Annotated in this window: 56 protein-coding genes (2 of these 56 running past the window's edge); 25 read left to right on the top strand and 31 right to left on the bottom strand. The window is 62.8% G+C overall.

Annotation, left to right across the window (positions count from 1 at the left end):
• The 3 genes in view from ACNFBR_RS17670 to ACNFBR_RS17680 are tightly spaced (at most 9 nt apart) and all read right to left on the bottom strand, a layout consistent with a single transcriptional unit that may run on beyond the window.
• Window positions 1–694, bottom strand: the 5' portion of a protein-coding gene (locus ACNFBR_RS17670) for a COX15/CtaA family protein (RefSeq protein ID WP_416736108.1). 386 nt of this gene lie to the left of the window's left edge; the window shows 694 of its 1080 coding nt (coding positions 1–694); the start codon lies at window positions 692–694; its stop codon lies beyond the left edge, outside the window.
• Window positions 695–703: 9 nt separating this feature from the next.
• Window positions 704–1285, bottom strand: coding sequence for a hypothetical protein (locus ACNFBR_RS17675; RefSeq protein ID WP_416736109.1), 582 nt, complete (start codon window positions 1283–1285; stop codon window positions 704–706).
• Window positions 1254–1991, bottom strand: coding sequence for an SURF1 family protein (locus ACNFBR_RS17680; RefSeq protein ID WP_416736265.1), 738 nt, complete (start codon window positions 1989–1991; stop codon window positions 1254–1256). The genes ACNFBR_RS17675 and ACNFBR_RS17680 overlap by 32 nt, the downstream gene beginning before the upstream one ends.
• A gap of 51 nt (window positions 1992–2042) precedes the next feature.
• Here ACNFBR_RS17680 and ACNFBR_RS17685 point away from each other — a divergent pair, with 51 nt between their 5' ends.
• Window positions 2043–2246, top strand: a complete 204-nt coding sequence (locus tag ACNFBR_RS17685) for a twin transmembrane helix small protein (RefSeq protein WP_019098091.1) — start codon at window positions 2043–2045, stop codon at window positions 2244–2246.
• Between the two features lie 102 nt (window positions 2247–2348).
• On the opposite strand, the gene ACNFBR_RS17690 is transcribed toward ACNFBR_RS17685, so the two are convergent.
• From ACNFBR_RS17690 to coxB, 4 genes are read right to left on the bottom strand one after another with little or no spacing between them, the layout of a single operon-like run.
• The gene (locus ACNFBR_RS17690; protein ID WP_416736110.1) at window positions 2349–3236 is read right to left on the bottom strand and encodes a cytochrome c oxidase subunit 3; all 888 of its coding nucleotides are present in this window, start codon (window positions 3234–3236) and stop codon (window positions 2349–2351) included.
• A gap of 16 nt (window positions 3237–3252) precedes the next feature.
• Window positions 3253–3819 (bottom strand): cytochrome c oxidase assembly protein, encoded by a 567-nt coding sequence (locus tag ACNFBR_RS17695; protein ID WP_416736111.1) that lies wholly within the window; start codon window positions 3817–3819, stop codon window positions 3253–3255.
• 10 nt (window positions 3820–3829) lie between these two features.
• A complete protein-coding gene (gene ctaD, locus ACNFBR_RS17700) occupies window positions 3830–5419 on the bottom strand; it encodes a cytochrome c oxidase subunit I (protein WP_003253037.1) in 1590 nt (529 codons plus the stop codon).
• A gap of 43 nt (window positions 5420–5462) precedes the next feature.
• Window positions 5463–6590 carry a cytochrome c oxidase subunit II gene (gene coxB, locus ACNFBR_RS17705; protein ID WP_416736112.1) on the bottom strand — a complete coding sequence of 376 codons (1128 nt, stop codon included), beginning with the start codon at window positions 6588–6590 and terminating at the stop codon, window positions 5463–5465.
• A 369-nt stretch (window positions 6591–6959) separates the two neighbouring features.
• Here coxB and ACNFBR_RS17710 point away from each other — a divergent pair, with 369 nt between their 5' ends.
• Window positions 6960–7601: a hypothetical protein gene (locus tag ACNFBR_RS17710; protein WP_416736113.1), complete on the top strand. Its 642-nt coding sequence runs from the start codon at window positions 6960–6962 to the stop codon at window positions 7599–7601.
• A 157-nt stretch (window positions 7602–7758) separates the two neighbouring features.
• On the opposite strand, the gene ACNFBR_RS17715 is transcribed toward ACNFBR_RS17710, so the two are convergent.
• The 5 genes from ACNFBR_RS17715 to prlC form a co-directional block, all read right to left on the bottom strand.
• Complete coding sequence (locus ACNFBR_RS17715) at window positions 7759–9291, bottom strand: SulP family inorganic anion transporter (RefSeq protein WP_416736114.1); 1533 nt, start codon at window positions 9289–9291, stop codon at window positions 7759–7761.
• Between the two features lie 192 nt (window positions 9292–9483).
• A complete protein-coding gene (locus ACNFBR_RS17720) occupies window positions 9484–10203 on the bottom strand; it encodes a carbonic anhydrase (RefSeq protein ID WP_416736115.1) in 720 nt (239 codons plus the stop codon).
• 394 nt (window positions 10204–10597) lie between these two features.
• Window positions 10598–11656: a PA0069 family radical SAM protein gene (locus ACNFBR_RS17725; RefSeq protein WP_416736116.1), complete on the bottom strand. Its 1059-nt coding sequence runs from the start codon at window positions 11654–11656 to the stop codon at window positions 10598–10600.
• Between the two features lie 81 nt (window positions 11657–11737).
• Window positions 11738–12016, bottom strand: coding sequence for a YheV family putative zinc ribbon protein (locus ACNFBR_RS17730; RefSeq protein WP_416736117.1), 279 nt, complete (start codon window positions 12014–12016; stop codon window positions 11738–11740).
• On the bottom strand, window positions 12013–14064 hold the full coding sequence (prlC, locus tag ACNFBR_RS17735) for an oligopeptidase A (RefSeq protein WP_416736118.1): 2052 nt from the start codon (window positions 14062–14064) through the stop codon (window positions 12013–12015). Before prlC ends, ACNFBR_RS17730 begins: the two co-directional genes overlap by 4 nt.
• Before the next feature lie 102 nt (window positions 14065–14166).
• Between prlC and ACNFBR_RS17740 the strand changes: the two genes are divergently transcribed.
• Window positions 14167–14715: a gamma carbonic anhydrase family protein gene (locus ACNFBR_RS17740; protein WP_416736119.1), complete on the top strand. Its 549-nt coding sequence runs from the start codon at window positions 14167–14169 to the stop codon at window positions 14713–14715.
• A 120-nt stretch (window positions 14716–14835) separates the two neighbouring features.
• A complete protein-coding gene (locus ACNFBR_RS17745; protein ID WP_416736120.1) occupies window positions 14836–15486 on the top strand; it encodes an HAD family hydrolase in 651 nt (216 codons plus the stop codon).
• A gap of 33 nt (window positions 15487–15519) precedes the next feature.
• Here ACNFBR_RS17745 and ACNFBR_RS17750 read toward each other — a convergent pair whose 3' ends face one another.
• Window positions 15520–16593 carry an aminopeptidase gene (locus ACNFBR_RS17750; protein ID WP_416736121.1) on the bottom strand — a complete coding sequence of 358 codons (1074 nt, stop codon included), beginning with the start codon at window positions 16591–16593 and terminating at the stop codon, window positions 15520–15522.
• An 85-nt stretch (window positions 16594–16678) separates the two neighbouring features.
• Between ACNFBR_RS17750 and ACNFBR_RS17755 the strand changes: the two genes are divergently transcribed.
• Together ACNFBR_RS17755 and ACNFBR_RS17760 are read left to right on the top strand one after the other, a co-directional pair.
• Window positions 16679–17092 (top strand): hypothetical protein, encoded by a 414-nt coding sequence (locus ACNFBR_RS17755; RefSeq protein WP_416736122.1) that lies wholly within the window; start codon window positions 16679–16681, stop codon window positions 17090–17092.
• Window positions 17093–17147: 55 nt separating this feature from the next.
• On the top strand, window positions 17148–17561 hold the full coding sequence (locus tag ACNFBR_RS17760) for a hypothetical protein (protein WP_416736123.1): 414 nt from the start codon (window positions 17148–17150) through the stop codon (window positions 17559–17561).
• 74 nt (window positions 17562–17635) lie between these two features.
• Here ACNFBR_RS17760 and ACNFBR_RS17765 read toward each other — a convergent pair whose 3' ends face one another.
• Together ACNFBR_RS17765 and ACNFBR_RS17770 are read right to left on the bottom strand one after the other, a co-directional pair.
• A complete protein-coding gene (locus ACNFBR_RS17765; RefSeq protein ID WP_416736124.1) occupies window positions 17636–17869 on the bottom strand; it encodes a DUF1161 domain-containing protein in 234 nt (77 codons plus the stop codon).
• Window positions 17870–17943: 74 nt separating this feature from the next.
• Window positions 17944–18369 carry an OsmC family protein gene (locus ACNFBR_RS17770; RefSeq protein ID WP_416736125.1) on the bottom strand — a complete coding sequence of 142 codons (426 nt, stop codon included), beginning with the start codon at window positions 18367–18369 and terminating at the stop codon, window positions 17944–17946.
• Between the two features lie 152 nt (window positions 18370–18521).
• On the opposite strand from ACNFBR_RS17770, the gene ACNFBR_RS17775 reads away from it, so the two are divergent.
• Complete coding sequence (locus ACNFBR_RS17775; protein WP_416736126.1) at window positions 18522–19526, top strand: LLM class flavin-dependent oxidoreductase; 1005 nt, start codon at window positions 18522–18524, stop codon at window positions 19524–19526.
• Between the two features lie 99 nt (window positions 19527–19625).
• Here ACNFBR_RS17775 and ACNFBR_RS17780 read toward each other — a convergent pair whose 3' ends face one another.
• Both ACNFBR_RS17780 and ACNFBR_RS17785 read right to left on the bottom strand, forming a co-directional pair.
• Complete coding sequence (locus ACNFBR_RS17780; RefSeq protein ID WP_180689049.1) at window positions 19626–19847, bottom strand: DUF1161 domain-containing protein; 222 nt, start codon at window positions 19845–19847, stop codon at window positions 19626–19628.
• A 101-nt stretch (window positions 19848–19948) separates the two neighbouring features.
• A complete protein-coding gene (locus ACNFBR_RS17785; RefSeq protein WP_003253076.1) occupies window positions 19949–20164 on the bottom strand; it encodes a dodecin in 216 nt (71 codons plus the stop codon).
• Window positions 20165–20314: 150 nt separating this feature from the next.
• Between ACNFBR_RS17785 and ACNFBR_RS17790 the strand changes: the two genes are divergently transcribed.
• The gene (locus ACNFBR_RS17790; protein ID WP_012269892.1) at window positions 20315–20638 is read left to right on the top strand and encodes a DUF883 family protein; all 324 of its coding nucleotides are present in this window, start codon (window positions 20315–20317) and stop codon (window positions 20636–20638) included.
• Here ACNFBR_RS17790 and ACNFBR_RS17795 read toward each other — a convergent pair.
• The gene (locus tag ACNFBR_RS17795) at window positions 20635–21531 is read right to left on the bottom strand and encodes a LysR family transcriptional regulator (protein ID WP_416736127.1); all 897 of its coding nucleotides are present in this window, start codon (window positions 21529–21531) and stop codon (window positions 20635–20637) included. The two genes, ACNFBR_RS17790 and ACNFBR_RS17795, sit on opposite strands and share 4 nt — an antisense overlap.
• Window positions 21532–21641: 110 nt before the next feature.
• On the opposite strand from ACNFBR_RS17795, the gene trpB reads away from it, so the two are divergent.
• Both trpB and trpA read left to right on the top strand, forming a co-directional pair.
• Window positions 21642–22859, top strand: a complete 1218-nt coding sequence (gene trpB / locus ACNFBR_RS17800) for a tryptophan synthase subunit beta (protein WP_015268451.1) — start codon at window positions 21642–21644, stop codon at window positions 22857–22859.
• Window positions 22856–23665 (top strand): tryptophan synthase subunit alpha, encoded by an 810-nt coding sequence (gene trpA / locus ACNFBR_RS17805; protein WP_416736128.1) that lies wholly within the window; start codon window positions 22856–22858, stop codon window positions 23663–23665. The genes trpB and trpA overlap by 4 nt, the downstream gene beginning before the upstream one ends.
• Before the next feature lie 112 nt (window positions 23666–23777).
• Here the strand turns inward: trpA and ACNFBR_RS17810 are convergent, their stop codons facing one another.
• Both ACNFBR_RS17810 and ACNFBR_RS17815 read right to left on the bottom strand, forming a co-directional pair.
• Window positions 23778–24110 (bottom strand): DOPA 4,5-dioxygenase family protein, encoded by a 333-nt coding sequence (locus ACNFBR_RS17810; protein ID WP_416736129.1) that lies wholly within the window; start codon window positions 24108–24110, stop codon window positions 23778–23780.
• Window positions 24111–24133: 23 nt separating this feature from the next.
• On the bottom strand, window positions 24134–25033 hold the full coding sequence (locus ACNFBR_RS17815; protein ID WP_416736130.1) for a choline sulfate utilization transcriptional regulator: 900 nt from the start codon (window positions 25031–25033) through the stop codon (window positions 24134–24136).
• 108 nt (window positions 25034–25141) lie between these two features.
• Between ACNFBR_RS17815 and betC the strand changes: the two genes are divergently transcribed.
• The 3 genes from betC (at window position 25142) to ACNFBR_RS17830 (ending at window position 29321) form a co-directional block, all read left to right on the top strand.
• Entirely contained in the window at window positions 25142–26659 is a 1518-nt protein-coding gene (betC, locus tag ACNFBR_RS17820) for a choline-sulfatase (RefSeq protein WP_416736131.1), read from the top strand.
• A 14-nt stretch (window positions 26660–26673) separates the two neighbouring features.
• Window positions 26674–27597: a choline ABC transporter substrate-binding protein gene (gene choX, locus ACNFBR_RS17825; RefSeq protein WP_416736132.1), complete on the top strand. Its 924-nt coding sequence runs from the start codon at window positions 26674–26676 to the stop codon at window positions 27595–27597.
• A gap of 158 nt (window positions 27598–27755) precedes the next feature.
• Window positions 27756–29321, top strand: a complete 1566-nt coding sequence (locus tag ACNFBR_RS17830; protein ID WP_416736133.1) for a SulP family inorganic anion transporter — start codon at window positions 27756–27758, stop codon at window positions 29319–29321.
• A 120-nt stretch (window positions 29322–29441) separates the two neighbouring features.
• Here the strand turns inward: ACNFBR_RS17830 and aroE are convergent, their stop codons facing one another.
• Window positions 29442–30266 carry a shikimate dehydrogenase gene (gene aroE / locus ACNFBR_RS17835; RefSeq protein WP_416736134.1) on the bottom strand — a complete coding sequence of 275 codons (825 nt, stop codon included), beginning with the start codon at window positions 30264–30266 and terminating at the stop codon, window positions 29442–29444.
• Between the two features lie 25 nt (window positions 30267–30291).
• Window positions 30292–31203, bottom strand: coding sequence for an oxygen-dependent coproporphyrinogen oxidase (hemF, locus tag ACNFBR_RS17840; protein ID WP_416736135.1), 912 nt, complete (start codon window positions 31201–31203; stop codon window positions 30292–30294).
• Window positions 31204–31337: 134 nt separating this feature from the next.
• Here hemF and ACNFBR_RS17845 point away from each other — a divergent pair, with 134 nt between their 5' ends.
• Window positions 31338–32315 (top strand): NADPH:quinone reductase, encoded by a 978-nt coding sequence (locus ACNFBR_RS17845; RefSeq protein WP_416736136.1) that lies wholly within the window; start codon window positions 31338–31340, stop codon window positions 32313–32315.
• Between the two features lie 319 nt (window positions 32316–32634).
• Here ACNFBR_RS17845 and ACNFBR_RS17850 read toward each other — a convergent pair whose 3' ends face one another.
• Both ACNFBR_RS17850 and dprA read right to left on the bottom strand, forming a co-directional pair.
• Window positions 32635–33192: an L-threonylcarbamoyladenylate synthase gene (locus ACNFBR_RS17850; RefSeq protein ID WP_060493243.1), complete on the bottom strand. Its 558-nt coding sequence runs from the start codon at window positions 33190–33192 to the stop codon at window positions 32635–32637.
• A 43-nt stretch (window positions 33193–33235) separates the two neighbouring features.
• Window positions 33236–34333, bottom strand: a complete 1098-nt coding sequence (gene dprA, locus ACNFBR_RS17855; protein ID WP_416736137.1) for a DNA-processing protein DprA — start codon at window positions 34331–34333, stop codon at window positions 33236–33238.
• A 206-nt stretch (window positions 34334–34539) separates the two neighbouring features.
• On the opposite strand from dprA, the gene def reads away from it, so the two are divergent.
• The 5 genes from def to ACNFBR_RS17880 are packed head-to-tail and all read left to right on the top strand — an operon-like array spanning window position 34540 to window position 39063.
• Complete coding sequence (gene def, locus ACNFBR_RS17860; protein ID WP_051097836.1) at window positions 34540–35046, top strand: peptide deformylase; 507 nt, start codon at window positions 34540–34542, stop codon at window positions 35044–35046.
• 60 nt (window positions 35047–35106) lie between these two features.
• Window positions 35107–36039, top strand: a complete 933-nt coding sequence (gene fmt, locus ACNFBR_RS17865) for a methionyl-tRNA formyltransferase (protein WP_416736138.1) — start codon at window positions 35107–35109, stop codon at window positions 36037–36039.
• Window positions 36036–37346 carry a 16S rRNA (cytosine(967)-C(5))-methyltransferase RsmB gene (gene rsmB, locus ACNFBR_RS17870; RefSeq protein WP_416736139.1) on the top strand — a complete coding sequence of 437 codons (1311 nt, stop codon included), beginning with the start codon at window positions 36036–36038 and terminating at the stop codon, window positions 37344–37346. The genes fmt and rsmB overlap by 4 nt, the downstream gene beginning before the upstream one ends.
• A 23-nt stretch (window positions 37347–37369) precedes the next feature.
• Window positions 37370–38743 carry a Trk system potassium transporter TrkA gene (gene trkA / locus ACNFBR_RS17875; RefSeq protein WP_012269873.1) on the top strand — a complete coding sequence of 458 codons (1374 nt, stop codon included), beginning with the start codon at window positions 37370–37372 and terminating at the stop codon, window positions 38741–38743.
• Window positions 38744–38754: 11 nt separating this feature from the next.
• Window positions 38755–39063, top strand: coding sequence for a tetratricopeptide repeat protein (locus tag ACNFBR_RS17880; RefSeq protein WP_416736140.1), 309 nt, complete (start codon window positions 38755–38757; stop codon window positions 39061–39063).
• A gap of 134 nt (window positions 39064–39197) precedes the next feature.
• Here the strand turns inward: ACNFBR_RS17880 and ACNFBR_RS17885 are convergent, their stop codons facing one another.
• Window positions 39198–40085: a lysophospholipid acyltransferase gene (locus ACNFBR_RS17885; protein WP_416736141.1), complete on the bottom strand. Its 888-nt coding sequence runs from the start codon at window positions 40083–40085 to the stop codon at window positions 39198–39200.
• 41 nt (window positions 40086–40126) lie between these two features.
• Entirely contained in the window at window positions 40127–40678 is a 552-nt protein-coding gene (locus ACNFBR_RS17890; protein ID WP_416736142.1) for a DNA-3-methyladenine glycosylase I, read from the bottom strand.
• A gap of 83 nt (window positions 40679–40761) precedes the next feature.
• Between ACNFBR_RS17890 and glyQ the strand changes: the two genes are divergently transcribed.
• The 4 genes from glyQ to ACNFBR_RS17910 are packed head-to-tail and all read left to right on the top strand — an operon-like array spanning window position 40762 to window position 45118.
• Window positions 40762–41709 carry a glycine--tRNA ligase subunit alpha gene (glyQ, locus tag ACNFBR_RS17895; protein ID WP_416736143.1) on the top strand — a complete coding sequence of 316 codons (948 nt, stop codon included), beginning with the start codon at window positions 40762–40764 and terminating at the stop codon, window positions 41707–41709.
• Window positions 41706–43757, top strand: a complete 2052-nt coding sequence (gene glyS, locus ACNFBR_RS17900) for a glycine--tRNA ligase subunit beta (RefSeq protein WP_416736144.1) — start codon at window positions 41706–41708, stop codon at window positions 43755–43757. Before glyQ ends, glyS begins: the two co-directional genes overlap by 4 nt.
• A gap of 3 nt (window positions 43758–43760) precedes the next feature.
• Entirely contained in the window at window positions 43761–44288 is a 528-nt protein-coding gene (gmhB, locus tag ACNFBR_RS17905; RefSeq protein ID WP_416736145.1) for a D-glycero-beta-D-manno-heptose 1,7-bisphosphate 7-phosphatase, read from the top strand.
• A 44-nt stretch (window positions 44289–44332) separates the two neighbouring features.
• Entirely contained in the window at window positions 44333–45118 is a 786-nt protein-coding gene (locus ACNFBR_RS17910; protein WP_416736146.1) for a lysophospholipid acyltransferase family protein, read from the top strand.
• 177 nt (window positions 45119–45295) lie between these two features.
• On the opposite strand, the gene ACNFBR_RS17915 is transcribed toward ACNFBR_RS17910, so the two are convergent.
• Both ACNFBR_RS17915 and ACNFBR_RS17920 read right to left on the bottom strand, forming a co-directional pair.
• Window positions 45296–46915: an MFS transporter gene (locus ACNFBR_RS17915; protein WP_416736147.1), complete on the bottom strand. Its 1620-nt coding sequence runs from the start codon at window positions 46913–46915 to the stop codon at window positions 45296–45298.
• Window positions 46916–47012: 97 nt separating this feature from the next.
• Window positions 47013–48659 carry a GMC family oxidoreductase gene (locus ACNFBR_RS17920; RefSeq protein WP_416736148.1) on the bottom strand — a complete coding sequence of 549 codons (1647 nt, stop codon included), beginning with the start codon at window positions 48657–48659 and terminating at the stop codon, window positions 47013–47015.
• 240 nt (window positions 48660–48899) lie between these two features.
• Between ACNFBR_RS17920 and ACNFBR_RS17925 the strand changes: the two genes are divergently transcribed.
• Window positions 48900–49787 carry a LysR family transcriptional regulator gene (locus ACNFBR_RS17925; RefSeq protein WP_416736149.1) on the top strand — a complete coding sequence of 296 codons (888 nt, stop codon included), beginning with the start codon at window positions 48900–48902 and terminating at the stop codon, window positions 49785–49787.
• Here ACNFBR_RS17925 and ACNFBR_RS17930 read toward each other — a convergent pair.
• Genes ACNFBR_RS17930 through ACNFBR_RS17940 form a run of 3 tightly spaced genes read right to left on the bottom strand, consistent with a single transcriptional unit; the run spans window position 49776 to window position 52783 of the window.
• Window positions 49776–50594 (bottom strand): sulfite exporter TauE/SafE family protein, encoded by an 819-nt coding sequence (locus tag ACNFBR_RS17930; RefSeq protein ID WP_416736150.1) that lies wholly within the window; start codon window positions 50592–50594, stop codon window positions 49776–49778. The genes ACNFBR_RS17925 and ACNFBR_RS17930 overlap by 12 nt on opposite strands.
• Window positions 50591–51859, bottom strand: a complete 1269-nt coding sequence (locus ACNFBR_RS17935) for an NAD(P)/FAD-dependent oxidoreductase (protein WP_416736151.1) — start codon at window positions 51857–51859, stop codon at window positions 50591–50593. The genes ACNFBR_RS17930 and ACNFBR_RS17935 overlap by 4 nt, the downstream gene beginning before the upstream one ends.
• A 39-nt stretch (window positions 51860–51898) precedes the next feature.
• Window positions 51899–52783 (bottom strand): MBL fold metallo-hydrolase, encoded by an 885-nt coding sequence (locus tag ACNFBR_RS17940; protein WP_416736152.1) that lies wholly within the window; start codon window positions 52781–52783, stop codon window positions 51899–51901.
• A 222-nt stretch (window positions 52784–53005) separates the two neighbouring features.
• Between ACNFBR_RS17940 and ACNFBR_RS17945 the strand changes: the two genes are divergently transcribed.
• Window positions 53006–54273: the 5' portion of a sigma-54 interaction domain-containing protein gene (locus ACNFBR_RS17945; RefSeq protein ID WP_416736153.1), read on the top strand. The gene runs 25 nt beyond the window's last position; 1268 of the gene's 1293 nt are visible here — the first part of the coding sequence; the start codon lies at window positions 53006–53008; the stop codon falls past the right edge of the window.

Here is a 54273-nt window from a genome sequence, read left to right on the forward strand (position 1 = left end):
GGTAGTTGGGGCCGACATGCTGGGTCAGATGGAAACCGTTGCTGAAGTCCGCCGCCGGCCACCATTGACCATGGCAGGTTGGCAGGTCGATGCAGGCGACGGCTGCGTAGTTGGCGCTGACCCAGCCGCCCAGGGCGATCTGGCCGATCACCACCAGCAGGGCCAATGCAGCGATCCGGCGCAGGCTCAGGGGCAATTTTGGCAAGGGCGCAAAAGCCCGGGACAGACGCAGTGACAACAGGAACAGCAAACTCAACGTAGTGAAGCCACCCAACAAATGCGCCGTGACCACTTGCGGCCACAGCTTCAGGGTAACCGTCCACATGCCGAAGGCCGCCTGGGCCAGCACCACGCCCAGCAGCAATACGGGCAGGCGGTAGGGTTGGCCATCGCGGGCATGCCGGCGCAAGGCCTGGAAGGCGAGCAGGGCGATCACCACAGCCAAGGTACCGGCGAAGTAGCGGTGGACCATCTCGGCCCAGCCCTTGGCCGCTTCTACCGGGTGCTCGGGAAAGTGCAGCTCGGCATGGGCCAGCTGTGCTTCGCTCTTGGGCACGCTGATGAAGCCATAGCAACCCGGCCAGTCGGGGCAGCCGAGGCCGGCGTGGGTCAGCCGGGTATAGGCACCGAGCAGGACGACCAGCAGAGCCAGCAGGGTGGCGAACACAGCAAGGCGAAATCCGGGTCTGGCCATGGCAGGCTCCTAGCCGATATTGGACAGCTTGAGCAGGTGGCGCAGGTCATCCAGCACATGCTTGCCGTTGACCTTGCCGTCGTAGCGCAGCACCAGGTTGCCGTGCGGGTCGACGATCCACAGCTGCGGGCCGGGTTCGGTAACCTTCTGCTGGTAACGTTGCGCATCCAGCGGATAGCGCTGCAGTTGCGGGTACTCGCGGCCAATCAGCGCCTGGTAATCCGCGCTCAGCGGCTGCGCGGCAGCCAGTGCGTGGCTGGCGCGGCTGGCATCGCGGCCCAGGCCGACCTGAATCTGCCGCGCCAGGTACACCAGCCGCTGGCAGTCTTCGGCACAGGCCTGGGGCGCGCTGACCAGCAACTGCCAGCGTTCGTCCTCGCCGGCCACGCCGAGGTCGGCACGGCTTTCCCCGTTGCCGATCATGGCGCCGTGGTAGCTGCGGCCATCCGGCACCCAGAACTTGAGCTTGTACATGCTGGTGGCCAGGATCATCGGCCCAAGCACCACCAGCAGAATCAGCAACAGCTGCAAACGCCCGCGGGCTCTGGCTTTGCTACGTTCAGGCAGATCCAGTGGAGTGGCGGTGGCCATGGCGTTTCTCCTTGTTTTGGTGCCAGCCGAAATAGAGGTAGAGCAGAACCAGAGCGGTAGCCAGGGCAAACCACTGCACGGCGTAGCCCAGGTGTTTTTCCGGGCCCATGGCGACAACCGGCCAGTCCAGGCGGTAGGTCGCCGGGCCGGGCTCCAGGCGCAGCTCATGGGCGTAGCCCTCGCGATCGAGCTGTTGCCATAGCTGCGTGGCATCGACAGCGGTCAACAGATGCGGCCATTGCCCGCCGATGGGGTCTGGGTGCAGCTGGAAGGTGCTGCCGGGCGCGACATACACAGACGCGTCCAACGCCAGGGCCTGGGCAGGGGTTTGGAAATGCACAGGCACCCGGCGGTCCGGCCAAGGCAGCCAGCCACGATTGACCAGCAACCACAGGCCGCTGGCCTGATCATGGAAGGGTTGCAGCAGTTCGACACCGGCCTGGCCATCGCGCATGCGGTTGTCCAACAGCAGACTGTGCTCGGTGTCGAAGCGGCCATACAGGTGCACGCGGCGGAACGCGTTGTCGTCACTGGGCGTCAGCTGAGCTGCGGCCAGTGGCGCTTCGACCCGCCGCTCGGCATAGCTGGCCAGCAGCACGCGCTTTTCCTGGGCACGGCTAAGTTGCCAACAGCCAAGGGCGACCAGGCCTGGTAGCAGTGCAAGCACCACCAGGGTCGGTACCCAGCCTGGGCGAAACGGCCTCACGGGCGCCTCGCTATACTTATCCACATCACCGCATCCCCCCGGAGTAGCGCCATGCTCAAGGCCGCGATTGTCCTGATGCTGTTGGCCACGATTGCCAGCCTGTTCAGTGGCCTGGTGTTTCTGGTCAAGGACGACGAAAACTCGACGCGCCTGTTAAAGGCGCTGACCGTACGGGTAACCCTGGCGGCCCTGACCGTTGGCCTGGTTGCCTGGGGTTTCATCAGCGGTCAGCTCGTGTCCCACGCCCCCTTCTAAATCTTTACCTGCCTGGCCTCATCCTTGTAGGAGCGAGCTTGCTCGCGATCACCGCTAAAGCCGGTGCCACGAGAGTCGCCTGCATCGCGAGCAAGCTCGCTCCTACAGCACGTAGACGAAGATGAACAACCCCACCCACACCACATCGACGAAGTGCCAATACCAACTGGCCGCCTCGAAGCCGAAGTGTTTCTCCGGGTTGAAGTGCCCACGCAGGATGCGCACGAACATCACGATCAGGATGATCGTGCCCAAGGTCACGTGGGCACCGTGGAACCCGGTGAGCATGAAGAATGTCGCGCCATAAATCCCCGAGCCCAGCGTCAGCCCCAGCTTGGTGTAAGCCTCGTGGTATTCGAAGGCCTGCAAGGCGATGAAGCTGATACCCAGCACGATGGTCAGCGCCATCCAGAATTTCAGCGGCCCACGGTGGTCACGACGCAAGGCGTGGTGGGCAAGGGTGATGGTCACGCTGGAACTGACCAGCAAGATGGTGTTGATCAGCGGCAAGTGCCACGGGTCGATCACCTCCTTGGGCGGCGGGAACAGTTTCGGGTCGGGCGTGTGCAGCAGTGGCCAGGTGAACTCGAAGCTTGGCCACAGCATGTGCGCAACACCCTTGGCCCCTTCGCCCCCCAGCCATGGCCCGGCCAGTACCCGCACGTAGAACAGCGCCCCGAAGAACGCCAGGAAGAACATCACCTCGGAGAAGATGAACCAGCTCATGCCCCAGCGGAACGAGCGGTCCAGCTGCGGGCTGTACAGCCCCGCACGGCTCTCGCGCACCACCGAGCCGAACCAGCCAAACAGCATGTAGGCCAGGAACAAGGCACCGATGAAGAAAATCAGCGGCCCGTGCGATTCCGGGTGGCCGGCCTTCATGTCGTTGAACCAGGTTCCCAGGCCGAACACCGTGATGAACATGCCGATGGTGGCGATGATCGGCCACTTGCTCTGCGCCGGGACATAGTAGTGGTCATGACTTGCCATTGCTGTTCTCCTTCCCTTAACGGGCGCCCTGGACGTCCTGGGCCGCAACATGCGCGACCGGCGGGTGGCGAGCGGTGATGTCGAACAAGGTGTAGGCCAGTGTCAGGTGCTTCACGCTGGCCGGCAGATCGCGGTCGACGATGAAGCGCACCGGCATCTCGATGCGTTCGCCGGGCTGCAGCACCTGCTGGGTAAAGCAGAAGCACTCGGTCTTGTGGAAGTAAGCGGCCGCCTCGGCCGGGGTGATGCTGGGTATCGCTTGAGCGCTCATGGGCCGGTCGGTCGGGTTATGCGCGATGAAAATCATCTGGTTCACCGCCCCCGGGTTCACCTCCAGCTGGTCGGCTGTGGAGTAGAAGTCCCAGACCATGTCGCTGGCATTGGTCGACATGAACTGCACCCGCACCGAACGCGTTGGGTCACTGACCTGGCTGCCTTCGTATTGGCCGCCGGTCTTGCCGTTGATGCCAAAGGCCTTGCACATCACGTCGTAGATCGGCACCAGGGCGAAGCCGAAGGCGAACATCACCACCGTCAGCATCAGCAGGCGCGTTACCAGGCGTTTCAGCGACAGGCCGTTCATGGCAGCGCTCCTATTTCACTTCCGGGGGCGTCTGGAAGGTGTGGTAGGGCGCAGGCGAAGGGATCGACCACTCCAGGCCCTCAGCACCATCCCAAGGCTTGGCCGGTGCCGGCGCACCACCACGGATGCACTTGATGACAATGAACAGGAAGAAGATCTGCGTGGCACCGAACATGAAGGCGCCGATCGACGACACCATGTTGAAGTCGGCGAACTGCAGGTTGTAGTCAGGAATGCGCCGTGGCATGCCGGCCAGCCCCACGAAGTGCATGGGGAAGAAGGCCATGTTCATGCCGATGAACGACAGCCAGAAGTGCAGCTTGCCGAGGGTTTCGTCGTACATGTGGCCGGTCCATTTCGGCAGCCAGTAGTAGGCCGAGGCGAAGATGCCGAAGATTGCCCCTGGCACCAGCACGTAATGGAAGTGCGCCACCACGAAGTAGGTGTCGTGGTACTGGAAGTCCGCCGGGGCGATTGCCAGCATCAGCCCGGAGAAACCGCCGATGGTGAACAGGATGACGAAGGCGATGGCGAACAGCATCGGTGTTTCGAAGGTGAGCGAGCCTTCCCACATGGTGCTGACCCAGTTGAACACCTTCACCCCGGTGGGCACGGCAATCAGCATGGTGGCGTACATGAAGAACAGCTCGCCGACCACCGGAATGCCGACCACGAACATGTGGTGGGCCCAGACGATGAACGACAGGAAGGCGATGGCGCCGGTGGCGTAGACCATCGAGGTATAGCCGAACAGCGGCTTGCGCGAAAACGCCGGAATGATCGAGCTGACCGCGCCGAAGGCCGGCAGGATCATGATGTACACCTCCGGGTGGCCGAAGAACCAGAACACATGCTGGAACAGCACCGGGTCACCACCACCGGCGGCACTGAAGAAGCTGGTGCCGAAGTGGATGTCCATCAGCATCATGGTCACCACGCCGGCCAGTACCGGCATCACTGCAATCAGCAGGAACGCCGTGATCAGCCAGGTCCAGACGAACAGCGGCATTTTCATCAGGGTCATGCCTGGGGCACGCAGGTTGAGGATGGTGGCGATCACGTTGATCGCGCCCATGATCGAGCTGATACCCATCAGGTGGATGGCGAAGATGAAGAAAGTGACGCTGGCTGGCGCATAGGTGGTGGACAGCGGGGCGTAGAACGTCCAGCCGAAGTTAGGCCCGCCACCTGGGCTGAACAGGGTTGAGACCAGCAGCAGGAAGGCCGCCGGCAGCAGCCAGAAGCTGAAGTTGTTCATGCGCGGCAAGGCCATGTCAGGCGCGCCGATCATCAGTGGGATCATCCAGTTGGCCAGCCCGACAAAGGCCGGCATCACGGCACCGAACACCATGATCAGGCCATGCATGGTGGTCATCTGGTTGAAGAACGCCGGTTCCACGATCTGCAAGCCAGGCTGGAACAGCTCGGCGCGGATCACCATGGCGAACGAGCCACCGAGCAGGAACATGATGAAACTGAACCACAGGTACATCGTGCCGATGTCTTTATGGTTGGTCGTCAGCACCCAGCGCATCAGGCCCTTGGCCGGGCCGTGCGCATGGTCGTGGCCGTGGGCGTGGTCGTCGATCACTGCACTCATGTCCTGTCTCCTGCAACCCATTGATTGCCGCGAGTAACCCGGTTCACTTGGCTTCTGCCTGCTTCAGCGCCAGCACGTCCTTCGGCGTGACCATGTCGCCTTTGTTGTTGCCCCAGGCATTGCGCTCGTAGGTGACCACAGCGGCGATGTCGACCTCCGACAGCTGCTTGCCGAAGGCGGCCATGGCCGTGCCGGGCTTGCCGTGGAAGACGATGCTCAGGTGGCCTTCCTTCGGCCCGGTGGCGATCTTCGAGCCCTTGAGCGCCGGGAACATCGGCGGCAGGCCTTGGCCTTCGGCCTGGTGACAGGCCACGCAGGTGGTGTGGTAGATCTTGTCGCCACGTTCCACCAGCTCCTCCAAGGTCCATTCCTTGCTGGTCAGCTCCTTGAGCTTGGCGGCCTCAGCCTTGCGCTCGCCCAGCCAGGTTTCGTAGTCGGCCTTGGACTTGACCTCGACCACCACCGGCATGAAACCGTGGTCCTTGCCGCACAGCTCGGTGCACTGGCCGCGGTAGATGCCGGGCTTCTCGATACGGGTCCAGGCTTCGTTGACGAAGCCGGGGATGGCGTCGCGCTTGACCGCAAAGGCCGGCACCCACCAGGAATGGATGACATCGGCGGCGGTCACCAGGAAACGCACCTTGGCGCCCACTGGCAGCACCAGCGGCTGGTCGACTTCGAGCAGGTAGTGCTCGTCCTTGGGTGCCTTGTTGTGGATCTGCTCGGCGGGAGTGGCCAGGTTGCTGAAAAACTCCACGTCCTGGCCCAGGTATTTGTAGTGCCACTTCCACTGGTAGCCGGTGACCTGGATGTCGATGTCCGACTCGCTGGCGTCGTAGATGTCGATCAGGGTCTTGGTGGCCGGGATGGCCATGGCGACCAGGATCAGGAAGGGCACCACGGTCCAGAGGATTTCCACCCAGGTATGTTCGTGGAAATGCGCGGCCTGCTGGCCGGTGGAGCGGCGGTGGATGACCATGGACCAGAACATCGCGCCAAACACCACGATGCCGATGATCACGCAGATCCAGAAGATGGTCATGTGCAGGTCGAAGACGGCGTTGGAGACTTCCGTCGCCCCTGGGTGCATGTTCACGGTCCAGGCGGCGTTGGCCTGACCAAAAACCGACCACAACAGGAGGCCCATCCAGACATGTGGATGTCGCATCATTGCGGGTTCCCCTTCTAATTCTTGTTGTCCCGGAGGCGTGGCCTGCGGCAAGAGGGAACGGCGGTCAAGACTGCCTGGCTTCGACGACCGAGCCCCTGCTAAAAGCAGTCGGGCCTCATCAACGAATCACGTTCACCGGGAGTATAGACAGCGACCAATGGCACGCAATGAAGCCGGTGAAATGAACCACACGAAATAGGTGAATGGCCTGAAAACCGCGGGCTTGATAGGTTATGGCGTAATAATGGCATTTCGATATGCCAGAGAGCGCACACGTTTGCGGCGTTTATAACAAATGCGTCTTAGGTATTCTGTATACCGAGCTAATTTAGTGTCTTCCGTTTGAAACGTAATGTCCCTGGAGTTGTCATGAACATCGCTGCTGTACGCGAGCAGGTAAGCCAAGCCCATCAACATGAAGGCCAGACCGGCCAACTGAAACAGCGTCTCGAGCTGCAACTGCCCCACCTGCACCCCTCGATCCAACTGCCTGAGCAGGACGCCCAGGGTACTTTGGCGCGCTTCGTCAGCGCCTACATCGACCAGGTTCCGGAACTGCTGGAGGCCGCGCACGCGGTCGCCCGCGAAGCCGGGATCGAGTCGCAGATCAAACCGGTACTGAAAATTGCCGAGGCCTATTTCCTGCAGCCACCCAGCGTGATGCAGGGGCATGTGGGCCTGGACTGCCTGCTGGATGAGGCTTACCTGGCACACCGCCTGGTGGAAGAGGTGAACGACCTGTACATCCGCCACTTCCAGCAGCCACTGATCCCGGTCGACACCACCGTCGCCAACCTGATTGCTCACCAGTTGATTGGCGAGACCTTCGCCAACCAGCTGGATGAAGTGGTGCACCACTCGGTTGACGAAATGCTCAATGACGAGAGCTTTGCGGTGGAATCGGTGGAGGTTTACCGGGAAAAATTGAGCAGCCCGGAAACCGGCGCGGCGTGGAAGCGCTGGCCATGCCTGTCACGGCAGCTGGGTGTCGAGCTGGGTCAACCGGCCTGAATCCATAGCCCTGTGAGATCCCTGTAGGAGCGGCCTTGTGCCGCGAAAGGGCTGCAAAGCAGCCCTGCAATCTCAACTGTGAAGCCTTGGGGCCGCTGCGCGGCCCTTTCGCGGCACAAGGCCGCTCCTACAAAAATCACCCTGTTCAGGATCGATATCAGGTCCCAACCCCCGCCGTAGTCCTCAGCCGCCCCTCGATCCGCCGTTTCAAGCGCCGCTGCTCTATCAGCAACCGCGAGCCATTGGCCGCATTGCTGCGGTTCCAGTCTTCAAGCAGCTCAAGGCACGAGTGGTCGATATAGCTCAGGTTACCCAGCGGCACATGCAACGTGGTCCCCGTCGGTACGCTATCGAGCACCTGGGTCAGCGCCGGTACCTTGAGGAACGTCGCCGCACCACTGAGCCGCAGCTCCATATGCCCCGCTTTCTCCAGGTTTACCAGGCTGATCTTCAGCCGCGCCGCCTTGAACGCCAGCTTCAGCAACGTCAGGGCAAAGCCCAGCAGCACGCCGGTCAGCAGGTCGGTGAAAATGATCGCCAGCGCCGTCGCCGCATAAGTGAACATCGGCATACGGCCATAGCGGCCCAGGCCACGAAACGCCTTGAAGTCGACCAACTTGACCCCGGTAAACACCAGCACCCCCGCCAGGCTCGCCACCGGAATCTGCTGCAGCACACTACTCAGCGCCACCACGAAAGCCAACAGCCAGAAGCCATGGAAGATTGCGGAGGCCCGCGTCTGCGCACCCGCTTGTACGTTGGCCGAGCTGCGCACGATCACCCCCGTCATCGGCAAGGCGCCCAGCACCCCGCATAGCATGTTGCCGATGCCCTGAGCCGACAGCTCGCGGTCGAAGTCCGAACGTTGGCCGCTGTGCATGCGGTCCACCGCTGCGGCCGACAGCAAGGTTTCGGCGCTGGCGATGAACGCCAGGGCAAAGGCGGCGACCAGCAGGGTAGGGTCGGCCAGTTGCAGCAGATCACCCGGGCGAATCCAGTCGATGGCCTCGGACAAATCCGCCGGCACCTGCACGCGGTTCACCGGCAAGGCCAGCCACAGGCTGATGGCGGTCATGCTCGCCACGCCGAGCAAGGCACCCGGCACGAAGCGCAGCCGCTGCGGCCGAAAACGCTCCCAGCCCCACATGACGGCGATGGTGCCCAGGCCCAGCGCGCCGGCCATCCAGCCGGAGCCTGTGCTTTCCTGTGGCAGCGCGGCGGCCACGGTTGCCGGGAACTCCAGCAGGTTTTGCAGGCCCGACGGCTGCGGCGCCGTGTCGAACATCACATGCACCTGCGACAGCACGATCAACACGCCAATCCCCGCCAGCATGCCGTACACCACCGCCGGCGCGGTGACGCGGAACCAGCAGCCCAGCCGCAGGCGCCCAGCCAGCAACTGCAGCAGGCCGGCCAGCAGCAGGATCGGCCCGAGCATGGCCATGCCGTGTTGACGCACCAGCTCGAACACCAGTACCGCCAGGCCGGCAGCCGGGCCGCTGACCTGCAGCGGCGATCCGGCGAGGAAACCCACGACAATGCCGCCGATAATGCCGGTAATCAGGCCTTTGGCCGGCGGCATGCCCGAGGCGATCGCAATGCCCATGCACAAGGGCAGGGCCACCAGGAAGACCACCACCGAGGCCAGCAACTCTCGCGGCAGGGCCGCTTTCAACTGTGTAATGTTCACCGTATTTCTCCTTTCTCTAGACGCACGGCCATTCCCCTGGCCGTGGGCACGTTTGCCCCTGACACGCGCGCAGGCGTGGGCCGCCAGCGGGCTTGCCGGCAGGGCAGTCAGGGAATTCAAGGCAGCAGAAGGCCGCGCCACACCCCTACAGGGTGCAGCCGGCTATCAAGGTTCTAGCGGTGGATGGGTCGCTTAGTAGCGACCTCTCGGGGTAGCGCTGGGGATCGGCTCACCAGCGGCCAGAGGCATGAAGCTGTCGCTGGCGGCGTCATAGGCTTCGATCTTGCTGGTCTCGATGTCGTAGACCCAGCCATGGATATACAGCTGACCAGCAGCCAGGCGCGAAGCCACCGAAGGGTGGGTACGCAGGTGGTGCAGTTGGGCGATGACGTTTTCCTTGGTCAGCACCTGCATGCTTTCGTGTTCGCTGCCGCACGAGCAGTTGTTCTCGACCACGGTGCGAGCCACTTCGGCGTGACGCAACCAGGCGCCAACCGTCGGCATCTTGTCCAGCGAGTGCGGGTTGAGTACCGCACGCATGGCGCCGCAGTCAGAGTGGCCGCAAATGATGATGTGGTGCACTTTCAGTGCAAGTACCGCGTACTCGATGGCGCTGGACACACCGCCGTTCATCTGGCCGTAAGGCGGTACTACGTTACCCACGTTACGGGTCACGAACAGATCGCCTGGCGAGCTCTGGGTGATCAGCTCGGGCACGATGCGCGAGTCGGCACAGGTGATGAACATGGCGCGCGGCGTTTGCGCGGTGGCGAGCTTCTTGAACAGCTCTTGCTGCTCGGGGAAGACATCATGGTGAAAGCGCAGGAAGCCGTCGACGATGTGCTTCAGGGCAGCATCGGCGCTTTCCGCGGGGACCTGCGGTACGACCTTGGATGGGTCCTTGACGGGCATGATTCATCCTCTTGACGGTGTGTAGGTAAATCCATTTTACCGGTGAAAGATTCTGGCTATGCAGGGTTTTAGATGACACGCACGGGCCATAGATCACAGTCGGTGTGGACTGATTTCCTACGCTAGCGGGGAAAACTTAACTGAAACTTAATTCGAAGGCTCTAGAACGGGTGTTCCAGATAGAAAAGGCGGGATCTGGATAATAGCAAAAAAACATCAACTGCCAAGCGCTATTACTGTAATTATTCGCTCACATTAGTTGTATTGAAGGATGGCAATGCGCCCTGTAGGAGCAGCCTTGTGCTGCGAAGAGGCCAGTACAACCAGGAGAGATGCATGGGCTGAGCCGGCCTCTTCGCAGCACAAGGCTGCTCCTACAGGTGATCCTCAAGTATCAGAACAGTGCCATCTGCCCACCCGGCGGGCAGAAGGACGAGCAATCCAGCGCCTGCGCCTCGCGCCCCTCGAAATCAAGCCGCTTCATGGCCTTGGCAAACCGTTGCGCCAGCAGCTCGGCAAACACACCCTCACCACGCATGCGCGCGCCAAACCGGCTGTCATACAACTCGCCGCCACGGCTCTGGCGGATCAGGCTCAATACATGCGCCGCCCGTTGCGGGTAATGGTCGTGCAGCCACTGCTCGAACAACGGCGCCACCTCCAGCGGCAGGCGCAACATCATGTAGGCCGCGCTCTGTGCACCAGCCTCCTTGGCCGCCTCCAGCAAGCGCTCCAGTTCGCTGTCGTTGATCATCGGAATCATCGGCGAACACAGCACGCCCACCGGCACCCCTGCTTCGCGCAATACGCGTATGGCCCTCAACCTTGCACCCGGTGAGGCCGCTCGGGGTTCGAGCACCCGTTTCAGGCCATCGTCCAGCGTGGTCAGGCTGATCATCACCCGAGCCAGGCGCTGGCGGGCCATCTCGGCCAACAGGTCGAGGTCGCGCAGGACCAGCGCCCCCTTGGTGACGATGGTCACCGGGTGACGAAACCGCAGCAACACTTCCAACAGGCGCCGGGTCAGCAGCTGTTCGCGCTCGATTGGCTGGTACGGGTCGGTGTTGGAGCCCAGATTGATCGGCGCGCACACGTAACCCGGCTTGCTCAGCTGTTGCGCGAGCACTTCGGCGGCGTTGGTCTTGGCGATCAGCTTGGTTTCGAAATCCAGGCCGGGGGAAAGGTCCCAGTAGGCATGGGAAGGGCGGGCATAACAGTAGATACAGCCATGCTCGCAACCGCGATAGGGGTTGATGGCGCGATCGAAGGGAAGGTCGGGCGAGGTATTGCGGCTGATGACCGACTTGGCCAACTCCACCCGCACCTCGGTGCCTTGGGTCTGCGGCACTTCCTGGTACCAACCGTCGTCTTCCTGCACCGAACGGCTCGGGGCAAAACGGTTGTGCGGATTGTGCGCCGTGCCACGGCCCTTTTGCGGTGCTGGAGGAAACATGGTTAGCCCCTATACTGTATTTACATACAGTATAGAAGTTACCTTGAATCCACCAGCGCCTCTGGTCCGGCAGCCGGGTGGCTAGTCGGGTTTCTTCAGCTTCGGATTAGGGAAGAACTGCACCGTCTGCACCTTGGCCGGCGCGGCTTTGGGTTGCAGATGGTTCACCCGGGTACCGAGTTCCTTGGGTACGGACAGGCCCTGCTCGTTGAGTGTGTCGGTAAAGCCACACGCCACGCACTCGCGGTGCGGCACGCCGTCTTCGTTCCACATCATCAGCTTGTCGGGCTCGCTGCATGCCGGGCATACCGCCCCGGCAATGAAGCGCTTCTTGGTCTTGGTCACGGCTACCTCACTCATGCCGCAGCGTCCTCGGTAAGGCCGCTGTGGCGCAGCAATGCATCGATGGAAGGCTCACGGCCACGGAAATCGACGAACAGCTCCATCGGCTCGCGCGAACCACCACGGGCCAGGATCGCCTCACGGAAGGCGCGGCCAGTCTCGGCATTCAGCACGCCTTCTTCCTCGAAGCGCGAGAAAGCGTCGGCCGACAGCACTTCAGCCCACTTGTAGCTGTAGTAGCCGGCGGCGTAACCGCCCGCAAAAATGTGCGCGAAGCTGTTGGGGAAGCGGTTGTACGCCGGTGGGCGCATGACCGACACCTCGTCGCGCACGCCTTCGAGCACCTGCAGCACGCTGCGGCCGTCGCCATGGCTGGCATGCAATTCGAAGTCGAACAGCGAGAACTCCAGCTGACGCACCATCATCATGCCCGACTGGAAGTTCTTCGCCGCCAGCATCTTGTCCAGCAAGTCCTGGGGCAAAGCAGCGCCTGTTTCGTAATGGCCGGAAATCAGTGCCAGGCCTTCCGGCTCCCAGCACCAGTTTTCCATGAATTGGCTCGGCAGCTCGACCGCGTCCCAGGCCACGCCGTTGATGCCTGACACACCGGCATGCTCGATGCGGGTCAACATGTGGTGCAGACCGTGGCCGAACTCGTGGAACAGGGTGGTGACTTCATCGTGGGTCAGCAGCGCCGGCTTGCCAGGTGCGGCCGGGGTGAAGTTGCACACCAGGTTGGCCACCGGGCTCTGCAACTGGCCGCCGGCAGTGCGGCGACGGTCGCGGGCACCGTCCATCCAGGCGCCGCCACGTTTGTTGGCGCGGGCGTACAGGTCGAAGAAGAAACGGCCGACGTGCTGGCCGTTTTCCTTGATTTCGAACAGGCGTACGTCCGGGTGCCAGCTGTCGAAGCCCTTGAGCTCGGCGATTTCGATGCCGTACAGGCGCTGTACGATGCTGAACAGGCCGCCCAGCACCTTGTCGATCGGGAAATAGGCACGCAGCGCTTCCTGCGACACGCTGTAGCGCTGCTCGCGCAGCTTCTCGCCAAAGTAGCCGGCGTCCCAACTGGCCAGCTCAGGGCAGCCTTGTTCGGCGGCATAGGCCTTGAGCTGTTGCAGGTCCTGGGCGGCGAACGGCTTGGAACGCTTGGCCAGGTCACGCAGGAAACTCAGCACCTGGTCGCTGGACTCGGCCATCTTGGTAGCCAGGCTCAGCTCGGCGTAGTTCTTGTAGCCCAGCAGCTCGGCCAGCTCCTGACGCAGATCGAGGATTTCGCCCATCACCGGGCCGTTGTCGAACTGGCCGGCATTCGGGCCCTGGTCCGAGGCACGGGTGCAATAGGCGGCGTACAGCTCTTCGCGCAGGGCGCGGTCGCTGGCGTAGGTCATCACCGCGTAGTAGCTGGGGAACTCCAGGGTGATCAACCAGCCGTCGAGGCCCTTGGCCTGGGCGGCGGCAGCCATCTGCGCCTTGGCCGAATCGGTCAGGCCAGCCAGTGCGGCTTCGTCGGTAATGTGCTTGGTCCAGGCCTGGGTGGCATCGAGCAGCTGGTTGGAGAAGCGGCTGCCCAGTTCGCTGAGTTTGCTTTGCACTTCGGCATAGCGCTGCTGCTTGTCCGCCGGCAGGTCGATACCCGACAGGCGGAAGTCACGCAGGGCGTGCTCGAGGATAGTCTTTTGCGCCACGTCGAAGCCGGCGGCCTCCGGGCTGTCGATCAGTGCCTGGTAGGCTTCGAACAGCGCACGGTTCTGGCCCAGTTCGGTAGAGTAGGCACTCAGTGCCGGCAGGCACGACTCGTAGGCCTCGCGCAACTCGGCACTGTTGCACACCGCATTGAGGTGGCTGACCGGGCTCCAGGCGGCGCCCAGGCGGTCGTTCAGTTCGTCCATGGCCAGCACCAGGCCGGCCCAGGTCGGGTTCTTGCCCTGCTTTTCGAGGATCTCGGCAATGGCTTTACGGTTGTCGGCCAGGATCGCTTCAATCGCCGGCAACACGTGTTCGGCACGAATGTGCGAGAAGGGCGGCAGATCGTGGGATTGCAGAAGCGGGTTGTTCGCAGTCACGGTTTGGATACCTTGGCAGAAGAAACACTGCCCCATCTTAATTACAATCGACGCCGACCGCAGCAGGCAGCCTGCCTATCGGCACAGATGAGAGACGCTATCATGGCCATTCGCAGCTTCCAGCAACACACTCCGAAAGTGGGGCCCAGGGCATTCGTCGACCGTTCGGCGGTGGTGCTGGGCGACGTGGAGATCGGCGAGGACAGCTCGGTCTGGCCACTGACCGTGGTGCGCGGCGACATGCACCGCATCCGCATCGGCGCATGCACCAGCGTGCAGGACGGCAGCGTGCTGCACATCACCCACGCCGGCCCGTTCAACCCGGACGGCTTCCCGCTGATCATCGGCGACGAGGTCACCATCGGCCACAAGGTGATGCTGCATGGCTGCACCTTGGGCAACCGCATCCTGGTCGGCATGGGCAGCACCATCATGGATGGCGCCATCGTCGAGGACGAAGTGATCATCGGCGCCGGCAGCCTGGTGCCGCCAGGCAAGCGTCTGGTCAGTGGCTATCTGTACATGGGCAGCCCGGTGAAACAAGCCCGGCTGCTGAACGACAAGGAGCGTGCGTTCTTTTCCTACAGCGCCGGCAACTACGTGAAGCTCAAGGACCAGCACCTGGCTGAAGGCTACGACCAACCGGAATGACCGCTTCGCGGGTAAACCCGCTCCCACAGGTACGGCGCCGACCTCAGGCCCTGTGATGTCCCTGTAGGAGCGGGTTTACCCGCGAAGAAGACCACGCAGCATTCAAAGTGGAACCCGCAAATGCACCAGCAAAACATCCTGTTCGACCTCGACGGCACCCTGACCGACCCGCGCCTGGGCATCACCCGTTCGATCCAATACGCCCTGGCCAAGCTAGGCATTGACGAGCCGGACCTTACCCGCCTCGAGCACTTCATCGGCCCACCCCTGCTGCAGGCGTTCATGCAGTTCTACAGCTTCGACGAAGCCAAAGCCTGGGAGGCGGTGAATTTCTACCGGGAGCGCTTCCGCGTTACCGGGCTGTACGAAAACCTGGTGTTCGAAGGTGTGCCGGCCTTGCTTGAAGCGCTGAACGGGCAGGGCCGTACGCTGTACATCGCCACCTCCAAGCCGTGGGAGTTCGCCCGCGAAATCGCCCGGCACTTCGCCTTCGACCACCACTTCAAGGTGATCTACGGCAGCGAGCTGGACGGCACGCGCACCAACAAGGTCGAGCTGATTCGCCACCTGCTGGATGAAGAAGGGCTGGACCCCGCGCAAACGTTGATGATCGGCGACCGCAAGCATGACCTGATCGGTGCGCGCAGCAATGGCTTGCAGGCGGTGGCGGTGGGGTATGGGTTTGGTAGCCAGGAAGAGTTGATGGCGGAAGAACCCGCCTACCATTTCGCGACCTTGGCCGAGATGCATCAGGCATTTATCAAGGCTTGATGGCCATGGGGGCTGCATTGCAGCCCCACGAACTCACTGACTAACCATTAACCGCTGCAACGCCGCCTTCCTGTCCGTAATCGGCAACCGCCCCAGTTGCTCGACCCGCTCATAAAAACCTGTCCAATCCCCACCCACTTCGCGGAACACCGCCGCGAACGCCGGCACCCACTGGTCATATAGCCCGAACGGCAGCAACTTGGCATTGTTCAACGGCCCATACACCCAAGCGTCATAGCGCTTGTCACCGGCCCACTGAGCATCGCGCACCTGCCGGTACTCACGCCTCAAGCGCTCGAACTCAGCTTGTTTGGCCTGCCGCTTGTGCGCATCATCCAATGGCCCGGCATACATCGCCTGCAACCGCTCACGGCTGGCCAGCACCAGCCGGATGAACTCATCGCGCTGCTGCCCATGATCCTCGCCAACCGCTGCAAGCCCGCGTGCCACGCGCCATTGCCGCGTGCCCTCCTGCTCGACGAAGGAGGCGAACGACTCGTTGAACTCGGTATCGTCCTGCGCATAGAAGCGCTGGTGAGCCAGCTCATGGAAGATCAGCGTGGCCAGGCGCTCATCGCCCCAGCCAACCATGGACGACAGGATCGGGTCGTCGAACCAGCCCAAGGTCGAGTAGGCCTCCACGCCACCCACATAAACATCCAACCCATCTTGCCGCATCAGCGCTGCCGCCCCGCGTGCCGCACCTTGCTGGTAGTAACCGCGATAGGCCACGCACCCCGCGATTGGGAAGCAGTGGGTCACCGGCTGCAATGACAATTCAGGGGTGGCGAAGACGTTCCACACCACATAGGGCCGGCCAAGCTCGGCGTAGACCCGATAGCTGCGGTTGTCCGGTAGCTTGAGGTGCTGGCTGGCAAATACACGCGCCTGCTCGGCATGCTCCAGGCGCGCGCGCAGTTGCGGGGCGGTGGCAGGGTCGGCCGCCACCTGCGCCACCGGTTTGCGCGCACGCAGCAGTTGCCATTGGCCCTCGGCCAGTTGCCCGTAATAGCCAACACTGCTGCAACCGTTCAGCAGGAGCGCCGCCAGCAGCGGAACCAAATAGGTAAAAACGCGGTCGAGTGCCCCAGGGCCTGAGCGCTGCATAAGAAAAAGTCGAAGCATCCGGGACTGTCTGACTCGCTCAAGGCTGATTCGCTCCAAGACTATCTCGCCAAGGGGGAGTTTCGCCATGCGTGCATTGTTGGTCGCCAGCTCACTGTTATTGATATCCGCCTGTTCGACCCTGCCGGCCCCGGACCCGAACCAGGCCTGGATCGACCTCACGCCCTACGACAACACTTCCCTTGACGCCGTGCAGGTGGATGAACGTGACTGGGCCGACAGCCGCTATTTCGAGGTACAGCCCGGCAGCCACGAGCTGACCGTGCGCTATCAGTTTCCGGTTACTCCCAGCAATATCGGCCCAGTCAGCGAGCCACTGTGGCGCGATTGCCAGGTCAAGCTGACCTTCAAGGATTTCGGTGCCGGCCAGCGCTATCAGCTGCACGCAGGCAGTATCGGCTTCCGCCCCTGGATCAAGCTTTACGACGACCAGCAGAAAATGGTCGGCCAAGGCTTGCCCGCAGGATGCCAACGCACCTGAAGCCTACAATCGGCGCTATGCTTGTAACTTGTAAATCGCAAGTGGGAGTTTCGCCATGCGCCAGCCCATGATGCTGATCGCCCTCAGTGCACTGGGGGCTTGCGCCAGCCCCTTGCCGCCCGTCGACCCCAAGCAGGCCTGGGTCGATCTCTACACCATGACCCCCGGCCGAGTGATCATGGCCGACCGCCTCGACGGCAAGCGCCTGGAAGATGGCCGCTATTTTCAGGTAACGCCGGGCAAGCACGAATTGGTGGTGCGCTTCGATTATGAAATCTACTCGGGCGGCATCATGTCCGAACCCAGGGACCGTACCTGCTACCTGACCGTGCGCTTCGACGACTTCAAGGCCGGCGAGCGCTATCGCCTGGAGGCACGGGCACCGGTGATGGAGCCGCAGGTGCTGCTGTATGACGCCAACCGCAAGGTGTTGGTGAACGAGCCTAGCGAAGTGTTCTGCATTCCGTGAATGGGGGCTGCCTTGCAGCCCATTCGCAGCCTTGCGCTGCGAATGGGCCGCGACGCGGCCTCAGACCTTGATGCCTACCGATCATTCTTCTGATAGATGATCTTCTTGGTCCCGCCATCGCAAGTCCCGACGACCATGTTCTGGTCCTTGACCTCGCTGTTGGGCACGATCTCCAAGGTATAGGAAGTCACCCCCTGTGCCTGGATCTTGGCCTCGATCTCGGCTTTAAGCTCCTCGCACGGCTTTACCGCCGCCAACGCAGACGTGGCGGCCAGGGAAGCCAACACGGCGATTGCTACGCGAATCATGGAACGGCTCCTGAAAAGGAAGTGGTGCTGCCGACGCTGTTTAGACTACAGCAAACCGCCGCCGTTGCGCCGCTTCAGCCCACCAGCGCTGCATCCAGGCTGATCTTCGCATTCAACACTTTGGACACCGGGCAACCTTCCTTCGCCTTGTTGGCAATCTCCAGGAACTGCGCCTCGTTGGCCCCGGGCACCTTGGCCCTGAGCACCAGGTGCACGGCGGTAATGGCGAAGCCATCAGCTTGCTTGTCGAGGGTCACCTCGGCAGCGGTGTCGATCCGGTCTGCGGTAAGCCCCGCCTCACCCAGCATCATCGACAGCGCCATCGAGAAACAGCCTGCATGCGCCGCACCAATCAGTTCCTCCGGGTTGGTACCGGGTGAGCCCTCGAAACGGGTGTTGAAGCCGTAAGGGTTCTGCTTGAGTGCACCGCTTTCGGTAGAAAGCAGGCCGTTGCCATCCTTCAGACCACCTTGCCAGATAGCCGATGCCGTCTTTTTCATGATGCCTCCTGGTCACTGGGTTACTTACCTACCGTTCAGAGGCTCACCGCCCGCAGCAAGTTCAGCGCAATATGACGGCAGGCATTGAATCCAACGAATGCGCCCATACAGAGTCAAAAAGGCCTCTGGCCAATCAATCTTGCGGAGGCTCCATGACGCAGCTGCGTGACCTGAAGATTTCCACCCTTGACCTGGTGCCCGTGCGCGCCGACGCAGGCCCGGCGCAGTCGCTGCGCAACTCGCTGGACCTGGCGCAGCACGTCGAACGCTTTGGCTATAACCGTTTTTGGGTGGCCGAGCACCACAACATGGATGGCATCGCCAGTTCGGCGACCTCGGTGCTGATCGGCTACCTGGCCGGTGGCACCTCGAGCATTCGCGTGGGCTCTGGCGGGGTGATGCTGCCCAACCATGCACCGCTGGTAATTGCCGAACAGTTCGGCACCCTGGCCAGCCTGTACCCAGGGCGTATCGACCTGGGTCTGGGCCGTGCGCCGGGTTCGGACCAGATGACGGCCTATGCCCTGCGTCGTGACCGCGCTGGCGGCCCGGATGATTTCCCGGACGATGTCGAGGAACTGTCGCGCTACCTCGGCCCGCGTACCGATGATCAGAAAGTGATCGCCGTACCGGGGCACGACACCGACGTGCCGATGTGGTTGCTCGGCTCCAGCCTGTTCAGCGCCCAGCTGGCCGGTATGCGCGGCATGCCCTACGCCTTCGCCTCGCATTTTGCTCCGCGCTACATGCACGAGGCCATTCGCGTGTACCGCAATCATTTCAAGCCATCGACCACGCTGGACAAGCCCTATGTGATGCTGGGTATTCCGATGGTGGTGGCAGACACCGACGAGCGGGCCGAGTACCTGGCCACTTCGGTGTACCAGCGCATCCTCGCGCTGATTCGCGGGCAGAGCCTGATGCAGAAGCCGCCGGTGGAGAGCATGGACGGGTTGTGGTTGCCCCATGAGCGCGATGCGGTGGGCAGCTTCCTGGGCCTGGCGATGATCGGCAGCCCGCAGAAGGTGCGGGCCAAGGTGGAAGTGCTGCTGGAGCAGACCGGGGCGGATGAGCTGATCTTTACCTGTGACCTGTATGAGCATACGGACCGGGTGCGGTCCTATGAGCTGCTGGCGCAGGCCTTGAAGACCGCGTGAATGTCTTCGCGGGCTCGCCCGCTCCCACAGGTACTGCACAGCGGCTGAACCCTGTGGAGTACCTGTGGGAGCGGGCAAGCCCGCGAAGAACCCAACACATTAACCGCGGCGGTACACAATCTCTTTGGTACCGGCCTCGCAGCTACCAATCACCTTGCCCGCCGGGTCGCCTTTGTTGACGATCTCCAGCTTGTAGCCGGTGACGCCCTTGGCATCCAGCTTGGCCGCAATTTCCGCCTTCAGCTCCTCGCACGGCTTGCCCGCTGCCAGCGCACCGCCAGCCAGGGTCATCAGGCCCAGGGCCAGAATCAGTTTGTTCATCACTCGCTTTCCTTGTGCAGATGAAATCAGAAAGGGCGCCCGCCAAGGCGCCCCTCTCCTAAATACCCCATCACGCCGGGATCATCCAGCCCGGCGCTGTTTCAGCTGTTGGCGATCCGGAAGCCCACCTTCAGCGTGACCTGAAAGTGCGCCGCCTTGTTGTCGCGGATATGGCCACGGGTATCGACCACTTCGAACCACTCCAGATGCTTGATGCTCTTGCCGGCTTCGGCCAGGGCATTGTTGATCGCCTCTTCGATACTGGTGGGCGAAGACCCTACCAGTTCGATCTTCTTGTAGGTGTGATGATCGGTCATGAGCGCTCTCCATGGGTGACAGTGAGATTGAGCCTAGCAGCGCAGGCCTGGTTTACCTGCGAGCCGTCGCCACCGGCTAAAGTTCGATCGCACTTTCACGCAGGCCAAGGGTCGCACTTGTTACAGTCCATTCTGCGAAGGAGAGTCAACATGCACCGCAACTCGCTGCGTAAAACGTCCCTGGAAAGCATGGAAGCGGAGATCGAAAGCCTTCTGAAAAGCCTGGAGAACCTCAAGCATGATGCGTCGGAAGAGTCCCAGAAGTCGGTGAAGGCAATCCGCAGCAACGCCGAAAGCGCGCTGAAACATTCGCGTAGCCTGCTCAGCGATGCTTATGAAGAAGTAAAGACGCGCACCCGCCAGACCGGCATCGCGACCCGTGATTACGCCCAGGAGCACCCGATTACAACGGCGGGCGTAGCCATTGGTGCCCTCGGTTTGCTGGCGGCCTATCTGTTGTCCCGTCGCAACTAACCTGCCTGGCGCTCCAACTCGCGGCGCAGCCACTGCGCCAACTGCTCGGCGCGCCCGTCCGCGGCGCGCCGAGGCACCCATAACGCCAGCGCTGCCCGAGTCGGGGAAAAGCCCCACGGCGCGCTGAGCCTTCCAGCCCGCAAGTCATCCGCCACCAACGGCTGCGGCGCAATGGCTACGCCAAGGCCAGCAACTGCAGCCTCCAGCAAGTAATACAAATGCTCGAACGCCTGGCCGTAGTGCAACCCGGCCGGGTCCAAGCCCTGCTGCCGAACCCAGGTTGGCCAGGCTTGCGGCCGTGAGGTGGTATGCAAAAGCGCTTCTTCCAGCAAGGCGCTGGCGGGCACGCCACGCAAGCGTTCGAAGCCGGCAAAGTGGGGGCTGAGCACCGGCCCGATACGCTCTTCGGCCAGCACGTGCACCTGCATGTCCGCAGGCCATGGCGGCTCAGCGTACACCAGCAATGCATCGAGCCCTGGGCGACGCGGGTCGAGGTCACCTTCACCTGCCGACAGATGCAGGCGCAACTCGGGTAGCTCCGCCTTCAGGCGCCCAAGCCTGGGGATGAACCAGCGCGCCAACAGGCTGCCCGAGCAACCCAGCACGAACGGCGCCTCGCTGACATCGCGGCTGAGCTCGGCACACACGCTGCGCAGCCGGTCGAAGGCCTCGCCACTGGCATCGCGCAGACGCACGCCGGCATCTGTGAGTTTGATGCCGCGCCCATCCTTGACGAACAGGGCGACCCCAAGGTGCTCCTCCAGTACCTTGATCTGCCGGCTGACAGCGCCATGGGTGACATGCAGCGCTTCAGCCGCCTGGCTAACGCTGTTGAACCTGGCGGTAGCCTCGAAGGCGCGCAGGGCATTCAGGGGAGGGAGGTCGTGGGCCATGTTACCTGTGAGTTTTTCTGACAAGTTTGCGCAATCTTATCGGTTTTCAGCCGGGCTTGCCGTGGTTAGAGTAAAGCCCATCACTCATTCATTACGCCCTGGAGCGCCCCATGACCCAGTCCCAATACCGCCCCGGCCCCGACGCCAACGGCCTGTTCGGCTCGTTCGGCGGCCGCTATGTGGCCGAAACCCTGATGCCACTGGTGCTGGACCTGGCCCGCGAATACGAAGCGGCCAAGGCAGACCCCAAGTTCCTCGAAGAACTCGCCTACTTCCAGCGCGACTACATCGGCCGCCCCAACCCACTGTATTTTGCCGAACGCCTGACCGAGCATTGCGGCGGTGCGAAGATCTTCTTCAAGCGTGAAGAGCTCAACCACACCGGCGCGCACAAGGTGAACAACTGCATCGGCCAGGTGTTGCTGGCCAAGCGCATGGGCAAGAAGCGCCTGATCGCCGAAACCGGCGCTGGCATGCACGGCGTGGCCACCGCCACCGTCGCTGCCCGCTTCGGCCTGCCTTGCGTGATCTACATGGGCGCTACCGACATCGAGCGCCAACAGGCCAACGTGTTCCGCATGAAGCTGCTGGGCGCCGAAATCGTGCCGGTTACCGCCGGCACCGGCACCCTGAAAGACGCCATGAACGAAGCCCTGCGTGACTGGGTGACCAACGTCGAAGACACCTTCTACCTGATCGGCACCGTGGCTGGCCCACACCCGTACCCGGCGATGGTCCGTGACTTCCAGTCGATCATCGGCAAAGAAACCCGCGCCCAGTTGCAAGAGAAGGAAGGCCGCCTGCCAGACAGCTTGGTTGCCTGCGTCGGCGGAGGCTCCAACGCCATGGGCCTGTTCCATGAGTTCCTCGAAGAGCCAAGCGTGCAGATCATCGGCGTCGAAGCCGGCGGCCACGGCGTACACACCGACAAGCACGCCGCCAGCCTGAACGGCGGCGTACCGGGCGTGCTGCACGGCAACCGCACCTACCTGCTGCAGGACGAAGACGGCCAGATCACCGACGCCCATTCGATTTCCGCCGGCCTGGACTACCCAGGCATCGGCCCGGAACACGCCTACCTGCATGAAGTGAAGCGCGTCGAGTACGTCAGCATCACCGACGACGAAGCGCTGGATGCGTTCCACGCCACTTGCCGTCTGGAAGGCATCATCCCGGCCCTGGAGAGCTCCCACGCCTTGGCCGAGGCGATCAAGCGCGCACCGAAGCTGCCCAAGGACCACTTGATGGTCGTGTGCCTGTCGGGCCGCGGTGACAAAGACATGCAAACCGTCATGAACCACATGGCCGCCCAGGAGAAACAGGCATGAGCCGTCTTGAACAACGCTTCGCCGAACTGAAGGCCGAAGGCCGTTCGGCACTGGTCACCTTCGTCACCGCTGGCGACCCGGGCTACGACGCCTCGCTGCAGATCCTCAAGGGCCTGCCGGCCGCTGGCGCCGACGTGATCGAACTGGGCATGCCGTTCACCGACCCGATGGCCGATGGCGTGGCCATCCAGTTGGCCACCCTGCGCGCACTGGAGGCGGGCCAGACCTTGGCCAAGACCCTGCAGATGGTTCGCGAATTCCGTGTGGATAACCAGACTACGCCGATCGTGCTGATGGGTTACTACAACCCGATCCATCGCTTTGGCGTGGAAAAGTTCGTTATTGAAGCCAAGCAAGCCGGCGTCGATGGCCTGATCATCGTCGATCTGCCGCCAGAGCATGACGCCGAACTGGCGACCCCGGCCCAGGCCGCAGGCATCGACTTCATCCGCCTGACCACCCCGACCACCGACGACGCGCGCCTGCCGCGCGTCCTGGAGCGCAGCTCCGGCTTCGTCTACTACGTGTCGGTGGCTGGTGTGACCGGTGCCGGCTCGGCGACCACCGAGCACGTGACCGAAGCCATTGCCCGCCTGCGTCGGCATACCGATTTGCCGATCAGTGTCGGTTTCGGCATTCGCACGCCGGAACAGGCTGCGAACATTGCCCGCCTGGCGGACGGTGTAGTGGTGGGCTCGGCACTGGTCGACAAAATCGCCCAGGCCAGCAGTGCCGATCAGGCGGTGAGCGATGTATTGAGCCTGTGCTCGGCACTGGCTGAAGGGGTGCGCTCGGCTCGCCATTGATTGCGAGGGCTTCGCCCTCGTTCGCGGCACAAGGCCGCTCCTACAAGGTATTGCGATCTCCTTGTAGGAGCGGCCTTGTGCCGCGAACGAGGGCGGCACTGGCAGTACAAATCTACCCAGCAAAAATCGACAGGTCCAAGGGCCGCACAGCCCCCATCCAGATCGCATGGTCCCGGTGGTCCGCCAATTCATCCCCAGTCAGCGGGTGCATGAACACCACCAACCCTTTGCGGTACAGCGCCAACCACGGCAACACCACCCCGACAAATTCCGGCTCGAACACCAACTGGCAGCTCCAGTCCGGGTGCGGTCCCACAGGCTTTTGATGCATGCGCCCCATGGTCACGGGAAACAGCCGCGCCGCTTCCTCGCACAACTCACGTGCCTGCTCCATCGTTGTCGCATCGTAATAGACGTGTGCGTGATAACCCTTGATTCTTTGCACGATAACTCCCGATTACACCGCCATCAGCCGCTTCGCTCCTGCTCCAGCCAGCTGACGAACCGCTCGATCAACGCCCCGCGCCGCTTGCGCGGTGGCAAAACCAGATAATAGCCCCGACTCGAGGTCAGGCTCCCCTCTAATGGCCGACATAGCAAGCCTTGCTCCACCAGGCCATCCACCAGGTGCCGCCACCCGATAGCGACACCCTGGCCAGCAATCGCCGCCTGAATCAGCAAGGTGTAGTTATCGAAGCGCAACTGCCCCGCAGGTGGTGGGCTGGCCACGCCAAAACCACGAAACACCCCCGCCCAGTCAAACCAACGGCTGGCCTGCTCGCCCTTCAAATGGAGCAGGGGCAATCGTTGCAAAGCCACGGCTGACAAGGGTTTGCCATGGGTCAGCCGGGGGCTGCACACCGGGAAAACTTCCTCATCGAACAGCCAGCGGCTTTCGCCTTGGTGAAAGCGCCCATCACCGAACAGCACTGCCACATCGATATCCGGACGCAACATGCCTTGGCTGCGCTCACCCGTTACCAGGCTCACATCCACCTGTGGATAAGCTTCGTGAAAACGCTGCAACCGGGGCATCAGCCAGAACGCGGCAAACGCAAAATCGGTAGCCACCTGCAGCACCTCGCGCTGGCCGCGTCCGCTGGCTTGGGCAATGCCGTCATCCATCGCCTGCAGGCCCTGGTGCACCTGTTCGAACAACACCTGGCCGGCCTCAGTCAGCTCGATACCTCGATAGATACGGTCGAAAAGGCGCGTGCCCAGCTGTGCCTCCAGGCGTTTCACCTGCTGGCTCACGGCCGGCTGCGTGGTACCCAACTCCAGCGCCGCAGCGGTGAAGCCCCGCAAGCGAGCTGCGGCCTCGAACACGCGCAAGGTATCCAGCGACAGCTCGGCAAGGTGCTCAAACATAAGCGTGGCTAATCCCAGTCATTGCCCGCCATGGGCTTTACCCATGTTATCCACAGTCGCATCTTGGTAGGCAATCAGTTCGCATAACCCTCAACGATGGAAGCCACCATGACGCGCCCGAATATCCTGTTCATCATGGCCGACCAGATGGCCGCGCCCTTGCTGCCAATCTACGGCCCCTCGCCCATCCAGATGCCGCACCTCGGCCGCCTGGCCGAGCAAGCAGTGGTATTCGACTCTGCCTACTGCAACAGCCCGCTGTGCGCGCCATCGCGCTTCACCCTGGTCAGCGGCCAGTTACCCAGCCGCATCGGCGCCTATGACAACGCCGCCGATTTCCCCGCCGATGTGCCGACCTACGCCCATTACCTGCGCCGGCTGGGCTACCGCACCGCACTGTCGGGCAAGATGCACTTCTGCGGCCCGGACCAGTTGCACGGCTACGAAGAACGCCTGACCAGCGACATCTACCCAGCCGATTACGGCTGGGCGGTGAACTGGGACGAACCGGATGTACGCCCCAGCTGGTACCACAACATGTCCTCGGTGCTGCAGGCCGGCCCGTGCGTGCGCACCAATCAGCTGGATTTCGACGAGGAAGTGGTGTTCAAGGCGCGCCAGTACCTGTACGACCATGTGCGCGAAAACGATGGCCGGCCGTTCTGCCTGACCGTTTCGATGACCCACCCACACGACCCATACACCATCCCCAAACGCTACTGGGACCGTTACGCGGATGTGGATATCCCCATGCCCCGCGCCGAACTCAGCCAGGCACAGCTCGACCCGCACTCGCAGCGGCTGCTGAAGGTCTACGACCTGTGGAACAAACCGCTGCCTGTGGACAAGATCCGCGATGCCCGCCGCGCCTACTTCGGCGCCTGCAGCTACATCGACGACAACATTGGCCAACTGCTGCAAACCCTGGAGGAATGCAACCTGGCCGACGACACCCTGATCGTGTTTTCCGGCGACCACGGCGACATGCTTGGCGAGCGGGGCCTCTGGTACAAGATGCACTGGTTCGAGATGTCGGCGCGGGTACCGCTGCTCATCCATGCACCCAAGCGCTTTGCGGCGGGCCGGGTCAGCGCCTCGGTATCGACCTGCGACCTGCTGCCAACCCTGGTCGAGCTGGCCGGCGGGGCTGTGGATAAAAACCTGCACCTGGATGGCCGCTCGCTGCTCGGTCACCTGCAAGGGCAGGGTGGCCACGATGAAGTGATCGGCGAATACATGGCCGAAGGCACTGTCGGCCCGCTGATGATGATACGCCGCGGGCCGTACAAATTCGTGTACAGCGAAGAAGACCCCTGCCTACTCTATGACCTGAGCCGCGACCCGCACGAGCGGGAGAACCTCACCGGCAGCCCGGACCACCAGGCGCTGCTGCAGGCATTTGTCGATGAAGCACGACAGCGTTGGGATATCCCCAGCCTGCGCCAGCAGGTATTGGCCAGCCAGCGGCGCCGCCGCCTGGTGGCCGAGGCGCTGGCCATCGGCACACTGAAAAGCTGGGACCATCAACCGCTGGTGGACGCCAGCCAACAGTACATGCGCAACCACATCGATCTCGACGACCTCGAGCGCAAGGCACGTTATCCACAGCCCGCACCCCTGGATTGAGAAGAGAGGCCGCCATGCACAAGTTCTCCGTCGCCGTGTTCGCCCTGGCCCTGGGCGCCACCACGGCTCAAGCCGCCGACAGCGACGCGCAATGCAGTACCGTGAAAATGGCCGACCCCGGCTGGAGCGATATCGCCTCGACCAATGCCGTGGCCCGTCTGTTGCTGGAAAGCCTGGGCTACCAGGTGAAAATCGACAGCCTGGCGGTGCCGATCATCTACGGCGGCTTGAAGGATGGTCGTGTCGATGCCTTCCTCGGCAACTGGATGCCGGCGCAACAAGGCTTTCATGACAAGTTCATCGCCAACGGCGATGTGCAGCAGCTGTCGCGCAACCTGGAGGGAACCGAGTTCACCCTGGCGGTGCCCGACTATGTGTGGAATGCCGGGGTAAAGGACTTTGCCGACCTGCAGAAGCACGCCGACAAGTTCGACAAGAAACTGTACGGGATCGGCTCCGGCGCACCGGCCAACCTGTCGCTGAAGGCAATCATCGACAACAACGAATTCAACCTTGGCCAGTGGAAGCTGGTGGAGTCCAGCGAGCAGGCGATGTTGGCCCAGGTCGACCGGGCGGTGAAGAAGCAGCAGTTCATCACCTTCCTTGGCTGGACCCCGCACCCGATGAACGTGAAGCTGAACATGCATTACCTTAGCGGCGGGGAGAAGTGGTTCGGCAGCAAGGGCGAGGTGTACACGTTGACCCGCAAGGGTTATCCACAAGCCTGCCCGAATGCGGCGAAGCTGCTGGGTAACCTCACGTTCACACTGAACATGGAAAACAGCATCATGGCCGAGGTTGTGGACAAGAAGATCAGCTTCGATGAAGCAGCCAAGGGCTGGGTGAAGGCGCATCCCGAGTTGCTGGAAGGGTGGTTGGCAGGGGTTACCACCAAAGCAGACGGCAATGCCCTGGAGGCCGTCAGAGCCAAACTGTAATCTCGCAAGCAACACTCCTCCCCTGTGGGAGCGGGCAAGCCCGCGAAGAAGCCACCGCGGTGAATGGCACCGGCTATGCCGGTGTTCGCGGCGGTTCGACGCCTCGACATGCCCGCTCCCACAGGGTTTGGCGAAACCTTAAGGAATGTGGAAAACCCATGCATCGCCTTACTCACCTGCTGCCCTTCCTCACTTGGCTGCCCCGCCAATCGGGCCGCAGCCTGCGCCAGGACCTGCTGGTCGGCCTGAGCGGTGCCATCCTTGCCCTGCCGCAGTCCATCGCCTACGCCCTGATCGCCGGGCTGCCCGCCGAATACGGGCTGTACGCCGCCATCGTGCCCGTGCTGATCGCCTGCCTGTGGGGCTCGTCCTGGCACTTGATCTGCGGCCCGACCGCAGCCATTTCCATCGTGCTCTACGCCAGCATCAGCCCGCTGGCCGTGGCCGGCAGCGCCGATTACATCACCCTGGTGCTGCTGCTGACCTTCCTCGGCGGCATCTTCCAACTGCTGCTCGGGCTTTTGCGCTTTGGTGCGCTGGTCAACTTCGTCTCCCATTCCGTGGTGCTCGGCTTCACCCTGGGTGCTGCCATCGTCATTGCCCTGGGCCAATTGCCCAACCTGCTGGGCATGGACCTGCCCAGCCAGGCCACGGCGCTGAAGACCGTGCAGGACCTGGCCGGCCATGCAGGCGAGGTCGATCTGCCTTCCTTGATGCTGGGCTTGGCCACCGTAGTGATCGGCGTGGCTTTCAAGCTCTGGCGCCCACGCTGGCCAAGCCTGTTGATAAGCCTGATGCTGGTCAGCCTGCTGGCCTGGCTGCTGCCGGGCCTGTTTGGCCATGTGCCGCGCGTGGCGGCGTTCACCGGGCAACTCCCGCCGTTCAGTCCGCTGCCATTGCTGGACCTGGAACTCATCCTGCGCCTGCTGCCCAGCGCCGTGGCGGTGGGCATGCTGGGGCTGGTCACCAGCCTGTCGATTGCCCGCTCGTTGTCGGCACGTTCAGAACAACTGATCGAACCTGATCAGGAAATACGCGCACAGGGCCTGTCCAACATCGCCGGCGCATTTTTCTCCGGCTACCTGTCCGCCGGCTCCTTCACCCGCTCGGGCCTGAGCTATGAGGCAGGTGCCCGCTCGCCCATGGCCGGGGTGTTTTCGGCGCTGTGGGTGGCGTTGTTCGCCGTTACCGGTGCCGGCCTGATCGCACACCTGCCGATACCGGCGATGGCCGGCAGCATCCTGCTGATCTGCTGGGGGTTGGTGGACCACCGGGGCATTCGCGCGCTGTTCCGGGTCAGCCGCTCGGAGTTCCTGGTCATGGCGCTGACGGCGGCCGCGACGCTGTTGCTGGAGCTGCAAACGGCAATCTATGCCGGGGTGTTGGCTTCACTGTTCTTCTACTTGAAGCGCACTTCACGGCCACGGGTACAGCAAAGCCGTGAAGGCGACGCGGATGTGCTGCGGGTGGGCGGGTCGATCTTCTTTGGTGCCGCGCATTACCTGCAAGTGCGCTTGCAGCGCTGCCAAGGGCCACATGTGGTGATCGATGCCCGGCAGGTGAATTTCATCGATTACTCGGGTGTGGACATGTTGCACCGCGAGGCGCGGCGGTTGATGCGATTGGGGGGGAGTTTGACCCTGCACCGGGCCAGGCCGCAGGTGATCGAGGAATTGCAGAAGCTGGAAGGGGTGGAATTGTGCCCGATACGTTTTGATGATTGATTGGGGCCGCGGTGCGGCCCTTCTCGGGCATTCCAGGAATCACACAAACCTTGAAACCAGCGCTGAACCTGTAGGAGCGGCCTTGTGCCGCGAATGGGCCGCAAAGCGGCCCCGGCAATATCAACCCCGGGCCAGTTGCCGACGCAGCTCCGCCAGCACCGGTCCAGTATCCGGCCGAACCCCACGCCAGATAAAGAAGGCTTCAGCCGCCTGCTCAGCCAGCATCCCCAGCCCATCCAGCACCTTGGCCGCGCCCAGCTTGCTAGCCCACTGGCAAAATGGCGTCGGCTCCTTGCCGTACATCATGTCGTAGCAAACCGTACGCCCCGGCTCGACCAAGCTATCGGCAATCGGCGGCAACTCCCCGGCCAGGCTCGCCGAGGTGGCGTTGATGATCACATCCACCGGTTCCTGCAACCAGGCAAACCCGCTGGCCACCACCGGCCCCAGTTCATCGAACTCACGCGCCAGCTGCTCGGCCTTTTCCACGGTACGGTTGGCAATCACCAGCGACTGCGGTTTGTGCGCCAAAATTGGCTCCAACACGCCACGTACAGCACCACCGGCACCGAGGATGAGAATGCGCTTGCCGGCCAGCTCGACGCCGGCATTCACGGTCAGGTCGCGCACCAGGCCAGCGCCATCGGTGTTGTCGCCCTGCAGAGTACCGTCAGCCAGCTTGCTCAGCGTGTTCACCGCGCCAGCGCGCTGGGCACGCGGGGTCAGGCTGTCGCACAGGCGGTAGGCCTCTTCCTTGAACGGCACGGTGACGTTGCCGCCGCTGCCTTGCTTGAAGAAGCCACGTGCACAGTCGCTGAACTCGTCCAGCGGCGCCAGCAAGGTGGCGTATTCCAGGTCCTGGCCGGTCTGCTCGGCGAATAGGCGATGAATCAGCGGCGACTTGCTGTGGCCGATGGGGTTACCAAAAACGACGTACTGGTCCATGACGGCTCCTTGTTTATCCACAGGGTTACTGACCGAGCCAGTCACGGTCCTGCAGGAAGTACTCGGTCAGGCGCGCTTCTTCGCTGCCAGGCGCGGCCTTCCAGTCGTAGCCCCAACGCACCTGCGGCGGTAGCGACATGAGGATGGACTCGGTGCGGCCACCGGACTGCAGGCCGAACAGGGTGCCACGGTCGTAGACCAGGTTGAACTCCACGTAGCGGCCGCGACGGTATTCCTGGAACTCGCGCTGCTGCGGGGTGTAGGGCGTGTTTTTGCGGCGCTGGACGATCGGCAGGTAGGCGTTGACGTAGGCATCGCCAATGGCGCGGATGAAGGCGAAGCAGGTGTCGAAGTCCCACTCGTTCAGGTCATCGAAGAACAGGCCGCCGATGCCACGTGGCTCGCCACGGTGCTTGAGGTGGAAGTAGCGATCGCACCAGGCTTTATAGCGTGGGTACACGTCGGCGCCGAACGGCGCGCAAGCCTGCTCGGCCACGCGGTGCCAGTGAATGCAGTCTTCCTCAACGCCGTAGTAGGGGGTGAGGTCGAAGCCGCCGCCGAACCACCACACGGCCTCTTCGCCTTCCTTTTCGGCGATGAAGAAGCGCACATTGGCATGGGACGTGGGCACATGCGGGTTGTGCGGGTGGATCACCAGCGATACGCCCAGGGCCTCGAAGCCACGGCCCGCCAGTTCAGGGCGGTGTGCACTGGCCGAAGGCGGCAGCCCGGCACCAAATACATGGGAGAAGTTGACCCCGCCTTTCTCGATCACTTTACCGTCACCGATCACCCGCGTGCGGCCCCCGCCACCGGCATCGCGCACCCAGGCGTCCTCGACGAAGCGGGCGCCGCCGTCTTCTGTTTCGAGGGCGGAGCAGATGCGGTCTTGCAGATCGAGCAGGTAGGCTTTCACGGCCTCGGTGCGGCTAGTCATCGGGTCACCAGGAACGGGCAGGGAAGAATTCGCCGCGTAGCATACCACCGCCAGCGCGCGCGCCGCAGTTGACGGCGATCAAGCAAAGGCGTCCGATAGAAGGCCTTTCCCGATCCCGACTACAGGAGTGCGAGATGGCCAAGCGTATCCAGTTCAGCCAGCATGGCGGCCCGGAAGTGCTGCAGTTTTTGGAATTCGAACCCGCGCCGCCGGGGCCGCAGCAGGTGCGTGTGCGTAACCATGCCATCGGCCTGAACTTCATCGACACGTATTTCCGCAGCGGGCTTTATGCGCCGCCGTCCCTGCCTTCGGGCCTGGGAACCGAGGCGGCCGGCGTGGTCGAGGCCGTGGGCGAAGGCGTTACCCGCCTGAAGGTGGGCGACCGCGTGGCCCATGCCGGCGGCCCGCTGGGTGCGTACAGCGAGGTGCATACGCTGCCGGAGGCCAACCTGGTCAAGCTGCCCGACAACATCAGCTTCGAGCAGGCGGCGGCGGTGATGCTCAAGGGTTTGACGGTGCAGTACCTACTGAAGCAGACCTACGCGGTGAAGGCGGGTGATGTGATCCTGTTCCACGCCGCTGCGGGTGGCGTGGGTTCGTTGGCCTGCCAGTGGGCCAAGGCGCTGGGCGCCAAGCTGATCGGTACCGTCAGTTCTGCCGAAAAGGCCGAGCGCGCCAAAGCATTGGGGGCTTGGGCCACCATCGACTACAGCCATGAAGACGTGGCCAAGCGGGTGCTGGAGCTGACCGACGGCAAGAAATGCCCGGTGGTGTATGACGGCGTGGGCGCCGATACCTGGCTGACCTCGCTGGACTGCCTGCAGCCACGTGGGTTGATGGTGAGCTTCGGCAATGCCTCGGGCGCGGTGAGCGGGGTGAACCTGGGGATACTGGCGCAGAAGGGTTCGCTTTATGTGACCCGGCCGACCTTGGCGAGCTATGCCAACAATGCCGAGAACACCCAGGCCATGGCCGATGACCTGTTTGCGATGATTGGCAGTGGCAAGCTGGTTGTGGATATCCAGCAGCGGTATCCGTTGAGTGAGGCGGCCAAGGCGCAGACGGAGCTGTCGGCGCGCAGGACTGTGGGGTCGACTGTTCTAGTGCCTTGAGCATGTCAGGGAACCGCATTGGGGCGACCAGGTGTGTGCCTTCAGATTTGCAGCACCAGTGAGATCGAGCGCCGCCCGCGCGGCGCATCGCGAGCTGCGCTCGCTCCTACGTTTGTTTCGGGCCAGTATCGCCTGTGACAGGCGCGCGCGACCGCCTTGTTTGTACGACACGATATCGCGTCATGCGCCAAGGGGTTCGCGCGCAAATGGCGCAGGAATAATTGGCCCGAAACAAACGTAGGAGCGAGCGCAGCTCGCGATGCGCCGCGCGGGCGGCGCTCGATTTCACAGGCGAAGAAAGCATCAAGGCGAGCACCTATCAACCCGGGCGCACAACCTCGCCAGTTGCCAGGTTACGAATCACACTCGGGTTCTTCCGCCCACCCAGTGCCCCACCCAGCACCATGTCCAACTGCCCATGGAAATACTGCTCCACCCGCAACCGGGTCTTGGCCGCCGGGCGCCCGCCAGGGTTGCACGAGGTAGAAATCAGCGGCCCCACCAACGCGCACAGCTCACGCACCACTGGATGGTCGCTGACCCGCAACGCCACAGTGTCATGCTGCCCGGTCACCCATTCAGGCAACAGGTCCTGGTGCGGCACCAGCCAGGTGTTAGGCCCCGGCCAGGTGCTGCCCATGCGGTCGATCCAGTCTTCGGGGAAATCTTCGAACAAGAAGTCGAACTGGCGGATGTTGTCGGCGATCAAGATCAGCCCTTTATCCACAGGCCGCGATTTCAGCGCCAGCAGGCGATACACCGCGTCTTCGTTCCACGGGTCGCAGCCCAGGCCCCAGACCGCTTCCGTCGGGTAGGCGATCACTGCGCCCGCCCGGATCTCACGTGCGGCTTGTTGCACACGAAAACTGCTCACCATTGCTGTCTCTCCGCCAATAAACCTTGCTTGTAAGCAAGTGTACTTAGCCCGCGCGGGCAAACCAACGCCCGGCTTCATTGCTGACCCGGCCTTCCAGTTCCAACTCGGTCAACTGCGCCAGTACTTCGGCCAATGGCAGTTCACTGCAGTGCGCAAGGCTTTCGCTGGTTTGAGGTGCGGCATGCAGCAGGGCAAGCAGGGGATGGTCGAATCCATCCACAACCGCAGGCGGCAGGTTCTGCCAACCCTGCAGGCTTTCCAGGATCTGTTCCACACTCTCCACCAACAGCGCCCCATCACGGATAAGCTGATGGCAACCCTTGGCCCCCGGGTGGTGAATGGAACCCGGAATGGCGTACACCTCGCGGCCTTGCTCGGCCGCCAGGCGCGCCGTAATCAGCGAGCCGCTGGCCAGGCTGGCCTCGACCACCAGCACACCCAGCGACAGGCCGCTGATGATGCGATTGCGCCGTGGGAAGTTGCCGGGCAGTGGCCCGGCATCCAATGGATACTCCGAAACCAGCGCGCTGCCGTTGTCGAGCATCGCCTGCGCAAGCTCACCATGGCGCTGTGGATAAAGTTTTTGCAACCCCGTACCGAGCACGGCAATCGTGCACCCACCAGCCTGCAACGCGGCCCGATGAGCGGCACCGTCGATACCTACCGCCAGCCCGCTGGTGATGGTGAAACCAACCTGGGTGAGATAGCGGGAAAATGCCCGGGCAGTATCGAGCGCCGGAGGTGTGGCACGTCTGCTGCCCACGATGGCCAGCTGAGGGCGGTCGAGCAAAGCAGGTTCGCCAGCAACGAAAAGCAGCGGCGGGGCATCATCGATTTCTGCCAGCAGAGCAGGGTAGCCAGGGCTGTCCCACATCAATAAATGCTGGCCGGGGCGCTCTATCCAAGCCATTGCAGCCAGTGCGCCATCGCGTACCTCGGCACTGCGCCGGGCATCGATGGTAGCTTGGGGGATGCCCAACGCTCGCCAGGCTGAACCCGGTGCACTAAGCGCAGAAGAAGCACTGCCGAAGGCGTCGAGCAAGGTGCGAAAGCGTCGCAGGCCGGTATCGGGGAGGCGATGCAGGCGTAATCGCGCCTCCAGCTCGGCGGGCGGGCAGGGCGACGAATGGTGATTGGGCATTGGGATCATCCTTGATCGAAACAGGGCCATTTACGTGGCACAACCTGTGGATAACTCTGTGAGTAACACTTTGAAAAGCTGTCCATTGATTGCGGGCTATCAAGCCCATAGACACCCTAGACGAGCTTGCCAGGTGCCGAAATCCCCGTTTCCCTTTATTATGTGTGCTCAGTTTTCAACCGAACGCACAGTGACTGCCTGACCTTATGGCCATCTTGAACATTCTCGAATTCCCGGACCCGCGCCTGCGCACCATCGCCAAACCGGTGACGGAGTTCGACGACGCCCTGCGTCAGCTGATCGACGACATGTTTGAAACCATGTACGAAGCCCCTGGCATCGGCCTGGCCGCCACCCAGGTAAACGTGCACAAACAGGTTGTGGTCATGGACCTCAGCGAAGACCGCAGCGAGCCTCGCGTCTTCATCAACCCCACGGTCGAAGAACTGACCCACGACATGGGCCAGTATCAGGAAGGTTGCCTGTCGGTTCCGGGCTTCTACGAGAACGTCGACCGCCCACTGCGTGTCCGGGTCAAGGCCCAGGACCGCGACGGCAAGCCCTACGAGCTGGAATGCGAAGGCCTGCTGGCGGTGTGTGTGCAGCACGAATTCGATCACCTCAACGGCAAGTTGTTCGTCGACTACCTGTCGCAGCTCAAGCGCGACCGGATCAAGAAGAAGCTGGAAAAGCAGCACCGCCAGCAAGCCTGATCCCCACTTCCCTGAAGGCTTGCTCCGGCAAGCCTTTTTCTTTTTTGAAGCGAGAACTCCATGCGCATCGTCTTTGCAGGCACTCCAGAGTTTGCCGCCGAACACCTCAAGGCCCTGCTCGACAGCCCGTACGAGATCGTGGCCGTCTACACCCAGCCTGACCGCCCTGCCGGCCGTGGCCAGAAGCTGATGCCAAGTGCGGTCAAGGCACTGGCCGTGGCCCATGACATCCCGGTGTTCCAGCCGCAGACCCTGCGCAACGCCGATGCCCAGGCCGAACTGGCCGCGCTGAAGCCGGACCTGATGGTGGTGGTCGCCTACGGCCTGATCCTGCCGCAAGCGGTGCTGGATATCCCACGCCTGGGCTGCATCAACAGCCACGCCTCCCTGCTGCCACGCTGGCGCGGTGCGGCGCCGATCCAGCGCGCCGTGGAAGCCGGCGACGCCGAGAGCGGCGTCACCGTGATGCGCATGGAAGCCGGCCTGGACACCGGCCCGATGCTGCTCAAGGTCGTCACCCCGATCAACGCCGACGACACCGGCGGCACCCTGCACGATCGCCTGGCCGAAATGGGCCCACCCGCGGTCGTTCAGGCCATCGCCGGCCTGGCCGACGGTTCGCTGCACGGCGAAGTCCAGGACGATGCCCTAGCCACCTACGCGCACAAGCTGAACAAAGACGAGGCGCGCATCGACTGGAGCCGCCCGGCCGTCGAGCTGGAGCGCCTGATCCGTGCCTTCAACCCGTGGCCGGTGTGCCACAGCACCCTGGATGGCGAAAGCGTCAAGGTGCTGGCCGCCAACCTGTCCACAGGCCGGGGCGCCCCAGGTGAGATCCTTTCCGCCAGCAAGGACGGCCTGGTCGTTGCGTGCGGTGACCAGGCCCTGAGCCTGACTCGCCTGCAGTTGCCAGGTGGCAAAGCGTTGAACTTCAGCGACCTGTTCAACAGCCGCCGCGAGAAGTTCGCTGCCGGCAAGGTGCTGGGCCAATGAACCCACGCCTCGCTGCCGCCCGTGCCCTTGCTGCTGTGCTCAGCGGCAAGGCCTCGCTGAACAGCTCGCTGCCAGCACAACTGGACAAGGTCGACGAACGCGACCGTGGCCTGACCCAGGACCTGGCATTCGGCACCGCACGTTGGCAGCCGCGCCTCGACCTGCTGGCCGCGCAACTGCTGCAAAAGCCCTTCAAGGCCGCCGACGCCGATGTGCAGGCGCTGCTGCTGGTCGGCCTGTACCAGCTGTTCTACACCCGCATTCCGGCCCACGCCGCCATCGGCGAAACCGTCGGCTGTGCCGACAAGCTGAAAAAACCGTGGGCCAAGGGCCTGCTCAATGCCGTGCTGCGCCGCGCCCAGCGCGAAGGCGAGGAACTGCTGGCCGGCATGGAACGCGACCCGGTGGTGCGCACCGCTCACCCGCGCTGGCTGCAGAAGGCGCTGAAAGCCTTCTGGCCCGAGCAATGGGAAGCCATCTGCGCCGCCAACAACGCCCACCCGCCGATGATTCTGCGGGTCAACCGCCGTTACCACAGCCGCGATGCCTACTTGGCACTGCTGGCCGAAGCGGGTGTCAGCGCCAGCGCCTGCCAGTACAGCCGTGACGGCATCGTGCTGGCCGAGGCCTGCGACGTGCGTGGCCTACCAGGCTTCGCCGAAGGCTGGGTAAGCGTGCAGGACGAAGCGGCGCAGCTGTCTGCCGACCTGCTGGAACTGGCCCCCGGCCAACGCGTGCTCGACGCTTGCTGCGCACCAGGCGGCAAAACCTGCCACCTGCTGGAAGCCGAAGCAGGCCTGGCCCACGTCGTGGCGATTGACCTCGAAGCCAAGCGCCTGACCCGCGTGCGCGAGAACCTCGACCGCCTCAAGCTCGACGCCGAGCTGATCGCCTGCGATGCCCGCGACACCGGCAGCTGGTGGGACGGCAAGCCATTCCAGCGCATTCTGCTCGACGCCCCATGCTCGGCCACTGGCGTGATCCGCCGCCACCCGGACATCAAGCTGACCCGTCAGGCCGACGACATTCCGGCCCTGGCCACGCTGCAAGGCGAGCTGCTGGATGCCCTGTGGCCGACCCTGGAGGTGGGCGGCATGCTGCTGTACGCCACCTGCTCCAGCCTGCCGACCGAGAACACCGAAGTGATCGACGCCTTCCTCGCCCGCACCCCAGGCGCCCGTGAGCTGGACCTGGCCACCGAGGCCGGCCTGCGCCAGCCCCATGGCCGCCAGCTGCTGGCCCAAGAAGGCGGCCACGACGGCTTCTACTATGCCAAGCTGATCAAGATCGCCGCCTCGCGCGGATAAGCACAAAGGGTAGGGAGTAACGGATGAAGATCATCATCCTTGGCGCAGGGCAGGTAGGCGGTACGCTGGCGGAGCACCTGGCCAGCGAAGCCAACGACATTACCGTGGTCGACACCGACGGCGACCGCCTGCGCGACCTCGGCGACCGCCTGGACATCCGCACCGTGCAGGGCCGCGGCTCGCTGCCGACGGTGCTGCGCCAGGCCGGTGCCGACGACGCCGACATGCTGGTGGCGGTGACCAACAGCGACGAGACCAACATGGTCGCCTGCCAGGTGGCCTATTCGCTGTTCCACACCCCGACCAAGATCGCCCGAGTGCGCGAATCGTCCTACCTGACCCGCGAAGAGCTGTTCGACAACGACCATATCCCGGTCGACGTACTGATCAGCCCCGAGCAGGTGGTGACCAACTACATCAAGCGCCTGATCGAACACCCAGGCTCGCTGCAGGTGATCGACTTCGCCGAAGGCAAGGCCCAGTTGGTTGCGGTGAAGGCCTACTACGGCGGCCCGCTGGTCGGCCAGCAACTGCGCCAGATCCGTGCGCACATGCCCAACGTCGACACCCGCGTGGCGGCTATTTTCCGCCGCGACCGACCGATCACCCCACGGGGCGACACGGTGATCGAGGCAGACGACGAAGTGTTCTTCATCGCCGCGAAGAAGGACATTCGCGCCGTAATGGGCGAATTGCGCCGTATCGACGAAACCAACAAGCGCATTGTCATCGCCGGCGGCGGGCAGATCGGCGAGCGCCTGGCAGAAGCCATCGAAAGCCGCTATCAGGTGAAAATCATCGAGATGAGCCCGGCGCGTTGCCGGCACCTCTCCGATACCCTGGAAAGCACGGTGGTGCTGCAGGGCAGTGCCTCGGACAAGGACCTGATGCTGGAAGAGAACATCGCCGACGCCGATATTTTCCTGGCCCTGACCAACGACGACGAAGCCAACATCATGTCGTCGCTGCTGGCCAAGCGCCTGGGCGCGGGCAAGGTGATGACCATCATCAACAACCCGGCCTATGTCGACCTGGTGCAGGGCGGCGATATCGACATCGCCATCAGCCCGCAGCTGGCCACCATCGGCACCTTGCTGGCGCACGTGCGCCGTGGCGACATCGTCAGCGTGCACTCGCTGCGCCGCGGCGCGGCAGAGGCCATCGAGGCCGTGGCGCACGGGGATTCGAAGTCGAGCAAGGTGGTCGGCAAGGCCATCGAGGACATCGCCCTGCCGCCGGGCACCACCATCGGCGCGATCATCCGAGACGAAGAAGTGATGATCGCTCACGACGACACCATGATCGAATCGGGAGACCATGTGATCCTGTTCGTTGTGGATAAAAAGCACATTCGGGATGTGGAGAAGCTGTTCCACGTCGGCTTGAGTTTCTTCTAGGAGAAGAGGGCATGCGCGAATCGCTGGAGAAGATGCTGGCCAAGGGTGTGGATAACCCATTGCTGCGGTTTGGGCTGGGCAAGGCCTGGCTGGACGAAGGTAACGGCGCTGAAGCGGCGCTGCACCTGGCGCGGTGTGTGGAGCAGGACCCAAAGTATTCGGCGGCCTGGAAGCTGCTGGGCAAGGCGTATCAGTTACAGGGTGACCTGGCGGCGGCGCGCAAGGCTTGGGAAGACGGGATCGTGGCGGCGCAGGCCCATGGCGACAAGCAGGCCGAGAAAGAGATGACCGTTTTTCTCAAGAAATTGAACAAAGCCTGAGATCGCCGGGGCTGCTTTGCAGCCCATTCGCGGGGCGAGCCCGCTCCCACAAGTAAATTGCAGCCCTAAGATCATGCTGTACCTGTGGGAGCGGGCTTGTCCCGCGAATGGGGGCGCGAAGCGCCCCCAAAATATCAGTACCAGCGCGGCTCGCCAGCCGGGCGTTTCTTGAAGCGCTTCATGCTCCACATGTACTGGCTCGGGTACTCGCGCACATAGCGTTCGACCACCTTGCTCATCGCCGCCGCCGACACGTTCACGTCGGTGCTGTACATCTCCTCTGGCGCTGCCTCCAGAAACACCTTGAAACCCGAACCGTCCGGCAGCCGCAGCGCATGCAGGAACACCCCCACCGCCTTGCCACCGGCCAGCATGTTCGGTACGAACTTGCTGGTCAGCGCCTGGGTGCCAAGAAACGGCACGAACACGCCCGCCGATTCCGCCGGCTCCGGGTCGGCAGGAATGCCCACCTGGCCACCACGGCGCACTTCCTTGATCACGCTGAGGATGCCTTCCTTGGTCGAAGGCGCCACGCGGTTGCCCATCTGCACCCGCTGCTCGCGCAACAGATCATCCACTGCCTTCAGCTTCGGTGGACGATAGAAGATGATCGGTTTGCACTGGTTGCAGTAAAAGTGGTTCAGCACTTCCCAGTTACCCAGGTGGCTGGTGATACCGACCACGCCTTTGCCCGAGGCCAGCGCCTGCTCCAGCACTTCCAGGCCGTGTACTTCCTTGACCAGTTCCAGCGAACGCTGAGGTGGCCAGATCCAGGCACAGGCGCTTTCGACAAAGGACTTTCCGATATCCCGCAGGGCCTGGCCGACCAGTCGCTCACGGGCGACCGGGTCCATTTCGGGGAAGCACTTGGCCAGGTTGATCCGCACCACGTTGCGCGAACTGTTGGGGATCTTCCACATCAGCCAGCCGATACCGGCGCCAACGCGCTGTACAGCGCCCCAGGGCAGCTTGGCAAACAGGCGCAGCACCCCGACCATCAGGGCGCCCTTGAACTTTTCCACAGGCGAATTCCTTATTTCAGCAAGGCGCGCATTGTAACCCCTCAGCGCAACAAGGCGGCGTAGCGATCGCAATCGGTGGTGTGGTCCATGACCATGCCGGTGGCCTGCATGAAGGCGTAGCAGATGGTCGGGCCGACGAAGGTGAAACCGGCCTTCTGCAGGGCCTTGCTCATGGCCTTGGCTTCGTCGGTGACAGCCGGCACGTCGCCGCGCCCTTCGAAGTGGTTGATCTTCGGCTCGCCACCCACGAACGACCATAGCCATTGTGCAGGGTTATCCACAGCCAGCCAGGCTTGCGCGTTGCGCCGCGCAGCCTTGAGCTTGAGGCGATTGCGAATGATGCCGGCATCCTGCATCAGTTCTTCGATACGTTCGTCGCTCATGGCGGCCAGTTTTACCGGGTCGAAGCCGTACATCACCTCACGGTAACGCTCGCGTTTACGCAAAACGGTGATCCATGAAAGCCCGGCCTGGAACCCTTCGAGCAAAAGCATCTCGAAGAGCAACGCCGGGTCACGCTGGGGCGCTCCCCATTCCTGGTCATGGTAGGCCTGGTACAACGGATCGTCGGTACACCAAAAGCAGCGTGGCATAAGGCTCCAATGAGTAGAGGGCGAGGCGAATCAGGTTATACTCCCGCTCTTTACATCCGCATCCCCAGATACAGGTGAATTTCGTGAGCCAGCCTACGCCAGCCGTGCGTACCTTCCAAGACCTGATCCTCGCCCTGCAGAACTACTGGGCAGCTCAAGGTTGTGTGGTGCTTCAGCCCTACGATATGGAAGTAGGCGCCGGCACTTTCCATACCGCCACGTTCCTGCGCGCCGTCGGCCCAGAGACCTGGAACGCCGCCTACGTGCAGCCTAGCCGTCGCCCTGCCGACGGGCGGTATGGCGAAAACCCAAACCGCCTGCAGCACTACTACCAGTTCCAGGTAGTGCTCAAGCCCAACCCGGCCAACTTCCAGGAGCTGTACCTCGGCTCGCTGAAAGCCATCGGCCTGGACCCGCTGGTGCACGACATCCGTTTCGTCGAAGACAACTGGGAATCGCCGACCCTCGGCGCCTGGGGTCTGGGCTGGGAAATCTGGCTCAACGGCATGGAAGTCACCCAGTTCACCTACTTCCAGCAGGTAGGCGGCATCGAGTGCTACCCGGTCACCGGTGAAATCACCTACGGCCTGGAGCGCCTGGCCATGTACATCCAGGGCGTCGACTCGGTGTACGACCTGGTGTGGGCCGACGGCTCGTTCGGCAAGGTCACCTACGGCGACGTGTTCCACCAGAACGAGGTGGAGCAGTCGACCTACAACTTCGAACACGCCAACGTCGAGAAGCTGTTCGAACTGTTCGACTTCTACGAAAGCGAAGCCAACCGCTTGATCAAGCTGGAGCTGCCGCTGCCGACCTATGAAATGGTCCTGAAGGCCTCGCACACCTTCAACCTGCTGGACGCCCGCCGCGCCATCTCGGTAACCGAGCGCCAGCGTTACATCCTGCGCGTGCGTACCCTGGCCCGGGACGTGGCGCAAAGCTATCTGCAAGCCCGCGCACGCCTGGGCTTCCCGATGGCCACCCCTGAACTGCGTGACGAAGTGTTGGCTAAGCTGGAGGCTGCACAATGAGTGCTCAAGATTTCCTGGTAGAACTGGGCACCGAAGAGCTGCCACCCAAGGCCCTCGCCAGCCTCGGCGACGCCTTCCTGGCCGGCATCGAGAAGGGCCTGCAGGCCGCTGGCCTGAACTACACCGGCAAACAGGTGTATGCCGCGCCGCGTCGCCTGGCCGTGCTGATTCGCCAGCTCGATGTGCAGCAGCCTGACCGCAGCATCAACATCGACGGCCCGCCCATGCAGGCTGCGTTCAAAGACGGCGAGCCAACCCAGGCAGCCTTGGGCTTTGCCAAGAAGTGCGGCGTAGAGCTGGCCGAAATCGACCAGAGCGGCGCCAAGCTGCGCTTCTCCCAGCACATTCCGGGCAAGGCCACCGCCAGCCTGCTGCCGACCATCGTCGAGGATTCGCTCAACGATCTGCCGATCCCCAAGCGCATGCGCTGGGCGGCCAGCCGTGAAGAATTCGTGCGCCCGACCCAATGGTTGGTGATGCTGCTGGGCGACCAGGTGGTCGACTGCACCATCCTGTCGCAGAAGGCCGGCCGCGAATCCCGTGGTCACCGCTTCCACCACCCGGAAAACGTGGTTATCACCACCCCGGCCAACTACGTCGAAGACCTGCGCAAAGCCTACGTGCTGGCCGACTTCGCCGAGCGCCGCGAGCTGATCGGCAAGCGTACCGCCGAGCTTGCCATGCAGCAGGAAGGCACGGCCATCGTGCCGCCGGCGCTGCTGGACGAGGTGACCGCCCTGGTCGAGTGGCCGGTGCCGCTGGTGTGCTCGTTCGAGGAGCGTTTCCTCGAAGTGCCGCAGGAAGCCCTGATCACCACCATGCAGGACAACCAGAAGTACTTCTGCCTGCTGGACAGCGAAGGCAAGTTGCTGCCGCGCTTCATCACCGTGGCCAACGTCGAAAGCCGCGACCCCAAGCAGATCGTGCAAGGTAACGAAAAGGTCGTGCGCCCACGCCTGACCGACGCCGAGTTCTTCTTCAAGCAAGACAAGAAGCAACCGCTGGAAACCTTCAACGAACGCCTGAAGAACGTGGTGTTCCAGGCTCAGCTGGGCACCGTGTACGACAAGGCCGAGCGCGTGTCCAAGCTGGCCGCGTTCATCGCCCCGCTGATCGGTGGCGACGCCCAGCGCGCCGGCCGTGCGGGCCTGCTGTCGAAGTGCGACCTGGCTACCGAAATGGTCGGCGAATTCCCTGAAATGCAGGGTGTTGCCGGTTACTACTACGCGCTCAACGACGGTGAGCCGGAAGACGTTGCCCTGGCCCTGAACGAGCAGTACATGCCGCGCGGTGCTGGCGCCGAGCTGCCGCAGACCCTCACCGGTGCTGCCGTGGCCATCGCCGACAAGCTCGATACCCTGGTCGGCATCTTCGGCATCGGCATGCTGCCTACCGGCAGCAAGGACCCGTATGCCCTGCGCCGCGCCGCGCTGGGCGTGCTGCGCATCCTGATCGAGAAGCAGCTGGACCTGGACCTGACCGGTGCGGTCGAGTTCGCGGTCAAGCAGTTCGGCGCCAAGGTCAAGGCCGCCGGCCTGGCCGAGCAGGTACTGGAGTTCATCTTCGACCGCCTGCGTGCGCGTTACGAAGACGAAGGCATCGACGTGGCCACTTACCTGTCGGTACGTGCCCTGCAGCCAGGCTCGGCCCTGGACTTCGACCAGCGCGTACAAGCCGTGCAGGCGTTCCGCAAGCTGCCTGAGGCCGAGGCCCTGGCCGCAGTGAACAAGCGCGTGTCGAACCTGCTGAGCAAGGCCGAAGGTGCCATCGCCGAACAGGTCGAGCCGAAGTACTTCGACAATGCCAACGAGTTCTCCCTGTACTCGGCCATCCAGCAGGCCGACCAGGCTGTGCAACCGATGGCTGCTGCACGCCAGTACAGCGAATCGCTGGCGCGCCTGGCGGCACTGCGCGACCCGGTCGACGCCTTCTTCGAGGCGGTGATGGTGAACGCCGAAGACGCCAAGGTACGTGCCAACCGTTATGCCCTGCTCAGCCGCCTGCGCGGCCTGTTCCTGGGCGTGGCCGACATTTCGCTGCTGGGGTAAGCCTTGAAACTGCTGATTCTCGACCGTGACGGGGTGATCAACTACGACTCCGACGCCTATATCAAGACGCTGGAAGAGTGGGTGCCGATCCCGGGTTCGGTCGAAGCGATCGCGCAGTTGAGCAAGGCCGGCTGGACGGTGGCCGTGGCCACCAACCAGTCCGGCATTGCCCGTGGCTACTACCCGCTGGCAACCCTCGAGGCCATGCACGCGCGCCTGCGCGCGCTGGTGGCCGAGCAGGGTGGCGAAGTGGGCCACATCGTTTATTGCCCGCACGGGCCAGACGAAGGCTGCGATTGCCGCAAGCCCAAGCCTGGCATGCTGCGGGCGATCGCCGAGCATTACCAGGTCGGCCTCGAAGGCGTCTGGTTCGTCGGCGACAGCAAAGGTGACCTGGAGGCCGCCTTGGCCGTCGGTGCACAACCCGTGTTGGTGAAAACCGGCAAGGGCGAGCGGACCCTGGAAAAAGGCATCCCAGAAACTACACTGATTTTCGACGATCTGGCTGCTATCGCCAGAGAACTAATTTAAACAGTGCGCCTTCGGGCGCATTTTTTCAGGCGGGCATGCCCGCAATGGTACAAGCCACTATGTCGATCCTGCAGGCGATCAGAATCTTTCTTTTTTACCTGCTGCTGGGCACCAGTTCGCTGCTGTGGTGCTCGCTGAGCTTCTTCGTCGCACCGTTCCTGTCGTTCCCCAAGCGCTACAAGTTCATCAACGTGTACTGGTGCCGCTGCGCGCTGTTTCTGGTGCGTACCATCCTGGGCATCGACTACAAGATCACGGGTGCCGAGAACGTACCAAATGAGCCCTGCGTGATTCTGTCCAACCACCAGAGCACATGGGAAACCTTCTTCCTGTCCCAGTACTTCTCGCCACTTAGCCAGGTGCTCAAGCGCGAACTGCTGTACGTGCCGTTCTTCGGCTGGGCCATGGCCATGCTGCGGCCGATCGCGATCAACCGCGACAACCCCAAGGAAGCGCTGCGCCAGGTAGCGAGCAAAGGTGACGAGCTGCTCAAGCAGAAGACTTGGGTGCTGATCTTCCCGGAAGGCACGCGCGTGCCGTTCGGCACGATCGGCAAGTTTTCCCGCGGTGGCACCGCACTGGCCGTGAATGCCGGGTTGCCGGTGCTGCCGATTGCCCACAACGCCGGCAAGTTCTGGCCAAAGACGGGTTGGGGCAAGCGTGCCGGTACCATCGAGGTGGTCATTGGCGAGCCGATGTACGCCAATGGCACCGGGCCACGTGCCATCGCCGAGCTCAACGACCGCGCTGCGGCGTGGAACGAGGCAACCCAGCGGGCCATGGGCTCGCTGCCACCAGCGGCGGAGAAACCCCAGGAGCAGATGGCCTGACCATCTGTGGATAACTTGTGAGCAATTTTTCCATCAGATGCTTGAAGTAATCGCTAAGTGTTTGAATTAGCTGTTTATTTCTGCGTATGACATTTTCTTGAAAATCGTGCATAAGTTTTTTCGCGGCATAAAAAAACCGGCTTTTACAGCCGGTTTTTTTATGGCGTGTCGACAGCATCAGACTTTGTCGATATCCACGTCCTTGGTTTCTTTCAGGCAGAAGATCCCTACCACCAGACTGATACCGGTCACCAGCACCGGGTACCACAGCCCATAGAAGATATCCCCGGTATACACCACCAGCGCGAACGATACGGTCGGCAGGAAGCCACCAAACCAGCCATTGCCAATGTGGTAGGGCAGCGACATCGAGGTGTAGCGGATACGGGTAGGGAACAGCTCGACCATCACCGCCGCCAACGGGCCATAGGTCATGGTCGCGATCAGGATCATCGCCACGATCAGCACCACCACCATCACCTGGTTGACCTGCGCAGGCTCGGCCTTGGCCGGGTAGCCAGCCTGCTCGATTGCAGAGCGCATGGCGGTTTCGTCAAAACCGTTGATGGTCTTATCGCCAATGTTCACCACCACCTCGCTACCGGCCACGCTCACCGAGCTGTACGGCAGGCCCTGCTTGACCAGGAAGGTCTTGACCTTGTCGCACGGGCTGTCGAAACGTGCCTTGCCCACAGGGTCGAACTGGAAGGTGCAGCCTTGCGGGTCGGCGGTGACCACGATCGGCGCCTGACGGCTGGCGGCGTCGATCTGCGGGTTGGCGTAGTGGCTCAGCGCCTTGAACAGCGGGAAATACAGCACCGTGGCCAACAGCAGGCCAAGCATCAGGATCGGTTTGCGGCCGATACGGTCCGACAGCCAACCGAAGAACACGAAGAACGGCGCACCGATTACCACGCTGATAATCAGCAGGGTGTTGGCCTGGGCCGGGTCCATCTTCAGCATCTGGGTCATGAAGAACAGAACGTAGAACTGCGCGGTGTAGAAGGTCACAGCTTGCCCGGCGTTGATGCTGAACAGCGCGGTGAGTACCACCTTCAGGTTTGGCCAAGAGGTGAACGACTCACGGATGGGCGACTTGCTGACCTTGCCCTGGGCCTTCATTTTCACGAAGGCAGGCGATTCGTGCATGCTCATGCGGATCCAGGTGGAGATTGCCAGCAGCACGATCGACAGCAGGAACGGCAGGCGCCAGCCCCAGGTTTCGAACTGGTCGCCACTGATGTAACGGCTGCCCAACACCACCAGCAGCGACAACAACAGGCCCAAGGTGGCGGTGGACTGAATGAAACCGGTGTGGAAGCCACGCTTGCCAGGTGGCGCATGCTCGGCCACGTAAGTGGCCGCGCCGCCATACTCGCCACCCAACGCCAGCCCTTGCAGCATGCGCAGGATCACCAGGATGATCGGTGCGGCGATGCCGATGCTGGCATAGGTGGGCAACAAGCCCACGGCGAACGTGGACAGGCCCATCAGCACGATGGTGACCAGGAAGGTGTACTTGCGCCCGATCATGTCACCCAGGCGGCCGAACACCAGCGCACCGAAGGGCCGCACCAGGAAGCCGGCAGCGAAGGCCATCAGGGCGAAGATGAACGCGGTGGTGTCGTTCACGCCAGCGAAGAATTGCTTGCTGATAACCGCTGCCAGCGCACCATAGAGAAAAAAGTCATACCACTCGAACACCGTCCCGAGGGATGACGCGAAAATGATCTTGCGTTCTTCACGGCGGCTGGAGCTGCTGGCCGCCGCACCCTGCTCTTGGATGTAATCCGACATCGTTGCTGTCCTCGGCCCTTGGGCCACAGTGATTATTCTTGTTGTTCCACTGTCGGCGGCTTCTGACCGCAAGCCGCCGGTACTGCACGCACCCGGGTCAGGGCGTCGGTAACGCGTCTTCGTTCAAGTAGGTTTGGGTGGCAGCTCCTTTGAGGATCAGTTGCGCCGCCTTCTCGGCGATCATCAGGGTGGGTGAACAGGTATTGCCGGAAGTGATCTGCGGCATGATCGAGGCATCTGCCACCCGCAGGCCTGGGATGCCGTGTACGCGCAGCTGGTTATCCACAACATCCATGGCACCGTTACCCATGCGGCAGGTACCGACCGGGTGGAAGATGGTGGTGCCGATCTTGCCGGCGGCCTCGAACAATTGCTCCTCGCTTTGCAGCGCCGGGCCCGGCAGATACTCCTTGGGCTCGAAAGCGGCAAGGGCAGGGGCTTGGACGATACGCCGGGTGAGGCGGATGGCATCGGCGGCGACGCGCAGGTCCTGCGGGTCGCTGAGGTAGTTGGGGTTGATCAGCGGCGCGCTGTTCATGTCGGTGCTGCAGATATCGATACGCCCACGGCTGGCCGGGCGCAGGTTGCATACCGAGGCAGTAAAGGCCGGGAACCGATGCAACGGCTCGCCAAAACGCTCCAGTGATAGGGGCTGCACGTGGTACTGAAGGTTGGCAGTGGCGTGTTCCGGGCTCGAACGCACGAACGCGCCGAGTTGGCTGGGCGCCATGGCCAATGGGCCGCTGCGGTCGTAGAGGTAGCGCAGGCCCATGCCCATCTTGCCCCAGAGGCTGTTGGCCATCTGGTTCAAGGTACGGGTATTGCTAACCTGGTAGATCAGGCGCAATTGCAGGTGGTCCTGCAGGTTGCCGCCAACACCAGGCATGTCGTGCCGCACGCCAATCCCCAAGGTTTCCAGCAACTGACGCGGGCCAATGCCGGAGCGCTGCAGGATGCCTGGCGAACCGACCGCACCCGCACAGAGCACAATCTCGCGGCGCGCCGCAAACTCATGCCAGGCGCCTTGCCAAAACGCTTTCACGGCCCGCGCCCGGGTGTTGTTGAGCAGTACCTGGTCAACCTGAACGCCGGTCAGCACGGTGAGGTTGGCGCGGCCCTTGATTGGCCGCAGGAACGCTTTGGAGGCGTTCCAGCGCACACCGCTACGCTGGTTGACCTGAAAGTATCCACAGCCCTGGTTGTCGCCGGTATTGAAGTCATCGACCTTACCGATACCGCTTTGCTCGGCGGCATCGCGGAAAGCATCGAGGATCGGCCAACTGTAACGCTGGCGCTCGACCCGCCATTCGCCATCACCGCCATGGTGTTCGCTGGCGTCGGCAAAGTGGTGCTCGCTGGCCTTGAACAGCGGCAGCACGTCTTTCCAGGCCCAGCCCTGGTTGCCTTGCTCGGCCCACTGGTCATAGTCGGCGGCCTGGCCACGCATGTAGATCATGCCATTGATCGAAGAACAGCCACCGAGCACCTTGCCCCGTGGATAGCCCAGTGCGCGGCCACCCAGGCCGGGCTGTGCCTCGGTCTTGAAGCACCAATCGGTACGTGGATTGCCGATACAGTAGAGATAACCGACGGGGATGTGGATCCAGGGATAGTTGTCGCGGCCACCCGCTTCCAGCAGCAGCACGCGGCAGGAGGGATCGGCGGACAAACGATTGGCCAACAGGCAACCGGCAGGGCCGGCACCAACGACCACGTAGTCGAAGACAGAATCGGCTGATGGCATGTGCAACCTCGGGCCTGATTATTATTCTTGTCCCGATTCATCTTAGTGAGTAATTTCGTGGAGGAAACACGAGATTTCACGCAGCCGCTGTGCGTTTTAGCACAACGGTAAGCCTGTACCGGCCTCTTCGCGGGCTCGCCCGCTCCCACAGGGATCACCTTACCTTCAGGATGTTCGCTGTACCTGTGGGAGCGGGCATGCCCGCGAAACGGCCGAAACGAACTGCCAAAAAGGATCAGCATGTTCGACTGGAACGATCTGCGGTTTTTCCTCGAGTTACAGCGCAGCGGCCGCCTGCTTACCGCCGCCAAGCGTCTGAACACTACCCACAGCACCGTGGCCCGGCACATCGAGAGTATCGAGCAAAGCCTGGGCACCGCGCTGTTCGTGCAGCATGCCCAGGGTTACGAGCTGACCCCCTCGGGCCAGGCCCTGCTCAAGCATGCCGAAGCCATGGAGAATGTCGCCCTGCTGGCGCAGGAAGAAATTACCCAGGCCATCACCCCGCTGGGCAAGATTCGCCTGGGGGTGACCGAAGGCATCGGCATCATGTTCTTCACCCCGCGGATGAATGCGTTGTTCGAGCGCTACCCGGGCCTGGAAGTGGAACTGGTGGCCGTGCCGCGTTTCGTCAGCATCCTCAACCGTGAGGCGGAAATCAGTATCCACCTGGAGCGGCCCAATGCCGATCTGCTGATCACTCGCAAACTCACCGATTATCGCCTGGCGTTGTACGCCAGCCAGGATTATCTGGACCGCGCGCCCCCTCTGCGCAACCGCGAAGACCTGGCCCGGCACAGCTGGATCGGCTACGTCGACGACTTGCTGTTCAGCCAGGAACTGCTGTTTCTCAACAGCTTCTGCCGAGCCCCCAACGTGGTGTTTCGCAGCACCAGCGTGATCGCCCAGCAAGCCGCCGCCCGCGCCGGTCTGGGCATCGCCGTGCTGCCCAACTACATGGCCCGCCACGACCCGACACTGGTACGCGTGCTGCCGGGCGAAACCATCCAGCGCAGTTACTGGATCTGCACCCGCCGCGAGCTGCATAAATCAGTGCGCCTGCGGGTGGTGTGGGACTACCTGCTGGCGCTGTGTGCGGCGCAGCAGGACGAACTGCTAGCCCAATAGCGACTTGCCAGCCAGCAGCAAGGCCGCCGTCCAACCTGCCACTGCAAACAGCTGCTGTAAGCGCGGCCCCGCCAGCTTGGCCGCCAAAGGCCGCGCCAACAGCAGGCCAAGTACCGCGCCGATGGCAAACGGAGCGCCAACCTGCCAGTGCATGACGCCCGCCAAGCTGGCGCTGACCACACTGCCAGTGGAGACCAGGGCGATCACCGCCAGCGAGGTGGAGACGATGCTGGCCATGCGCAGGTTGGTGTAGCGGTTCAAGGCCGGGATGATGACGAACCCTCCACCCACCCCGAGCAGGCCGGACAGCAACCCGGACAAGGCACCTGTGAATGCCAATGCACGCGCACAGGGCAGGGTCCAGCGCAAACGACCCTGCAACGGATTCAGCACACAGGGCTCGATAAAGCGATGAGCATCATTGGCTTCGCCGCGCAGTTCCCTGACCGCCTTGCGCCAGATACGCAGGCAGGCGTAAACCAGCACCCCGGCGAACACCAACTGCAGCGGTGTATTGGGCAGACGGTGCGCCAGCATCAACCCGAACGGTGCTGCCGCCACACCGACCAACGCAATGAACAGCGCCGCCCGATAGCGCACCAAACCTTGGCGCAAGCCCAGCACAGCGCCCACCGCCGCCGCCATACCTACGGCCAACAAGCCGACCGGTGCCGCTTCGACCATCGACAACCCCAGGCCGAACACCAGCAAGGGCACTGCAAGAATGCCACCGCCCGCGCCGGTCAACGCCAGCACCGCGCCGATGATCGCGCCCAGGCCCGCCCCCAACAATTGATGCTCGATCACTGCCCACCCTCGGCTATCAGCTGCGGGCGTGCCAACCACTCGCGGCCCTTGAGCATGCCTTGCCAGTACAACGGTGGTAGCGCCTGAGCCTTGAGCAACCAGGCCAGACGTGTGGGCTTGCGGCCATCCAGCAGCCAGCTGGGAAAGCTCGGCGCCAGCTTGCCGCCATAGGTGAACTCGGCCAAAACGATCTTGCCGCGCTCGACGGTCAGTGGGCACGAGCCATAGCCGTCGTAATGGGCCAGGCTCGGCAACCTGCCCAATGCCACCAGCACATTGTTGGCCACCACGGGGGCTTGCTTGCGGGCCGCAGCGGCGGTCTTGGCATTGCTGGTGTTGGCAACGTCACCCAATGCATGGACGTTGATGTACTTACGATGGCGCAGGGTATGCGGATCCACATCGACCCAGCCGGCGCTATCGGCCAAGGCGCTTTCGCGAATGAAGTCCGGCGCCACCTGTGGTGGAACCACATGGAGCATGTCGAAGGCTTCGATGCGGGTTTCGCTGCTGCCATCGGCCAGGGTACGCACGAAGGTGGCGCGCTTGTTCGGGCCGTCCACAGCGACCAGGCGGTGCGAGAAATTGAGGTCGACGGCGTACTTTTCGATGTACTTCATCAGCGCCGGCACGTAATCCGCCACACCGAACAACACAGCCCCCGCATTGAAGAAGCTGGCTTTCACTGCGCCCAGATGGCCATGGCGCAGCCAGTGGTCGCAAGACAGGTACAGCGCCTTTTGCGGTGCGCCGGCGCACTTGATCGGCATGGGCGGCTGGCTGAACACGGCACGGCCTTGCTTGAGCTTCTGCACCAGCTCCCAGGTATAGGGCGCCAGGTGGTAGCGATAGTTGGAGGTGACGCCGTTACGGCCAAGGGTTTCGCTGAGCCCATCGATGGCCGCCCAGTCCAGCTTCAGGCCGGGGCAGACTATCAGCTGTTCATAACTGATGGCGCGGCCACCTTCGAGGAGGACCAACTGGCCCAACGGATCGAAACCCTGTACCCGCGCCTTGACCCAGCGCACACCGCGCGGAATGGTCGAGGCCATGGTACGGGCGGTGCTCGGCGCCTTGAACACACCGGCACCGACCATGGTCCAGCCAGGCTGGTAGTAATGCACCTCGGCGGGGTCGATCAAAGCCACATCCAGCGACGGGACGCGGCTGATCAGGCTGGAGGCGGTGGCGATACCGGCGGCACCGGCACCGACGATGACCACCTTGTGGTGATCGGTATTGGCAGGGGACAACAAGGCAGGCATGGCGGTAAATCCTGGAAATCTGGTTATGGGGCAGGGCGGTTACAGCTTGTTCAGCGGGATCTTCAAATAGCTCACGCCGTTCGCTTCCGGCGCGGGGAGTTGGCCGCTGCGCATGTTCACCTGCACCGAGGGCAGAATCAGCACAGGCATGTCGAGGGTCTTGTCGCGGGCTTCGCGCATGGCAACGAAGCTGTCCTCATCGATACCCTGGTGAATGTGAATGTTGTGGGCGCGCTGCTCGGCCACGGTGGTGACGTACTGCATGTCGCGCCCACCTGGCAGGTAGTCGTGGCACATGAACAAACGGGTCTGGTCGGGGAACGCCAACAGGCGACGGATCGAGCGGTACAAGGTACGGGCGTCGGCCCCAGGGAAATCGCAGCGGGCGGTGCCATAGTCAGGCATGAACAAGGTGTCACCCACGAACACCGCGATCTCGCCGGCGTCTTCGATCATGAAGCTCATGCACGCGGGTGTGTGCCCCGGCGTGTGCAGCGCCCGCGCCTGCAGGTTGCCAATACGGAAACCCTCCTCGTCTTCGAGCAGCACATCGAACTGGCTGCCATCACGGGCGAAGCCAGGCTCAGCGTTGAACAAAGCGCCGAACACCTTCTGCACCTGGGTGATGTGGGCGCCGATAGCGGTATGGCCGCCCAGTTTTTCCTTCAGGTAGGCGGCCGCTGAAAGATGGTCGGCGTGCACATGGGTTTCCAGCACCCACCGCACGCTGGCATTCAGCTCGTTCACACGCTCGATCAGGCGATCTGCCGAAGCGCTGCAGGTGCGCCCGGACTTGGGGTCATAATCCAGCACGCTGTCGATCAAGGCGCATTGCCGGGTTTCACGGTCCATGACCAGGTAGCTGATGGTCGAGGTCGCCTCGTCGAAAAAGGCGTCCACGTGAAGGTTGTTGCCGATGATCATCACGTTCTCCAATTTATCCGCCCCGCCTTGTACTGGCGTAGGCAGTGACAGGAGGGTTATCAAGATGCATGCCAGGCTTTTTCCTGCGCATGGGCCCATGAAACCGGCCCGCTGCTGACAGCTGTTGGCATTATTGGCAGCGTAGTTGGCAGTCGACTGTCAGCCAATGGCAGTGTTTGGCAGTCCTTGTTACCCTGCGTCGGTAATCCATACGGTACCGTCATGCCTGAAGCCCATCACCTCATCCTAGCTCTGGTTTCCTACCTTGAGCACGATGCCCTGCCGACCATCGTTCTGGACACCGACTACAACATCCTCGCTGCCAACGCGGCCTATCGCCGCCAGTTCGGCCAGCAGGATCAGGCGCCGCTGGGCCAGAAGTGCCACAAGGTTTCGCATCACTATGCCGTGCCATGCGACCAGGCTGGCGAGCATTGCCCGATGCGCAAAGCGTGGGACAGCAAGGTACCGGAGCGGGTGTTGCACATTCATCACACGCCACGCGGCCCCGAACATGTCGATGTCGAACTGCGGCCAATTCTGGATGAACAGGGCAGGGTGGTAGCCTTTGTCGAACGCCTGACCACCATCACCCTCGCCTCGGCACAACCTCAGGAGCAGGGTTTGGTCGGCCGCGCGCCCACCTTCAAGACCGCCTTGGCCAGCCTGCAGCGTGCGGCACCCGCGCAGATCCCGGTGCTGCTGCAAGGCGAGTCGGGTACCGGCAAGGAGCTGTTCGCGCGTGCGGTGCACATGGGCAGCCCCAGAGCCAACGGCCCGCTGGTGGTGGTCGACTGCACAGGCCTGACCGAGTCGTTGTTCGAAAGTGAGCTGTTCGGTTATGAGAAGGGCGCGTTCACCGGAGCCAACCAACGCAAGATCGGGCTGGCCGAGGCGGCCCATGGCGGCACCTTGTTCCTCGACGAAATCGGCGAAGTACCGCTGGCGATGCAGGTGAAGCTGCTGCGCCTGATCGAGTCTGGCAGCTTCCGCCCGGTGGGCAGCCTGCGCACGGTGCATTCCGATTTCCGCCTGGTATCGGCCACCCACAAACCACTCAAGCAAATGGTCGCGGATGGCACCTTCCGTGAAGACCTGTATTACCGCATCAGCGGCTTTCCGATTCGCCTGCCTGCGCTGCGCGAACGGGTGGAAGATCTACCACTGCTCGCGCAGAGCCTGCTGCAGCGCATGGCTGGCAAGCCAACGCCCAGGTTGAGTGACGAGGCCTTGCAGCAACTTGCGTTGCATCCCTTCCCAGGCAATATCCGCGAGCTGCGCAATATTCTGGAACGCGCGCGTTTGTTTGCCGATGACGGGCTGATCCGACCGGAGCATTTACCGGAAGACACTGGGCTGACTGGCCCGGCTAAAGGCAGCGGCCGTCGCAATGACCTGGGTGAACTGGCCCAGGCACTGGAGCAGTTCAAGGGCTCACGCAGTGAACTGGCCAGCCATCTTGGCATGAGTGAGCGCACGCTCTATCGCCG

This window comes from Pseudomonas sp. NY11955 (assembly GCF_048068035.1).
Lineage (GTDB): Bacteria > Pseudomonadota > Gammaproteobacteria > Pseudomonadales > Pseudomonadaceae > Aquipseudomonas.

What these genes read in the sequence shown, in the direction of transcription:
- trpB (WP_015268451.1), top strand. Translation starts at nt 21,642, where the DNA reads ATGACCCAGTCCCAATACCGCCCCGGCCCCGACGCCAACGGCCTGTTC.
- trpA (WP_416736128.1), top strand. Translation starts at nt 22,856, where the DNA reads ATGAGCCGTCTTGAACAACGCTTCGCCGAACTGAAGGCCGAAGGCCGT.
- fmt (WP_416736138.1), top strand. Translation starts at nt 35,107, where the DNA reads ATGCGCATCGTCTTTGCAGGCACTCCAGAGTTTGCCGCCGAACACCTC.
- ACNFBR_RS17675 (WP_416736109.1), bottom strand. Translation starts at nt 1,285, where the DNA reads ATGGCCACCGCCACTCCACTGGATCTGCCTGAACGTAGCAAAGCCAGA.
- coxB (WP_416736112.1), bottom strand. Translation starts at nt 6,590, where the DNA reads ATGATGCGACATCCACATGTCTGGATGGGCCTCCTGTTGTGGTCGGTT.
- ACNFBR_RS17730 (WP_416736117.1), bottom strand. Translation starts at nt 12,016, where the DNA reads ATGAGTGAGGTAGCCGTGACCAAGACCAAGAAGCGCTTCATTGCCGGG.
- ACNFBR_RS17935 (WP_416736151.1), bottom strand. Translation starts at nt 51,859, where the DNA reads ATGCCTGCCTTGTTGTCCCCTGCCAATACCGATCACCACAAGGTGGTC.
- trkA (WP_012269873.1), top strand. Translation starts at nt 37,370, where the DNA reads ATGAAGATCATCATCCTTGGCGCAGGGCAGGTAGGCGGTACGCTGGCG.
- ACNFBR_RS17850 (WP_060493243.1), bottom strand. Translation starts at nt 33,192, where the DNA reads ATGGTGAGCAGTTTTCGTGTGCAACAAGCCGCACGTGAGATCCGGGCG.
- ACNFBR_RS17815 (WP_416736130.1), bottom strand. Translation starts at nt 25,033, where the DNA reads ATGTTTGAGCACCTTGCCGAGCTGTCGCTGGATACCTTGCGCGTGTTC.
- ACNFBR_RS17915 (WP_416736147.1), bottom strand. Translation starts at nt 46,915, where the DNA reads ATGTCGGATTACATCCAAGAGCAGGGTGCGGCGGCCAGCAGCTCCAGC.
- ACNFBR_RS17830 (WP_416736133.1), top strand. Translation starts at nt 27,756, where the DNA reads ATGCATCGCCTTACTCACCTGCTGCCCTTCCTCACTTGGCTGCCCCGC.
- ACNFBR_RS17880 (WP_416736140.1), top strand. Translation starts at nt 38,755, where the DNA reads ATGCGCGAATCGCTGGAGAAGATGCTGGCCAAGGGTGTGGATAACCCA.
- ACNFBR_RS17690 (WP_416736110.1), bottom strand. Translation starts at nt 3,236, where the DNA reads ATGGCAAGTCATGACCACTACTATGTCCCGGCGCAGAGCAAGTGGCCG.
- ACNFBR_RS17755 (WP_416736122.1), top strand. Translation starts at nt 16,679, where the DNA reads ATGCGTGCATTGTTGGTCGCCAGCTCACTGTTATTGATATCCGCCTGT.
- ACNFBR_RS17750 (WP_416736121.1), bottom strand. Translation starts at nt 16,593, where the DNA reads ATGCAGCGCTCAGGCCCTGGGGCACTCGACCGCGTTTTTACCTATTTG.
- ACNFBR_RS17720 (WP_416736115.1), bottom strand. Translation starts at nt 10,203, where the DNA reads ATGCCCGTCAAGGACCCATCCAAGGTCGTACCGCAGGTCCCCGCGGAA.
- ACNFBR_RS17785 (WP_003253076.1), bottom strand. Translation starts at nt 20,164, where the DNA reads ATGACCGATCATCACACCTACAAGAAGATCGAACTGGTAGGGTCTTCG.
- ACNFBR_RS17685 (WP_019098091.1), top strand. Translation starts at nt 2,043, where the DNA reads ATGCTCAAGGCCGCGATTGTCCTGATGCTGTTGGCCACGATTGCCAGC.
- ACNFBR_RS17710 (WP_416736113.1), top strand. Translation starts at nt 6,960, where the DNA reads ATGAACATCGCTGCTGTACGCGAGCAGGTAAGCCAAGCCCATCAACAT.
- def (WP_051097836.1), top strand. Translation starts at nt 34,540, where the DNA reads ATGGCCATCTTGAACATTCTCGAATTCCCGGACCCGCGCCTGCGCACC.
- choX (WP_416736132.1), top strand. Translation starts at nt 26,674, where the DNA reads ATGCACAAGTTCTCCGTCGCCGTGTTCGCCCTGGCCCTGGGCGCCACC.
- aroE (WP_416736134.1), bottom strand. Translation starts at nt 30,266, where the DNA reads ATGGACCAGTACGTCGTTTTTGGTAACCCCATCGGCCACAGCAAGTCG.
- ACNFBR_RS17740 (WP_416736119.1), top strand. Translation starts at nt 14,167, where the DNA reads ATGGCCATTCGCAGCTTCCAGCAACACACTCCGAAAGTGGGGCCCAGG.
- ACNFBR_RS17765 (WP_416736124.1), bottom strand. Translation starts at nt 17,869, where the DNA reads ATGATTCGCGTAGCAATCGCCGTGTTGGCTTCCCTGGCCGCCACGTCT.
- glyS (WP_416736144.1), top strand. Translation starts at nt 41,706, where the DNA reads ATGAGTGCTCAAGATTTCCTGGTAGAACTGGGCACCGAAGAGCTGCCA.
- ACNFBR_RS17725 (WP_416736116.1), bottom strand. Translation starts at nt 11,656, where the DNA reads ATGTTTCCTCCAGCACCGCAAAAGGGCCGTGGCACGGCGCACAATCCG.
- betC (WP_416736131.1), top strand. Translation starts at nt 25,142, where the DNA reads ATGACGCGCCCGAATATCCTGTTCATCATGGCCGACCAGATGGCCGCG.
- dprA (WP_416736137.1), bottom strand. Translation starts at nt 34,333, where the DNA reads ATGCCCAATCACCATTCGTCGCCCTGCCCGCCCGCCGAGCTGGAGGCG.
- ACNFBR_RS17775 (WP_416736126.1), top strand. Translation starts at nt 18,522, where the DNA reads ATGACGCAGCTGCGTGACCTGAAGATTTCCACCCTTGACCTGGTGCCC.
- ctaD (WP_003253037.1), bottom strand. Translation starts at nt 5,419, where the DNA reads ATGAGTGCAGTGATCGACGACCACGCCCACGGCCACGACCATGCGCAC.
- ACNFBR_RS17845 (WP_416736136.1), top strand. Translation starts at nt 31,338, where the DNA reads ATGGCCAAGCGTATCCAGTTCAGCCAGCATGGCGGCCCGGAAGTGCTG.
- ACNFBR_RS17780 (WP_180689049.1), bottom strand. Translation starts at nt 19,847, where the DNA reads ATGAACAAACTGATTCTGGCCCTGGGCCTGATGACCCTGGCTGGCGGT.
- ACNFBR_RS17695 (WP_416736111.1), bottom strand. Translation starts at nt 3,819, where the DNA reads ATGAACGGCCTGTCGCTGAAACGCCTGGTAACGCGCCTGCTGATGCTG.
- ACNFBR_RS17770 (WP_416736125.1), bottom strand. Translation starts at nt 18,369, where the DNA reads ATGAAAAAGACGGCATCGGCTATCTGGCAAGGTGGTCTGAAGGATGGC.
- ACNFBR_RS17925 (WP_416736149.1), top strand. Translation starts at nt 48,900, where the DNA reads ATGTTCGACTGGAACGATCTGCGGTTTTTCCTCGAGTTACAGCGCAGC.
- hemF (WP_416736135.1), bottom strand. Translation starts at nt 31,203, where the DNA reads ATGACTAGCCGCACCGAGGCCGTGAAAGCCTACCTGCTCGATCTGCAA.
- ACNFBR_RS17890 (WP_416736142.1), bottom strand. Translation starts at nt 40,678, where the DNA reads ATGCCACGCTGCTTTTGGTGTACCGACGATCCGTTGTACCAGGCCTAC.
- ACNFBR_RS17760 (WP_416736123.1), top strand. Translation starts at nt 17,148, where the DNA reads ATGCGCCAGCCCATGATGCTGATCGCCCTCAGTGCACTGGGGGCTTGC.
- ACNFBR_RS17745 (WP_416736120.1), top strand. Translation starts at nt 14,836, where the DNA reads ATGCACCAGCAAAACATCCTGTTCGACCTCGACGGCACCCTGACCGAC.
- ACNFBR_RS17795 (WP_416736127.1), bottom strand. Translation starts at nt 21,531, where the DNA reads ATGGCCCACGACCTCCCTCCCCTGAATGCCCTGCGCGCCTTCGAGGCT.
- ACNFBR_RS17910 (WP_416736146.1), top strand. Translation starts at nt 44,333, where the DNA reads ATGGTACAAGCCACTATGTCGATCCTGCAGGCGATCAGAATCTTTCTT.
- ACNFBR_RS17790 (WP_012269892.1), top strand. Translation starts at nt 20,315, where the DNA reads ATGCACCGCAACTCGCTGCGTAAAACGTCCCTGGAAAGCATGGAAGCG.
- ACNFBR_RS17940 (WP_416736152.1), bottom strand. Translation starts at nt 52,783, where the DNA reads ATGATCATCGGCAACAACCTTCACGTGGACGCCTTTTTCGACGAGGCG.
- rsmB (WP_416736139.1), top strand. Translation starts at nt 36,036, where the DNA reads ATGAACCCACGCCTCGCTGCCGCCCGTGCCCTTGCTGCTGTGCTCAGC.
- ACNFBR_RS17920 (WP_416736148.1), bottom strand. Translation starts at nt 48,659, where the DNA reads ATGCCATCAGCCGATTCTGTCTTCGACTACGTGGTCGTTGGTGCCGGC.